Raw genomic sequence first — 57,671 nt, forward strand, 5'->3', positions numbered from 1 at the left:
GCTATTGCAAATTTATCATAAAATTTAACTGCTTGTAGTAGCTTCCGTTTTTATTCCTCTATTCAAAATAGGCTGAAAAGCGTTCTAACTCCAACCAAATTTCATCACTAAAGTCTTGTTTTACTTGCTTTTCCAATTCCGCCAAGCATTGAATAAGTTGATATAGCTTTTTATAAGTTAAGCGCCGCACGACCGTTTGATAAAAAGGACGGCGATTTTGCCAGACCTTCAAACGGTCAAATTCTGCACGTAAATTACCCATATATAATGGTTGATTGCTATTTTGTACCGGTTGCGGAGAGCGGGTTATTTCCAGTAGCACCAGTAGCTCTTTTTGAATAATACGTAACAAGACAACCGGTTGAACTTCCTCATTTTGTAGGTGCTTTAAAATGCGTTCCGAACGGGCAATTTTTCCTTCTAATAACGCATCAATCCATTGAAACGGTGAAAATTGTGCAGATTGTTCTACTACTTCTTTAGCACGAGCCAGTGAAATTTTTCCGTCGTTAAAACGGAGTTGCAGCATCTGTAATGCTTGTTTTAGCGCCAATAAATTTCCTTCATAGCTATAACAGAGCAATTGAATGGCTTTCGGCTCAATCTGTAGTTCCATCGCTTTGGCTCGTTGTAAAAGCCAGTTTGGTAATTTTGCAATTTCCGGTGTTTGGCAATTGACTTGCACAGTTTGCGCTTCAATTTGGCTAAACCATGCTTGTTTTTCCATTGCCTTACTGAATTTCGGCAAGCAGAGAACCAACAATAGATCCGGATGGCTAAAACGGCATAACTCGGCGACATTCTTCATTTGTGCTGCAGTTGGCATTTCCGGCAGGTTGATAATAATAATTTGGCGGTTAAAGAACAAACCGTTTGATTGTGCCGCCTCAAAAAGATCTTCCCATCTAGTGTCATTTGCAATGCTAACTTCTTGTTTTTCATCGAAATCTGCTAAACGAGCAGATTGTACGATGTGATCTTTACTTTCGTTAGTTAGTAGAAGATCGTTACCTGTCAGTAGATAGAAAGGGGAGAGACTTTTTGATAAAACGTTAGGAAGTGCTTCAGGGAAAACTTTTTGCATATTGAAAACCACGGATTACACGGATAAACACGGATTGCCGGTTTGCAAAAAAGCGCAAGAATTTAACCGCTTGCTTGCGTGAAATCCGTGTTATCTGTGGTTAATGAATTATTTAGCTTGATTTAATTCTTTATGTAAGCCAGCCATTTTGATGATAAGTTGGCGAGAAGCTTGCTCATACATATCTTTCATAATCATTTCTTGCTCAGCCGATTTTGCCAATGCAGCACGAGAGTCATCAAAGAAAGTACGGTGAACGGAAACCTCTAACGGATATGCACCTTTTTTCGGTACATCCACGATTGCTTGTACATTTAACGTTAGTAATTTTTCCGCTTCACGTGCTTGTTTAAACACTGAAACGACTTTACTGCTGCTTGAAGCACCAACAAGACGTAATTTAGCGACGCCTTCTGTAGCAGAAACTAATTTCACATCATTAAGCTGTAACTGATGGCGTAATGTACGTGACATATCGCTATGCTGATCAGCACTTTCAAATGTCAGTATACGCAAATCTTGCGGCAGAACTTCATTGTTTTTGAAGTGCCAACTGCAAGCGGTTAAACCGAGAATTGCTAACAGCGTGAGTTTTTTTAACATTGGGAACTCCCATTTAAATTCGTTTGTAGGAGGTACTGGGTACGCCCTTTTCCATCATAATCTACAAATAAAGGGCGAATACAGTTCGCCCCTATGCTATTAGGCTTTTACTGCAAAACTTAACATTTTATACGGTACATAGATTTCTTTCACGATTTCTACGCCTTCTAAGAATTTCGCTACGTTTGCATCCGCTTTCGCAATCGCTTTGACTTCGTCCTCGCTCGCCGTTGCTGGCACGGTTACTTTACCACGCACCTTGCCGTTGACTTGCACCACCACGAGTTTTTCGTCTTCCACCATTGCGGTTTCGTCCGCCTCAACCCAAGGGGCGAAGTCAATCGAGTTTTCATTGCCTAACGCTTGCCACAACTCAAAGCAGATGTGTGGCGTGATCGGGTAGAGCATACGCACCACCGCACTCAACGCCTCCGCCATCACCGCTTTGTCTTGGTCGCTTTCGAGGCTGGCTTTGGTGAGCTTGTTCATCAATTCCATAATCGCCGCAATCGCCGTGTTGAAGGTTTGACGGCGACCAATGTCATCGCTCACTTTGGCGATGGTTTTATGCACATCACGGCGAAGTTCTTTTTGTGCTTTGCTTAAAGCGGTCGGATCGAGCGAAACTTTTGCAGGATCTTTGCGGTATTCGTACACCAAATTCCACACACGCCCTAAGAAACGTTTTGCCCCTTCCACGCCCGATTCTTGCCATTCGAGGGTCATTTCCGCTGGCGAGGCGAACATCATAAACAGACGCACGGTGTCCGCACCGTATTTTTCGACCATTTCTTGCGGGTCGATCCCGTTATTTTTCGATTTGGACATTTTGGTCATACCCGTATGCACCAACTCACGTCCCTCAGGATCGGTCGCTTTAATGATACGCCCTTTGTCGTCACGCTCTAAGGTAACTTGGGTTGGGCTGACCCAAATACGCTCATTGGTTGGGCTGGTGTAGTAGAACGCGTCCGCCAACACCATTCCTTGACACAATAATTTAGTCGCAGGCTCATCGCTATTGACTAAGCCAGCATCTCTCATCAATTTGTGGAAGAAACGGAAATAGAGCAAGTGCATTGTGGCGTGTTCGATACCGCCGATGTATTGATCGACTGGCAACCAATAATTCGCCTCATCGCTGTCGAGCATTCCCTCGTTGAATTGTGGGCAGGTGTAGCGCGCGTAATACCACGAAGATTCCATAAAGGTGTCGAAGGTATCGGTTTCACGCATGGCAGGCTTGCCGTTGTAAGTCGTTTTCGCCCATTCTGGATCGGCTTTGATCGGGCTTTGTACGCCGTTCATCACCACATCTTCGGGTAAAATCACCGGTAGATCCGCCAACGGCACGGTTACTACTTCGCCGTCCTCGGTCGTCATCATTGGGATTGGCGCGCCCCAATAACGTTGGCGAGAAACGCCCCAGTCACGCAAGCGGAAGTTGACTTGACGTTTCCCCACGCCCATTTGTTCGAGCTTGTTGGCGATACCGTTAAACGCCTCATCAAAGCCTAAACCGTCAAATTCGCCCGAGTGGATCAACTTACCGTGTTCGGTAAACGCCGCTTTTGAGAAATCCCATTCCGCCCCATCAAGCGGTGCGATAACTTGCTTAATTTGCAAGCCGTATTTTTGAGCAAATTCAAAATCACGCTCATCGTGGGCTGGCACGGCCATTACCGCCCCCGTGCCGTAGTGCATTAGCACGAAATTTGCCACCCACACTGGCACTTCTTCGCCCGTTAAAGGGTGAATCGCGAACAAACCAGTCGCCATTCCTTTCTTTTCCATTGTGGCGAGTTCTGCCTCGGCCACTTTGGTATTTTTCGCCTCTTGAATAAATTTAGCCAGTTCAGGATTATTTTCCGCCGCCATTGTCGCCAACGGGTGAGCCGCCGCTACCGCCACATAACTCACGCCAAAGAAGGTATCTGGACGGGTCGTGTAAACGGGCAAAGTCGCATTTGAACCCGCGATTTTAAAGGTGATTTCCACCCCCTCAGAACGTCCGATCCAGTTCCGTTGCATTGTTTTCACTTGGTCTGGCCATTGCGGTAAATCGTCAAGGCTATTGAGCAACTGCTCGGCATAATCGGTAATTTTGATAAACCATTGCGGAATTTCACGTTGTTCCACAGGGGTATCGCAACGCCAGCAGCAGCCCTCGTGGACTTGCTCGTTCGCCAACACCGTTTCATCGTTCGGACACCAGTTCACTGTTGAGGTTTTTTTATAGACCAAGCCCTTTTTGTACAACTCGGTGAAGAACCACTGCTCCCATTTGTAGTATTCTGGACGGCAAGTCGTCACCTCACGATCCCAATCGTAAGAAAAGCCCAACATTTTGAGCTGACCTTTCATATACTCAATGTTTTCATAAGTCCATTTGGCTGGTGCGGTATTATTTTTGACCGCCGCCCCTTCCGCTGGCAGACCGAATGCGTCCCAACCCATTGGTTGCAACACATTTTTGCCGATCATTCGCTGATAACGAGAAACCACATCGCCGATCGTATAGTTACGCACGTGACCCATATGTAATTTGCCTGATGGATACGGCAACATTGAAAGGCAATAGTATTTCTCTTTGGTTACATCTTTAACGGCTTTAAACACCTTATTTTCAGCCCAGTATTGTTGAACTTTCGGCTCAATTGCACTTGGGTTATATTGTTGTTGCATAAATTTTGACCTTTAAAACTTATCGAAAAAAATTGTATCTAGCATACCGTAAAAATGCCTTTTTTTGAATGGAAAGCGGTAGGATTTTAGGGATTTTTTGCAAGTTTGTATAAAAACAATGCTCTTTTGGAAAACCAAAAAGGCATTATCTTATCAATTTTTGAGTCCGTAATATTCTGCGCTTGGCAAAACATTCGAAAGCAGAAATTATTTAATTGCTTATCGCTAAATAAGCGCAATAACCGAGGGCGCCTAAAAACATAAAATCAAGAACTAACACATTGAAATTTCCCATAAGTAATAGGTGAGCAGAATAGCATCTTCATAAAGGTGACATAAGCGTTAGATAGAGGTAAGGACTTGTACCAGCATAGAAAATGTACGATATTTATATTTTTAATAACAACAAATTAATGAGAAAAGTTCCCAATTACTGCTATATAGCGAGAACTCGTTAACCGCATAAGCTTTCACAAGGTACTCTATCGCGGTCTCTATCTAAACTTTTCACCCCGCAATGACGTAAATGGTATTTGGCTTTTGCGCAGTTATCCATCTGTTCACAACGACGTTTACTATTACTACATTGGAAAGATAACTCCTCATTTTGGGATTTTTTCAATGATTTTAAAGAAGGTTGTTCATTTCGAACGACTTTCTTCATACTTTGATTTTGGTTTTCTATGACATGGGTATTCTTAGGAGATTTAGAAAGTTCCTTGGTTTTCCCTGAACTATGCGCCACCAAGCGAGAAACGGACTGTTCTTTATTAATTTGTTCAAGATGTTGTGGAGAATAAGAGGAACGGATTGTGATATGAGCTTCATCTTCCGTTGATTCCGCTTTTGGTAATGGTGTTACTAAGCTATTACTTAAATAAGCTTGAGTAGGATTTTCCTGAATAAGAGATTGTGCTGATGTCGGTGTATAAACCGTAGTTCGAGGCACTGTTGGTAAAATTTTGGGGTTTTCCGACTCGACTTTTTCGGGGCCATAGGTAAACAATGACATGCTTGCCATAACTAAACCGAATAGACCACCGCAAGAATGGCTAATAAGTTTATTTTTTCCTTTTGTTTGCAATAATTTAGAAATATAGTACCAAGCGTACCAAAATGTTCCGACAAACAAAAAAAATGAAAGCATTATTAATTCCTATATAAGCTAAAAAATAAAGTAAGCGCCAAAAAAACGGAAATAATTATATTTATTAAGTCGGGATTTCTCAGTTTTTGGCGCAGGAGGTATAAATTAAAAGTTATCGCACTTCTTAAGGTAAGACCTCCGCCTTGACAGCGTTAAAAGTCTATCCCGTTTTTATATTATAAATATTGATTTAAATCAATTAATTTATATAACTTTACAGAACTTTTTTGGTGGTGTGTTTTTGTGAAAAATATTGTTTACAGAACGAAATCCCAACTTATTTTGTGACGAGTATCAAAAAACAATATCTTATTTTTGATTTTTATTTCTATCACAAGATAATAAGGTTTAGAGTTAACAATAGAAGCATCATTATGAAGAAATATGTTATTGATGAGCGGTTCAAAATATAAAGATACAGCTTATTTAGTGCATACTTTGCCTTGGTTAGCACAATTTTTAGGACTATAAAGGCAAGAAAGTAGCTTTTGTGTCTTGTGCAGGCGTATGCCGTTCTTTTGATGGATATGAAATGACCGTAAAAAACGCATTACAAGCTTTAGAGGTTGAAATCGTATCGGTGCATTGAGCCAAATTATCGAACAAGCAGATGTGATTTCGATTGGCGGCGGTAATACTTTCTGCTTATTGAAGCAAATGTATGAACATAATTTACTGGATGCTATCCGAACCAAAGTAAATAGCGGAGCGTCTTATTTCAGCTAGAGTGCCGGTGCAAATGTTGCTGGTAGTTCGATTATGACCACTAATGATATGCCGATTACTTACTCACCGTCTTTTAATGCGTTAAATCTCTTTCCACATCAAATTAATCCACATTTTATTTCCGGCAAAATGCAAGGACATAATGGCGAAAGTCGAGAAGAGCGTTTGGAAGAATTTTTGATCGTTAACCCACAAGCTCAGGTTTATGCACTGCCGGAGGGTACGGCCTTACACATTCAAGGAGAACAAGCGACCGTACTGGGAGCACAAAATATTCTCTGTTTTAGCAAAAATATGCAATTAACAACGCATAGTGTACATTCAACATTTATTTACTAAGGAATTTTTATGGATGAGTTAAAACCTTTTGTTGCTGTGATAGGTATCTTAGCAACGATTTATCTGCTAATTAAAAAATATGAAACCCGAACGGTATTAATTGGTATCGGTTTATTGATGTCAGTAGTGACGCTTAATCCGATGGGGGCATTAGACGCCTTTGCTAAATCAATGACTTCAAGTGGTCTGATTATGGCGATTTGTTCCAGTATGGGTTTTGCTTATGTGATGAAATATACGCAATGCGACACGCATTTAGTTCATTTGCTTACTAAACCGTTAAGCGGTTTGAAATTCTTTTTGATTCCGATTGCAACGATTCTGACTTTCTTTATCAATATTGCAATTCCTTCTGCAGCAGGTTGTGCGGCTGCGGTAGGGGCAACCTTAATTCCGGTATTAAAAAGTGCAAATATTCGACCAGCAACCGCCGGTGCGGCAATTTTAGCCGGTACATTCGGTTCGATGATGAGCCCTGGTTCTTCCCATTCGGCAATGTTAAGTGAAATGTCAAATTTAACCATTACCGAAGTGAATTTAGCCCACGCTCCTTACACAACGATTGCCGGTGCTATCGGTGCGATTGCTTTAACGGTCATGGCAATTATTTTGAAAGATTACGGTGAGGAACACCGTAAAGCCTATTTAGCTGAACACCAAAATGCAGAAACTAAATTTAGCGGCGTTAATCCGTTATATGCGCTCGCACCGTTATTACCGTTAATTATTCTGGTTATCGGCGGTACCGAATTACAAAAAGCGCCGGGCTTAGAATGGGCACAAATGGGCGTACCGCAAGCGATGTTAATCGGTGCGATTTATGCGATTATTGTAACCCGTATTTCACCGGTTAAAATTACCGAAGAATTTTTCAACGGTATGGGTAATTCGTATGCTAATGTTCTCGGTATTATTATTGCCGCAAGTGTGTTTGTCTCCGGCTTAAAAGCAACCGGTGCGGTGGATTCAGCGATTGAATTCCTTAAACATTCAAATGAATTTGTGCGTTGGGGAGCAACTATCGGTCCGTTCCTAATGGGGATTGTTACTGGCTCGGGAGACGCAGCAGCGATCGCATTTAATACGGCTGTAACACCACACGCAATGGAATTGGGTTATACCCACGTGAATTTAGGGATGGCGGCAGCAATTGCCGGTGCTATCGGTCGTACGATGTCACCGATTGCCGGAGTGACGATTGTTTGTGCAGGATTGGCTATGGTTAGTCCGGTCGAAATGGTAAAACGTACCGCACCCGGTATGATTTTAGCAACGTTATTTTTAGCTAATGTAGCGATAAAAAAATAAGCGGTCTGAATTTGCAAAAAATTAACAAATTCAGACCGCTTGTGTTTATTTCAGTAGAGCGATTAAGCCGTAATCACTTCCACGCCGCCCATATATGGACGTAATACTTCTGGAACAGTGATCGAACCGTCAGCATTTTGATAGTTTTCAAGTACTGCAACTAAAGTACGACCAACCGCTAAACCTGAACCGTTTAAGGTGTGGACTAAGCGAGTTTTTTTATCGCCTTTTGCTTTGTAACGTGCAGACATACGGCGAGCTTGGAAATCCCACATATTTGAACAAGAAGAAATTTCACGGTAAGTGTTTTGTGCCGGTAGCCAAACTTCTAAATCGTAAGTTTTCGCCGAACCGAAGCCCATATCGCCGGTGCAAAGTAGAACTTTACGGTATGGTAAGCCTAAAAGTTGTAATACTTTTTCAGCGTGACCGGTTAATTCTTCTAATGCTTCCATTGATTTTTCCGGTGCAACGATTTGTACCATTTCTACTTTTTCAAATTGGTGCATACGGATTAAACCACGTGTATCACGACCGTAAGAACCTGCTTCAGAACGGAAACACGGCGTGTGTGCCGTATAACGTAACGGTAAGCTGTCTTCATCAATAATTTCGTCACGTACTAAGTTAGTTACCGGTACTTCTGCTGTTGGAATTAAGCTGAACGGATGTTGTGTTTCATTAGGATCTTGACCTGTTAATGGTTGAGTATGGAATAAATCTTCGCCGAATTTTGGTAATTGACCGGTGCCGAACAGCGTGTCGTGGTTGACTAAGAATGGCACGTTCGTTTCTACATAGCCGTGTTGTTCAGTGTGAAGATCTAACATAAATTGCGATAAGGCACGGTGTAAACGAGCAAGCTTGCCTTTCATTACCACAAAACGACTAGCCGTTAATTTTACGCCGGCAGCAAAATCTAAACCGTTTAACGCTTCGCCTAATGCCACGTGATCTTTTACTTCAAAGTCAAATTGACGAGGTTCGCCCCAACGTGACACTTCTAAGTTTTCCGTGTCGTCTTTACCTAACGGCACTTCGTCAGCCGGTAAGTTCGGCACAGATAAGAGTAACTCACGAATTTCCGCTTCTACTTGGTCTAAAGCGACTTTCGCTTCGTTTAATTCGTTACCCATATTATCTACTTCCGCTAATAATGCAGAAATATCTTCGCCACGTGCTTTTGCCGCACCGATATTTTTCGAACGGGCATTACGTTCCGCTTGTAGAGTTTCGGTTTTTACTTGAAGTGTTTTGCGTTGTTCTTCCAATGTTTTCACACGCTCTACATCAAGGGTAAAACCGCGTTTAACTTTAAGTGCATTTGCAACATCGTCTAAATTAGTACGAAGAAGATTTTGGTCGATCATTTTTTATTCCTTAATTTTTAATTGTGACTACGGACGGCACAGATGGCTCGGCGATGTAAAAAACGGGTCAAATTTGACCGCTTGTTCCGTGCTTGCTGTTATCCGTAGTTTTGAAATTAGCCACGATTTGCGTTTTTCATAATACGCTGTTTTGCTACTTGCCATTCACGGTCTTTAATGTCTTCACGTTTATCGTGGAGTTTTTTACCTTTTGCCACGCCGACTTTCACTTTCGCCCACGCATTTTTCCAGTAGAGCGATAATGCCACAACTGTCATGCCATCTCGATTTACTTTACCGAATAGCGAATCCAGTTCACGTTTATTCAATAACAATTTGCGGGTACGAGTCGGGTCACAAACAATGTGAGTGGAAGCCATATTCAATGGGGTAATGGTTGCACCGAACAGAAATGCTTCGCCGTTACGAAATGTCACGTAACTGTCACCGATATTCGCCTTACCGGCACGCAGCGATTTTACTTCCCAGCCTTGTAATTCTAAGCCGGCTTCAATTTCTTCTTCGATAAAATATTCATGACGAGCACGTTTATTTAGTGCAATCGTATTCGAAGCTACTTTTGGTTTTTTTGCCATAATTTAAAAAGATTGAGAAAAATTTATAAGATTCTACCGCAAAGCCGCCTAACAGTGAACAGTAACCGTTTAAAATCAAGCAACAAGCGGTTAAATTTGCGAAAAATTTTGCAAAAATGACCGCTTGCCATTGTTATTCCAACATATCCGCCAATAAGAATTGTAACACCGCATCCATACGTAAATGCGGAATCGGTTCACCGTAGGCGAGCGGTTTCGGTTCAAACTGATCGAACTCAAAGCGGTTAAATTGCCAATAATTTGCATCGGGTAAACGGCTTGGTACCGTGCCGGGGTAAAGCGTCACTTGTTTTTTATCGGTTGAACGAATGCCTCGAATCGCTTTAATTTGCGTACCGTTTTGGGTAACCACCACCGGAGCGGTCGCTCGAATTGCCGAAATGGCGTGATAGCCGGTTTCAATACCGTCAAAAGCGGCGTGTCGTCCGCCTTCTTGCACTAACTGACGCATTAAGCTTTCTAAATTTGGCAGTTGATCGCTGGTGATATGATCCGCTTTGGTTGCGACAAATAATAGCTTATCGATATTGGATGAAAACAGACGACGAAACAGCGAACGGTTGCCGTAATGAAAATGCTTGAATAATTGTTGCAAGCCGATTTTCATTTCTAAAAATGCCTCTAAGCCGTAGTTTAACGGCGTTAAGCAATCGGCAAGAATCACTTGGCGGTCGAATTGTGAAAAATAGTCTTCATAAAACGGTTTAACAATCTTTTGTTGATATTGATTGTAACGTTTTTTAAGCATTTGGAACGTGCTGTTTGCCGACGAGTTCTCGAGTTTTTCCCAATCCGCTTCACTTAAATCTAATAACGGGAAGAATTGAAAAACCGGTGCACCCTTTGAATTTTCAGTCGGTAAGACAAATCGTCCCGGCTGAATATATTGCATACCGGCTTGTTTACATTCCAACAAATAAGCAGTGTAAATTTCGCTTAATTCGGCAAGTTGGTTTTCGTCTGCTTTAGCAAAAAGATCTAATTTTTTGACCGCTTGTAACCAAGGCTGTGCCAGTTCCGCACGTTTTCCTTTATGCACTAATTGCTGAGCTTGTGACCATTGTTTGAAAGATTGCGAGAGTAGCGGTAAGTCCAACAGCCACTCGCCCGGATAATCGAAAATATCCAAGTAGAGCGTACCGGTTTCTTTTAAATGTTTGATTAAACCGTCTTGGCGTTGGTAACGGATCGCTAAACGAATTTCACTGATACCGGTGGTGGAAGGCGCCCATACCGGCGGATCGTTTTCTAAACATTGACGGTTTTTATCGTATTCAAAACGGGGAATAGTCAAGTCGCCCTGTTCAACTCGCTTTACCGAAAGGATTTGCCCGTTGCGAGCCGCTCCAAATAAGTTGACGTGCGCATGGCTGTCTTTATTGATATGCAATAGCTGATCGACAAAACTGGTAATAAAGGCAGTTTTGCCGCTACGGCTTAAACCGGTCACGGCAAGGCGAAGATGATTATCTAAACCACGTTGCACAAATTTATGCAGTTTGCTTTGGATTTTGTTAAACATTTCTCGAATACGCTGTAAATTGTTAAAATAAAACGAATTATACAACTAAATAAACGGGATACTTTAATGGAAAATGAAATCGAGCTAAAAATCATGTTAAAAGCGGAGAATGTGGAAGCATTAGCGGATTGGTTTACACAACAGAATGTTTTGTCGCAAGCGACCGATATATTAGGGAACACTTATTTTGATACGCCGGAACAGTTTTTTGCCCAGCAAAAAATGGGGTTGCGAGTGCGTAACCATAATCAAAAGTACGAGATGACTTTAAAAACGAAGGGTGAAGTTGTCGATGGGTTGCATATGCGCCCTGAATATAACTTACCGTTGGAAAGCTATCAGCCGGATTTCAAGCGGTTAAATTCGCACTTTAATTTGCAAATCTCACAAGCGGAACAGATTGCGCAGCAACTTTCGCCAACTTTTAGTACCGATTTTACTCGCCGTAAATGGCTAATTAAGTGCAATCAATCGCAAATTGAAGTGGCATTGGATCAAGGCATGATAAAAAATGGTTTTGGTGAGGAAACGATTTGTGAATTGGAGTTGGAACTTAAAAGCGGTAACCTAAATGATATCTTGTTGTTATTAAAGCAAATGCCACGTAAAGACGGTATGTGGTTTAGTAATTTAAGTAAAGCGCAACGAGGCTATTTAGTTGGACAAGTGGTTAAATTTAAGCAACAAATTAGCAAAGCGATCGAGAATAGTTCCGGTGAGGCATTACTGCAACAATTAGCGGATTATATTCGTACCGTTGAACAAGATTTAGAAGTATTAGATTACTTTAAGCAATTAGCGGGTTTGCCACTGAACAGTTGGGCAGAAGCGCAGCAATATTTAACAAGCAAAGCCTATTTTGAAGAGAATCTAGCAAAAATCGAACAACGTTTATCAAAAAACTAAAAAATGCCACTACATTGAGTGGCGTTTGGTTTATTTTACAACTTCAAACGGTTGTGGAGGGAATACTACATCATTCACTTGAATTGTTAAGCTATATTTCCCTGTCGGGTCAGTCTTTTCAAAGCTCCAACATTTATCTAAGCGTTCGTTATTCGAACCTTTTAATAATGTGGTAATACGGTGGGTTTGTTGATCGGATGTCGAGACCACATTACCGTCTTCAGACGTTACTTTTAAGGTTGAAGGGGCTTGTAAAACTTCAATCACTTGGTTAGACGCTTTAAACGGCATATTAAATGCAACCCAACAGAGTTGGTGTTTTTTGCTGAGTGAAAGCTGATTGTTCGCTACCGGGCTTGGTACGTTGCTGCTCATATCCAACACTTGCATTCTCAGCATTGGTTGAGTGTTAACCGCCGGTTTGGTTTCTGCATAGCTTGAAACGCTCATTGCTGTGAGTGCAAGTGCAAATAATTTTTTCATGAATTGTTCTCCGATGTATTTTTCTGATGAGCTTCTCTTAAACGATTGGCAATAATTTGAATCGCTTTGCCACTGCTTACGCCTTGCGCCATCAGTTCTTGAATTTGTTCCACAGCAGCTTGTTGCTGTTCATGGGTTAAAGAAAGTAGAGCATTATCCATATAGAATCCTTAATGTCTAATAAAAATGGCTAAATTGCCAATTGAATTGCATAAACAAACGTTGCCATTGTTCATCAAGCGGTGCAAAAATTTCGATTTTTTGCGCTGTTTTCGGATGTGTAAATTTCAAAAAATGCGAATGTAGCATTAATCGGTCACAACCGGTTTTCTCGGTTAAAGTACGATTTTGGTGCAAGTCACCGTATTTGGTATCGCCCATAATCGGATGAAATAAATGCTTCATATGGCGGCGTAGTTGGTGCTTACGTCCCGTTTTCGGTAATAATTCAACCAAACTGTAACGTGCCGTTTGGTGTTTACCTGCCGGATAAGGCATTTCGACACTTGCAAGATTTTGGTAAAAAGTGACCGCTTGTTGGGCTTCTTTCGGCTGAGAAAACTTATCGGCAATTTTGTCTAGAATTACTTTTAATGGATAATCGATCTCGCCTTTGTCGAGCAGATAGCCCCGCACCACTGCTAAATAGCCTTTTTCCATTTGGTGCTGTTCAAATTGTTCACTCATTAGGCGAGTCATTTCACTATTTAATGCAAACAATAACACACCGGAAGTCGGGCGATCTAAGCGATGAATCGGGAAGACGTGCTGACCGATTTGATCACGTAACGTTTGCATTGCAAACTGCGTTTCGTGTTTATCCAGCCATGATCGGTGAACTAACATTCCAGCCGGTTTGTTGATAGCAATCAGTTCATCATCACGGTATAAAATTTCCAGTTCCATTTAGTCCTTTAATAATAATTCAATCAATAACACTGGCTGATGAATCGCTTGTAAATAGCTTTCGTCTTTTAGGGCTTCTTCCAAGTAAGGCGTAATTGAAAAGTTGCGTGGTAAATCTGCACCAGCATCTAAAAGCGCGTGCATACGAGGAATAAAAATCCATTGTAACCATTGAGTCGGGCTAAGCGTTCCGATACAAAACGGCTGATCGTTCGCTAAGTCTTCCAAGCTCGGCGCAACCGCATCCCATTGCTTGTGCGTACGCAACGCAATTTCTAAATCGGTTAAATGTTGTCTAACTTTGGTTTTCATATTTAATTGAGTTCGTTAATCCAGTTCGGGTAAATAAGGTTTAAGGTGCGTTCCATTGTTTCATAAACGGCTTTCGCAATAAACTCCGTGATCGGTTGATAATTGCCTAAATCACCTAACGCCAATGCACGATAATAGTCAGCTCGATTCTCAGCTTTTAAAATCGTCACTTGGAAACCTGCTTTCATTAATTCTAAATTCATCAATAAACGTCCAGTACGTCCATTACCATCAATAAAAGGGTGAATTGCCACAAATTTGTTATGTAGCATCGCAATGCGTTCAATAGGTTCTAATATATTGAGGTTTTCTTGGTTCCAACGCATTAATTCTTCCATTTGCGGATGAACTAAAAAAGGTTGTGGAGGTTGATGTTCCGCGCCATTAATGACGACTGGTACATTACGGTATTGTCCGGCTTCTCGTGCATTATCGGTTTTTTGTAGTAACAAATAGTGGAAATTTTTTATTGTCACTTCTGTCAGCGGTGCATTTTCTTTTACGAGATCGATTAAGTAACCAATCGCCTCTTGGTGATTAATAATATCTAAATGATCCTTAAAAGGCTTTCCGTTAGCGGTAATGCCACTTTCAAGTAACACGCGAGTTTCAAATATATCTAATGTATTTCCTTCTATCGCATTGGATTGCTGATTATATTTCAGCATTAAATCCGCTTGAATGTTTTTCATTACAGCAATATTGAGAGGACGATGCTTATCAAGCAAAGTACGCATTTTATGAAGTTTGGTAATAAGCATAGTGAATTTATTGATAAATAAAAATAAGTGCCGTATTCTAGCATTATCTGTGTTATCCACCAATTCATAATAAAAAGAGAAAATATGCAAAATCAGCCAACTATTCTGCAAAAAATCGTACAAGATAAAGCTGTTTGGGTCGAAAACAAACAAAAAACTTTTCCACTTTCACAATTCCAACAGCAAATTGTTACTGCTGATCGCAATTTTTATGCGGCATTAGCGACAGCTTCGCACCAAGTGCCTGCATATATTTTAGAGTGTAAAAAGGCTTCACCTTCCAAAGGACTGATTCGTGCCGAGTTTGATTTGGATGCGATTGCGCAGGTCTATAAACATTACGCTTCCGTCATTTCTGTGCTAACTGATGAGCAATATTTTCAGGGCGATTTTCGTTATATCGATCAGGTCAAACGCCAAACAATGCAACCAATCTTATGCAAAGATTTTATGATTTCGCCGTATCAGGTGTATTTGGCTCGTTATTCGAATGCGGATGCAATTTTGCTGATGTTATCGGTAGTTGATGACGAAACTTATCGCAGATTGGCGGATTTAGCTCACTCTTTAGGGATGGGGGTTTTAACCGAAACTAGTACGGATGAAGAATTTGAGCGAGCGTTAGCATTGGGTGCAAAAGTGATTGGCGTGAATAACCGTGATTTGCATACGCTGACGGTGGATATGAATCGCATTGTGCGTTTGGTAGAAAAATATCAGGATCAAATTCCGGCAGATGTCCGTTTGATTTCAGAATCAGGTATTTATGATCATTCACAGGTAAAAGCAATTAAGCCGTTTGCACACGCATTTTTGATCGGTAGCAGTTTGATGGGTAGTACGGATTTAAATAATGCGGTACGTTCTGTTATTTTCGGTGAAAATAAAGTGTGTGGTTTAACCCGTACACAAGATGTAAAAGCGGTGTATGAAAACGGCTTTTTATATGGTGGATTAATTTTTGCTGAAAATTCGCCTCGTCAGTTATCGTTACGTCAAGCGCAAGAATTAGTGGTGAATGCGCCATTACATTATGTCGGCGTATTCCAAAATCAAGCGGTCGAATTTGTCGAAAAAATCGCAAAACAGCTTGAGTTATATGCGGTTCAGCTACACGGCTCAGAAGATGAAGCCTATATTGCTGAGCTCTCAGCAAAATTAGCCGGAAAAACGCAAATCTGGCAGGCAATTTCGATAGATGTTCAAGCGGAAACAGTTGAATATCACGATAATCCGCTCGTGGCACGTTATATCCTTGATAGCAAAAATGGTACGCAACAGGGAGGTACCGGTAAAACATTTAACTGGCAGCTCATTCCGAACGAATTAAAACAAAAAGCAATGCTTGCCGGTGGCATTTCAGCTGAAAATATCGAGCAGGCACTCGCGCAAGGTTGTTTAGGTGTCGATCTCAATTCTGGTGTAGAGCAGCATAAAGGCGTAAAAGATTTAGCAAAAATGACCGCTTGTGCAGAGAAAATTCTCAAAGCCTAAGAAGTGTGATAAACTTTGATCAATAATGTTTAACAAAGAGAGGACGAAATGGGTACTTTAGGTTATTCAATGATGACTGTTGTAGCAGCATTAGGTATGATCGTAGTTTTCGCTTACAACATCTTCTAATCTGTTACTGCAGAAAAGCACGGAAAGCACAGAATATTATCAGTAACTTCCGTGCTTTCTGTTTATTTTGTGGTAAATGTTATGAACAAACTCACTTTTGCATCTCTTTCTTTCAATTCAAATAATACCCCCGTTTCCGAACAATTTGACGATATTTACTTCTCCACCCAAGACGGTCTTGAAGAAAGTTATTATGTTTTCCAAGAAGGTAACCAGCTTTGGCAAAAATGGCAAACTCATACGAGTGAATCTTTTGTGATTGCCGAAACCGGTTTTGGTACCGGGCTTAATTTTTTAGCAGTTGCCGATAAATTTCAGCAGTTTTTAAGTGAGTTCCCCAATAGCAAACTCAAACGTTTATATTTTATTTCGTTTGAAAAATTTCCTCTTACTTCCGAGCAATTAGCGACCATTCATAAAAATTACCCGCAATTTGCAAAACTTTCGCAGAAAATGACTGCTTGTTGGCAACCTCGCCAAGCCGGTTGTCAGCGTTATCATTTCGAGCAAATCTATCTTGATGTATGGTTCGGCGATATGTTGGAGAACTTACCGCAATTAGGCGATTTATATAGCAATCGAATTGATGCGTGGTTTTTAGACGGTTTTTCACCGGATAAAAATCCGGAAATGTGGAATAAAACGCTTTATCGCCAAATGTTCCGTTTAACGAAAAATGGCGGTAGTTTTGCGACCTTTACTGCTGCAAGTGCAGTAAGAAAGGGCTTACAAGCGGTCGGATTTGAGGTCAAAAAACGTAAAGGTTTTGGCAAAAAACGAGAAATGCTGTGGGGTGAAAAACCGCAACAAAGCGAAACGGCACTGGTAAATTACCCGTATTTTTATAGCAAGCCGCAAACAGAAGCAGACGATATTGCGATTGTCGGTGGTGGTGTAGCCAGCTTGTTTGTTGCATTATCACTGCTTGAAAGAGGAAAAAAAGTCACGCTTTATTGCAAAGACAGTGCGCTAGCACAAAATGCTTCCGGAAATTTGCAAGGCGCGATTTACCCGCAACTCAGTGACGATGACGAACGTAATATCCGTTTTTATGTGCATTGTTTCGATTATGCGTTGCAACGTTTGGCACAAATTGAACCGCTTGTTGAGTTTGAACACGCCTTAACCGGTGTGGTGTTATATGCCTATAACGATAAGACGGTGAAAAAATTGGAAAAAATGGCTCGGCAAACTGATGATGAAAGTTTGTTTAGGCTATGTAATGCGGCTGAGTTAAGCGAAAAAATCGGGCTTAAAGTGCCGAATGGCGGTGCATTTATGCCACAAAGCGGTTGGTTATCGCCGATACAGTTTGTACAAGGTACGTTTGCTTATTTACAAACGAAAGGATTACAGATTGTGCTAAATCACGACGTGAAAGATCCGCAATTTAGTGAAGGGAAGTGGCAGTGGCAACACAATGGCGAAACGTTTGGTCATCAGATTTTAGTGTTGGCAAACGGGCATACACTTACGCAATTTCAGCAAGCTCAGGGGATTCCGCTGTATCCGGTACGTGGGCAAGTCAGCCAGATTCCGACCACACCGGCTTTGCAGCAACTAAAATGTGTGGTGTGTTATGACGGTTATTTAACACCTGCTTCTAAAGCGAATACCCATTGTATCGGTGCCAGCCATGTGCGTGATAATGCCGAAACACATTTTTCACCGGAAGAACATCACGAGAATGTCGCAAAACTTCAGCAAAATTTGACCGCTTGTGATTGGACGAACAATATCGATCTTTCACAAAATTTAGCTAAACAAGGGGTGAGAGCAGCACTGCGAGATCGTGTGCCGATGGTTGGACAAATGCCGAATTTTAGCGCTCAAAAAGTACAATATCAGAATTTGTATAATCAACTACGCCGTAAACAAGCGGTCGAAAATGCGGAAAATTTTGCAAATTTATATCTGGTGAACGGCCTAGCTTCTCGAGGTTTAACTACTGCACCGTTATTAGGCGAGCTGTTAGCGAGCCTGATTTGTCATGAGCCGTTACCAATTAGCGAAGATATTTGGCATGCACTTAGCCCAAATCGTACTTGGATACGAAAATTGTTGAAAGGCTCAAAAGTAGAATAGTTAAAAAAACAAAACCTCGAATATCATTATTCGAGGTTTTTTTGTTGGTTGTAAAAACATACAGTCTTTACTATAATTTACGTGTTTTAGCAATAAAGCTAAAACGAGCTGGTGGCGACCTTTAATCCCACCAACTTTGAAGAGGATAACCAAATGTTTAAATACATTATCCTAGTTATTTTCTTGTTAGTCTTGAGCTCCCCAGCCTACTAATAAGAAATAACTCAACTGAGCGGTTGAACCGCTCAGTTCTTCAAATCATAAGTGGTTAATCACTTGTTGTCAAATACAATGCTTAATCGCAAGGTAAAATTTTAATCGCTAAACCGCCGGTTGAAGTTTCACGGTATTTAGCGTTCATATCTTTACCGGTTTCATACATCGTTTCGATCACTTTATCTAAAGTTACGCGAGGCTGCGATGTTAAGCGTAAAGCCATACGACTAGCGTTGATCGCCTTAACCGAAGCAATCGCATTACGTTCGATACAAGGAACTTGTACTTGTCCGCCAACAGGGTCACAGGTTAAGCCGAGGTTGTGTTCCATTGCGATTTCGGCAGCGATACAAACCTGATCCGGACTTCCGCCCATAATTTCGGTTAAACCGGCAGCTGCCATCGAACAAGCTACGCCAACTTCGCCCTGGCAACCCACTTCCGCACCGGAAATAGACGCATTCATTTTGTACAGTGTACCGACAACGCTACAAGCTAATAAATAGCGCTCAATCGTTTCTTGATTAAGCGGTGCGATAAATTGCTGATAGTAAGCTAATACTGCCGGCACAATACCGCAAGCACCGTTAGTCGGTGCAGTGACAACACGTCCGCCTGCCGCATTTTCTTCATTCACCGCAAGCGCAAACATATTTACCCAGTCAATAATTTGCATTGGGTCAGTATTAAATTTGCCGGTTGCTTCTAATGTTCTGCGTAAAGATGGCGCGCGGCGTACTACTTTTAATGGACCGGGTAATAAACCTTCCGTGTGTAAACCGTGTTGGATACAGTCTTCCATCGTTTTCCAAATTTTTGCAAGATAATCTGAGATTTCTTGCTTCGGACGTAGGGCCGCTTCGTTTTTCCACACTAAACTCGAAAGCGGTAAACCTTGTTCTTTACAGTGCTTGAGTAAGTCTTCTGCATTTTTATAAGGGAACGGCACAGCTACAGTATCGTTGGCTTGGCTATCAAAGTTCTCATCATCAACGATAAAACCGCCACCGATAGAATAGAAAGTTTTCTCGAATAATAATGTTTCACCTTCGAAGGCTTTTAAAATCATTCCATTTTCATGACGAGGTAAGAAATCGTAATGAAAAGGCATATCTTTATAGAAATCGAATGTGATGGTTTTTGCCATTTCAGATACAGCTTCAGCAACAACTAATTTGCTTTCTTGCTTCACTTGTTCGATAACCGTTTCAATTCGTTCAATATCCACATTATCGGGTAAATAACCCATTAAGCCTATTACCACCGCAATATCGGTACTATGACCTCGACCTGTAAGGGCTAGAGAACCATAAATATCGGCTTGCAAGCGGTCGGTTTTGGCCAAAAGTTTGCGAGCCAACAATTCATCAATAAATTGTTTAGCCGCTTTCATTGGGCCTACAGTATGGGAGCTTGAAGGGCCGATACCCACTTTAAAAATATCAAATACACTAATCATAAAATCACAACACAATGTTAAAAAGAGGGAGGCAACAAACGCATAGAGAAAATCAGGTTTGTTGCCTTAAAATTCGAAAGGGCGAATTATACAGAGATTATAGTAATCCGTACACTATTGCTGAAATAGCGATTGTACCCATTACCGCAATAAAAATATTGCTGATGCTACCTTTATATTTAGCTAATGTCGGTACGGTATAAATTGCATACACTGGCATAATAAACAGAATCATTGCAATAATCGGACCGCCTAAGCTTTCAATGAAACCAAGAATACTTGGGTTGATTGTTGCGACAATCCATAACGTGATAAAGAAAACAACCGCAGTGATTTTTTTGAATCTTGCTGATTCAATTGGTTTATCACGTAACTGATTCACTAAACCTTCTAAACCTTCACGTGCGCCTAAATAGTGACCAAAGAAAGAGCTACCGATAGCTAAGAATGCTACGAAAGGTCCAAAGTAAGAAATAATCGGGTTATCGAATTTATTTGCTAGGTAAGATAAAATTGAAATATTTTGTGCTTTTGCTTGTGCTAATTCTTCAGGTGTTAGTGTTAATACACAACTGAAAACGAAGAACATAACGAATAACACTAAGATCATTGCGGTTGAACGTAATACTTTGCTTGATTCAACTTCAGTTTTTTGCGGATCTTGATAGTGTTTTTGCTGTGAAAGCGCAAATGATGAAATTGCCGGTGAATGGTTAAAGGCAAACACTAATACCGGAATCGTTAACCATAATGTCGTTAAGAAATCACCTGTGCTTGGCATTTGTTGTAATGCCGCACCGTTCCATTCCGGAATCAAGTAAATAGATAAACCGAATAGGATTAATACTAATGGGTAAACTAAGTAAGTGGTGATTTTTAACATCGCTTGTTCGCTAAGCAGCATCACGCTAATCATTACCGCAATTAATACACCGGATAGTAATGCACGAGGCGGTACAGTCATATGTAATTGGTTTTCAATAAATGAGCCGACTGTATTGGTGATACCCACGCCATAAATTAATAGAATCGGGAAGATTGCAAAGAAGTAAAGCAAGGTAATAAATTTGCCGGCATTTTCTCCAAAATGCTCACGAACTACATTGGTAATATCACTTCCCGGTTTACTTGAAGAAAGTACAAAACGAGCAAGTCCTCGGTGTGCGAGGTAAGTCATTGGCCCAACCAATAAGGTCATGATAATTAATGGGTAAAAACCGCTCATACCAGCGTTGATCGGTAAAAATAAAACTCCTGCACCAACAGCTGTGCCAAAAAGATTTAGTACCCAAGTGAGGGAAAAACGATTAGATGGCGTAGCCATAAAACTCTCCTATTTACAGAATTATAAAAATTTTGTTGGATCATAATCTTCTGGATATAAGAAACAAGTAAAAAATGTCAATTTTGTGATCTGGCTAAAACTTTATTTTTAGGTAGAGAGTTATGTGATTATTTTTTAATTATTTAGTGAATGATTCTAAATTATATCGGTTATATAGGGTTTGATGCGTTTTTTATTTTTTATCCCAAAATGGTGAAAAATAGTAAATTTACAAACTTGTGAGGAATATAGTGATTTGGTTATAAGAATGAGGGTTTTGTTATTTCAAATTCATCTAAAAATATTCTATGTTCGCGAAATGAGTTTGAATGAGGACTTTTTTACACAAAGCGGTACAAACGCAAAATACCGCTGAACGTACGTAGTTGTATCAACAAGCGGTCGAAATTTTCCAACAAAATACACTGATAATTCCGATTGCTCATGCAATTAACTATGTGCCGGTCAGCAAGCGTGTGCAAGGCTTTGTGCAAAGCCCGTTTGGCTACACTACGTTTTATTCCGTCACATTAGTGGAATAATCAAAGGACGATTTGCAAATTTTTATGCAAATTTGACCGCTTGTTAGGTCACGACACATTAAGCTTAATGTGAATATTATTCATGATGATTTCAAAATTTTTTCAGATGATTAAAAAATAAAATTTGTTAGAATTCAGTGAAATTTATATTTTAATGATTACAAGGAAACACAATGTCTCAATTATTCCCTACGGCAACGCAACGTACTTCTGCACCTTACCGTTTTGATATTGTCGGTAGTTTCTTACGTACGGATTCGATTAAACAAGCTCGTCAGCAATGTTCTTGCGGTGATATTTCCTGTGCGGATTTAACTCAAGTAGAAGATACGGAAATTGCAAAATTAGTTGAACATCAAAAAGCAGTAGGATTACACGCGGTAACTGACGGCGAATTTCGCCGTACGTTCTGGCATATGGATTTTTTAGCCGCATTAGACGGTATTCAGGAAGTGGACGCAGAGAAGTTCTCGGTACAATTTAAACACCACAGCGTACGCCCGAAAACGATTAAAATTGTTGATAAAGTGGATTTTTCGGAATCGCACCCGTTTGTAGAACATTTCCGTTCGTTACAAAAAATTGCCGGTGAGACGGAAGTGAAATTTACTATCCCATCACCTTCAATGTTACATTTGATTACCAATGTACGTGCGGAAGATTATCAGCCGATTGCACGTTATGAAAATAACAACCAGCTATTGTTAGACGATATTGCCGATGCGTATATTAAAGCGATGAACGTGTTCTATAAATTAGGTTGCCGCAATTTACAATTAGATGATACTAGCTGGGGTGAATTTTGTGCCGAGGACAAACGTGCAGCCTATAAAGCACGTGGTTTAGATTTAGACCAAATTGCCAAATATTATGTATATATGGTTAATAAAATCATTGATGCAAAACCGGCGGATGATATTGCAATTACGATGCATATTTGCCGTGGTAACTTCCGTTCAACCTGGTTCTCGGCAGGCGGTTATGAGCCGGTGGCGGAAACCTTATTTGGCACATGCCGCATTGACGGTTTCTTCTTAGAGTACGATTCTGATCGTTCGGGCGATTTCAAACAGTTACGCTTTATCAAAGATCAGCAAGTGGTTTTAGGTTTAATTACTTCAAAAAACGGCGAATTAGAAAATCGTGATGAAGTGATTGCGCGTATCCAAGAAGCGGCACAATATGTGGACATTAATCAGCTTTGTCTAAGTCCACAATGTGGCTTTGCATCAACTGAAGAAGGTAATATTCTGACGGAAGAACAGCAATGGGCAAAACTGAACTTTATTCGTGAAATCAGTGAAGAAGTTTGGGGCAAATAATCGCTAAATGGATTGTCAGAAGGGCAAGATTGTTATCTTGCCCTTTATTTTACTGCTCATCGGCTAAGTAATGTGCGCCTAAACTATTCGGTTCTTTTAGCATTTGCAAAACCACAAGCTGTGCGGTTTTTAGCGCATAAAAGATTTCGATGCCTTGTTGCTGATGATGAGTAATCGGATTAAAGCGCTGTTCAAGCTGTTGCAACTCATTCTGCAATAAGGTCAAGTTTGCTTTGGTGCGATACACATTAGCAAAACGGGCCATTTGTTCACGAATTTGTTTGAGTAGCTCGCTGGCAAGCAGTGCATTATCTCCTGTGGGGTTGTTTAACCGATTAAGTGCTTTCTCTGCGAGTAAACGATAGGTTTCCGTAGGTACAAGCGGTTGAATTTTGGAGATTTTTTGCAAATTTTTGACCGCTTGCGCCACCGCCCGTGTGGCGAATACCAACCCACCGCCGACCGAATTACCACCTAAGCGGTTTGCTCCCTCAATACAATGGGCGATTTCTCCAATCGCAAACAGCCCGGCGACACAAGATTCACCGTACTCATCAATTTCAACTCCGCCGTTACAGCTATGTGCAAATGGCGTAATCGCAATTTTATCTTTAACCAAATCTATCCCCACTTCTTGACGTAACCAGTTAAGATAAACCGTATAAAACTCTTGCTTATCTTGATAAAGCTCAGGGCTATAGTGCAGGTAAATGCCTTTTTGCTGCGGGTTAGCCAATAAATGCTTCATCATCACCAAATCAAATTCGACACAAGTGAAATCCACACTAAACGGCGCATAATGGCTACGGGCTAACATCATTTGTTGAAATTGTATTTGAGTCAGATGAGAAAACAGATCTTGCCCATTTTCATCGGTGATTTTTGTGACGTATTTCAGCGTATGTTCGCCAAATAACACTTTGTATTTCGGTTCGACAAACGAGGGGATAAATTGAATAAAGGCGAGATTGGTCAATTTTGCACCGGCTTGGTGAGCGATGGAATGCGTTGAGCCGATAATATACGCCGGATAAAGATTGTCTTTATACAAGCTGGCAATGCCGCCACTTGCTAAAATGATTTGGCTGGTTTTGCAAAAAATATAGCAAATTTGACCGCTTGTATTTAGGCTAAACGCCACACCTTGCACTTGATTTTGTTCGGTAACAATATGCAGTAATGTTGCTTGTTCATAAACTTTAGTGGATTGGCTATCAAGAATTTGTTTCGCCCGTTGAGCAGCTTCCCGCCAATGATTGATTAGATAAATAGGGCGGGGATACTCGGCGAAACAGGCTGGGCGATTGTCTTTGCGTAGCCAAGGTTTAAAGCCGATTTGTTCAAGTAATTCAATCGCTTGGGGTGAATTTTCAATATAGGCTTTGACTACTTTCGGATTAGTTCTGTTTTTGCCGACACGTTCAATATCCAGTCGGAATTTTTCCGAGTCATTTTCACCGGTCACTTGAATGCCCAGTGTGGCTTTTAACGGAAAGAAACTTGCGCCTGAACCAATAGGCGTTTTGCTGATTAACGTCGTTTTCAGCCCAAGTCGTTCCGCTTCGACTGCCGCCGCAAGCCCAGCGATACCTGAACCGACAATAAGTAAATCAGTATAAATCGTTTGAGTAATTTGAATTGATTGCATAATGGATATAGATAAAAGGGCAGAATAAACCTGCCCTGAATGTAGCATAAATTACAATAATGACGGTGCAGCATTAATCAGCGTACGAGTGTATTCCTCTTTCGGTGAATTGAATACTTCGCTTGAACTGCCAGTTTCCACCACTTTGCCGCCGTTCATTACCACAATGCGATCCGAAACTTGATGTACGGTTTGTAAATCGTGTGAGATAAACACCATTGCAAGGTTCAGCTCTTTTTTTAGATCAGCAAGTAAATTTAATACTTGTGCCCGCACCGATACGTCAAGTGCAGAGGTCGGTTCATCGGCAACAATCAGTTTCGGGCTGAGTGCTAAAGCTCTGGCGATGGCAACTCGTTGTTTTTGACCGCCGGATAAACGTGTCGGCTCGACTAAAGCAGCGGAACGAGGTAAACCGACTCGGGAAAGTAATTCGTAAACCCGTTTTTCCCGTTCCTGCGGTTGCAATACGTTATGAATATCCATCGGATCTTTTAAAATATCCAATACACGCATACGAGGATTGAGAGCAGTTGCCGGATCTTGGAAAATTACCGAAACTTGGCGACCAAACTGTTTACGGGCCTCGGTGCTGCCGTATTTCATTTGTAAGCCGTTAAATTTGACCGTGCCGGAAGTCGGTTTTTGCAAACCGATCATAATACTGGCTAAGGTTGATTTACCGCAGCCAGATTGACCGACTAATCCGACCGTTTCCCCGGCATAGATCGATAAACTGACATTATCTACCGCCGTGAATTTTTTCGGATTAAACAAAGTCCCGTCTCGAGAAGCAAATTGCATCACAATATCGGATAATTCAAGAATCGGTTGTTCTTTTAACACTTTCATACTCATGTTTTATCTCTCCACGCGTTTTTCTTGTGTTGCTAAATGTGATGCCCAAAAATGTTGCGGGTGATCATCGGTGGCAACCAGTTGTAAATGTTGCTCCGGATCCGCTTCCGGACGTAATGAACGGCTGGCGAAACGGTCACTTTTCGCAAAGTCGAATGGTGACGGTACGCTACCCGGAATTTGATATAAGCGTTCGGCACGTAATTCGGTTGAAAGAACCGAGCCAAGTAATCCACGGGTATATTCGTGAGTCGGATTGGCTAAAAGCGGTGTAGTCGGTGCGGCTTCAACCACTTGACCGGCATACATGACCGTGATGTGGTGTGCCATTTGTGCAACGAGTGCGAGATCGTGGCTGACGAACACCATCGCAAAACCGAGTTTTTCACGTAATTCATTTAAGAGTTTGATCACTTCGGCTTGTACTACAACATCGAGCGCAGTGGTCGGTTCATCGGCGATTAATAATTTAGGCTCACGAGCGAGCGCCATTGCAATCAATACACGTTGGCGCTGTCCGCCTGAAAGCTCGTGCGGATAACGGTTAAGTGTTTTTTCCGGATCGAGTTTTACCCATTGTAATAAGGTTTCTGCGCTTTGTTTTCCACCCCGGCTAATCAGCTGTGCCATTTGGTCTTTGATTCGCATAGACGGGTTAAGCGCACTTAACGCATCTTGGTAAATCATTGAAATTTCGTGACCTCTTAACGCATTGAGCTGTTCCGATTTTAGTAAATCGTGCTGTTTACCGCTACGATCGGTAAATAATATTTCACCGGTAATTTGAGCAGTTTTTGGCAATAGCCCCATGATAGAGAAGGCGGTAATTGATTTACCGCAACCAGATTCACCGACTAAGCCCATGGTTTCGTCTTCATGTACGGTAAAGCTGATGTTATCAACCAGCGGAATTTCACCGTAACGATTTGGGAAGCGAATTGATAAATTTTTCACTTGTAAAATCGGTTTCGCATTCGGATTTAATTGCATGCGATCGGTGCGAGTTGTTTCTTTTTCATGTAGCTTCAGCAAATAACGTTTTAGTGCGAGCGTTTCCGCCATTGCTTCTTGTACATCGGTTGAAAGCGGTTTTGCGACATCTTCTTTGGTTTTTGGTGAGCTTTTTAGTTTTGGGTTAACTAACGCATCGGTTAAACCTTCCGCTAAGATATTGAGAGCTAATACTGTGAGTAGAATCATAATACCGGCAAAAGTTGTCGCCCACCAGAAGCCACTTAAAACAAGGTTACGTCCTTCCGATAAAATATTGCCCCAAGACGGGAACGGCGGTTGTACGCCGGCACCTAAGAATGAAAGTGAAGCTTCAAATACGATCGCATCCGCCACCATTACTGTGGCAAACACTAACACCGGGGCGGCAGTATTACGTACAACGTGTTTAACTAAAATATAAGTACGGCTGCCGCCTAACACGCGTTCGGCACGCACGTAATCTTCTTCCCATTGGGATATGACATTCGCACGTACCACCCTTGCAAGTTGCGGCGTATAAACGACCGCTATCGTAATGATAATCACCGGAACAGAGTTACCAAAGGTCGCAAGTAATACTGCGGCAAGCGCAATACCCGGGAATGCCATTAAAATATCCATTAAACGCATGATCACTTCGTTACCGAATTTGTCTGCGGTTGCGGCGGTTGCACCTAAAATCCCACCAAACAAGATGGCGACACCTACCGCGCCTAAACCGATAAAGAGTGAAGTTCTCGCCCCCCAAACCATACGGGAGAAAATATCACGCCCTAAACGATCGGTACCGAATAGATAGTCACCGCTTGGTGCTTGTACTGGTCGAAGGGTTTGTAATGGATCATACGGGGCAACAATCGGGGCTAAAATCGCAATGCAAGCCACAAATAAAATGAAAATCAATGCAATTTTTGAACTGGTTGATAATGCTCTAAATCTAGCGCCACCGTTAGCTAGTCGAGCGGCAAATCCTTGACGAAACATTATAGACTCCGAATTTTTGGATTGATGAGTAAATAGAGAATATCAACAATGATATTAACTAATACGAAGGTAAAGGCGATAGTAAGCACCACTCCTTGCACTAAGTGTAAGTCGTGGTTCACGATACCGTTAAAGATAAGTTTACCCATACCTGGAAGATCGAAGATTTGTTCAATCACTACCGCACCGCCGAGTAAATAGCCAACTCGTAAACCAAGTACGGTCACCGGAGTGATTAATGCGTTTCGTAAGACATTGTGACGAATCACGGTCGAGTAAGGCACACCGTTACCAATTGCGGTACGCACGTAATCTTTATCCATTTCTTCCACCATCGTGGTACGCACGACTCGAATTAATGAAGCACAAACCGGCACGGCAAGCGCAAGTGACGGTAAAATCATCGAACGGAAATATTCGTTCGGATCCTCACTGAACGATACAAAACCGCCGGACGGTAACCAATCCAGTTTTAAAGAAAAGTATTGAATCAATAAGATACCAAGCCAGAAAGACGGTGTGGCAACCGCAGCAACCGAAACTAGGCGAATTACTTGGTCTATCCAACGATCACGATAAAGTGCGGCAAGAATACCTAAAGAAAAAGAGACGATTGCCGCTAAAAATACCCCGATAAAAGTGAGCTGTAGCGTGAGCGGAAATGCTTTGGCAATCATATCAATAATCGGCTGTTCCGGTGGCGTAGTCATACCGAAATCCAGTACTAACAAATTCCCGAGAAAACGGAAATATTGAACAATCACCGGATCATTTAAACCGTGTTGTTCTCGATAGATCTCTTTGGCAGCTTCGGTTGCACTTTCACCTAAGGCAACTGTGGCAGGATCACCGGGTGTGAATTGTAAGACTAAAAAAACTAAGGCGGTAACACCTAAAATCATGATAGGCAATGCCATTAAACGGCGCAGTAAAAGGCGAAGTACAATTTCCATTTTATTCTCCGTTTTTATTAGAAAGGGTACAAGCGGTTAAATTTAAGCATTTTTTTACCAATCGCTTAAATCTAAGAGGAAGGCGGCAACATCCGTTGCCGCAATAAGTCAGTGTTATTTACGTTCTACGCCAAGGAATGATAAGCCCGTGGTCGGTAACGGTTGGAAACCGGTGAGAGATTTATCGCTCCATGCGGTCGGTAATTTACGGTGTACAATCGGGTAAAGCGGCACTTGTTGTGCAATAATATTGATTGCTTTTTCCCATGCGGCTTTTGCATCAAGTGGCGTTTTAGCGCGGACAGCTTCATCAAGTAATTTTTGCACTTCGGCATATTCCGGTGTATTCGCCCAACGGAAACGGCGTTTCGGCCAAACATCACCACGGTACCACCAGCTGAGTAATAAATCTAAGTCGTTACCAAACACAGACGGATCGCCCGGTGCAATAACCACTTCAAATGCACCTTTATCCACATGAGCACCATAAAGCGCACCGGATTGTAGGTGTTTCAAACTAACTTTTACGCCTTTTAATGCGTTCCAAGACTCAAGAATAAGTGGCGCGCATTCTTTCACCCAAGCGTGGTCGGTTGCCAGTAATTCGAAGGTTAATGATGTTATACCGGCTTCAGCTAGAAGCGCTTCGGCTTTCGCTTTATCAAAATCATATTGGCTGGCGGCTTTTACATAATCAGGATGGGTGTCTTGGACATAAGAACTTGCCGCTTTCGCATTACCTAAGAACACAATATCGATTAATTTTTGTGTATCTAAGCCATAATGTAACGCTTGGCGTACTTTCGGATTATCAAACGGTGCTTTTTCACAGTTAAACATTAAGAACAGTAATCCGAATGATTGCACCGATTCCACTTTGCCTTTGCGTTTTAAACGTTCAGCATCAAGATATGGGACGGATTCAATTGCTTGTACGCGTCCGGATTCTTGTGCGGTCACACGAGCAGCATCGTCTGATAATAAGAACCATGTCATTTTATCTACTTTAGCCGGATAAATACCGTTATAAGCGGTATTGGCTTCAAAAACAATGCGATCGTCTTTGGTTGCGGAAACAAATTTATAAGGGCCTGAGCCGATAGGTTTGGCATCAAATGCAGATTGACCGGCTTCTACGATATGTTTCGGTACGATTTTGACAATGGTTAAACGTTCTTTAAATAAAGCAAACGGATATTTTAATTTGAATTCAACCACATTATCGTCAAGCGCTTTTACCGAAGTGATAAACGGAATAAATTGGGCGAACAGAGAGGCTTTAGCCGGATCTAACACACGCTCGAAAGAGTAAACTACATCTTCGGTGGTGACTGGTTTACCATCGTGGAAAGTTGCACCTTCACGTAAAGTAATATGATAAGTTACCTCATCTTTTTGTTCAGGTTCTTTTGCCGCTAAAGCTAAATAAGGCTGGCGAGTTGCCGGATGTAAATCCACTAAGCCTTCGAAAATATGTAAGTTAGCCGCTAATGATGATGCACCACTTGATGTGAGAGGATCGAATCCGGTAGAAATCGGATAAGCGATTCCCGCTTCAATACTTTTACCTGTAGCAGCAAAAGCGCTATTTGAAAAAGTGCCTAATGTACCGGAAAACGCAAAACCGGCTCCAACTCTAGCCATGAGTTTCATAAAATGGCGGCGAGATTCACTATAATCAAAATGAGAAGCCATAAAACACCTCGTTAGTAATAGGATAATTAAATTATTCGGTAAAACTTTTCTCCGAACGATCACGGAAATTCTTTTTTACAAATTTTTGTGAAGTGAATTTATCAAATTTACTTGTAAAAATGGATTAAATTAATCATAACAGTTTAGTTCCGACGGTAAAGGTAAGAATATTAGATTTGTGATCTCTCTCACAGAAAACTTTGCTTTTCAGCGTGAAGAGTTTTCGTTATCATCATTTTTATTTAATGATAGTAGTTAGAACGTGAATTTAGCCCTTCCTCCATTAAGTCTTTATATCCATATTCCGTGGTGCGTACAAAAATGTCCGTACTGCGATTTCAATTCACATGCGCAGAAAGGTGTGATTCCGGAAGCGGAATATATTCAACATTTACTTGCAGATTTGTCGCAAGATTTGACCGCTTATCAGGCGGCAATCGGTGATCGCAAAATTCATTCGATTTTTATTGGCGGCGGCACACCAAGTCTGTTTTCGGCAGAGGGGATTGCTTATCTGTTGGCAGAAGTCGAAAAGCGTATTCCGTTTGAAGAGCATATCGAAATTACCCTAGAGGCAAATCCCGGTACGGCAGAAGCGGAACGTTTTCTCGGCTATGCACAGGGCGGTGTAACACGTATTTCAATGGGGATCCAAAGTTTCGAGCCGGAAAAACTGCTCAAACTTGGGCGAATTCATGATTCAAATGAAGCGAAACAAGCGGTCATTTTTGCACAAAATTCTGCAAAATCCGGTTTGCAAAGTTTTAATATTGATTTAATGCACGGTTTACCGAATCAATCGGTGGCACAAGCACTGGACGATTTACGACAGGGGATTGCGCTCGCACCACCACATTTATCGTGGTATCAATTAACCATTGAGCCGAACACGATGTTTTATTATCGCCAACCGACTTTACCGGACGATGACGAATTATGGGATATTTTCGAGCAAGGTCATCAGTTACTCACCGCCGCCGGCTATGAGCAGTATGAAACCTCGGCGTATGCGAAAAAAGGTTATCAATGTCGCCATAACCTCAATTATTGGCGTTTTGGCGACTATTTGGCGATTGGTTGTGGGGCGCACGGTAAGATTAGTTATCCGACCGGCGAAATTTACCGCTTCAGCAAAATCAAGCATCCGAAGGGCTATATGCGAGGCGAATATCGCTATAGCCAAGATTTGATTGAGCTTGATGATCGTCCGTTTGAATTTTTTATGAATCGTTTCCGCTTATTGGAAGCGACTCCGAAACAAGAATTTGAGTTTTATACGGGACTAGATCGTGAAATTGTGCGATCTACTATGGATTGGGCATTAAGTAAAAATTACATCACGGAAACCGAAGAACATTGGCAAATTACCCAGCACGGTAAGCTGTTTTTAAATGAATTATTGGAAGGATTTTTGGAATAGCTTTTGCAAAAAAATTCAAAGATTTGACCGCTTGTAGTAGAATACAAGCGGTCTTTTTTTAGGAATTTTTGCAATGAATACACTTAAAGCAGGCGATAAAGCGCCTCAATTTACTTTGTTAGATCAGCACGAACAACCGGTTTCGCTTAGCCAATTTGTTGGTAAAAAAGTGCTGGTTTATTTTTATCCGAAAGCCTTAACCCCAGGCTGTACCACACAAGCTTGCGGTTTGCGTGACAGTAAGTCGGAATTAGAGGAATTAAATGTAGTGGTGTTAGGTATTAGCCCGGACTTACCGAAAAAATTAGCGCAATTTGTCGAGAAAAAAGCACTGAATTTCACGCTATTGTCTGATGCGGATCACCAAGTTGCCGAAGCATTCGGTGTGTGGGGTGAGAAAAAATTTATGGGCAGAACCTATGACGGCATTCACCGCATCAGTTTTTTAGTGAATGAACAGGGCGTGATCGAACAGATATTCGATAAATTCAAAACCGGTGAGCATCATCAAATGGTGGTCGATTTTGTAAAAGGAACGAAATGATGGCGAATAAAGCGATATTTTTAGATCGTGACGGTACGATCAATATTGATCACGGTTATGTACATCAAATTGACGATTTTCAATTTATTGAGGGTGTCGGCAAGGCGTTAAAGCAGCTACAAGATAAAGGTTATCTATTGGTATTGGTCACCAATCAATCCGGTATTGCGCGCGGCTATTTCAGTGAAGAGCAATTTAATCAATTAACGGAATGGATGGATTGGTCGCTGGATGAAGATTACGGGGTTGTGTTAGACGGTATCTACTATTGTCCGCATCACCCGGAAGGCAAAGGCGAATATAAAGAAGACTGCGATTGTCGCAAACCGAAAGCTGGAATGTTTACTCAAGCGATTGCCGATTTAAATATTGATCCAGCACAATCGTATATGGTTGGCGACAAATTGGAAGATCTGTTAGCCGCTGAAGCTGCCGGCGTGAAAACCAAAGTGTTGGTGCGTACCGGTAAACCCGTTACCGCAGAAGGCGAAGCGAAAGCCGATTTGGTATTAGACAGCTTAGTGGATTTAGTCCGTTATATTAAGTAATCACTTCAATGTATTAATTATTTTATAGAATCAAAAGTTTAAAAAGATGAATTACAACGATAAATCATTATCTGCCCTGAAATTAGGGCAAAAAACCGAATATAAAAGCGAATATGATCCTACGCTTTTGCAACCTGTTCCCCGTAAATTAAACCGTGACGGTTTGGGGATTACCGAGCAACAACCGTTTGATCGTGGTGCGGATGTTTGGACCTGTTATGAATTGTCTTGGTTAAACGAAAACGGTTTACCGCAAGTGGCGATTGCCGATGTGGCGATTGACTTTCGCAGTGAAAATTTAATCGAGTCAAAAAGTTTTAAACTTTATTTAAACAGCTTTAACCAAACTAAATTTGCCTCACTGGAACAAGTGGAACAAACATTGGTGAAAGATTTAAGTCAATGTGCAAGCGGTCAAGTTTCGGTAAAAGTTTACAAATTATCTACCTACACCCAGCAACCGATTGTAGATTTTGCCGGTGAGTGCATTGATGAGCAGGATATTCAACTTGACAGTTACGAATTTTCTAACGAACATTTAGCATGCGTGGCAGAAGGTGAGATAGTTGAAGAAACCTTGGTTAGCCATTTGTTGAAATCAAACTGTTTGATTACCTCACAGCCGGATTGGGGCAGTGTACAAATTCACTATGTCGGTAAAAAATTAAATCGAGAAAAATTATTACGCTATTTAGTGTCATTCCGTGAACATAACGAGTTCCACGAGCAATGCGTAGAACGTATTTTTACCGACCTTATGCAATTTGCACAACCGGAAAAACTGACGGTGTATGCACGTTATACCCGCCGAGGCGGTTTGGATATTAATCCGTTCCGTTCAAATTTTGAGTCTGTTCCGCAAAACTTAAGAATGGCAAGACAATAAGAAAATGCTCCAAAAGATTGATAAAGATATTTTGGAGCTTTTTTTATTTTTCTATTTGCTTCTCAACGGAAGTCAACATTCCTCTTAATAAATTCAACTCGTTAGTTTCAAGTTCTGCTCGTTGGTATAAGCGACGGAGCTTGAGCATTACCGCATCATTGCGAATAAAGCCTAATTGTTTATAAAGTCGCTCAGTATGATTAAAGAAATATTCCAAAGCTTCAGTATTCGGATAATCTTTTTCCTCAACAAGCGGTCGAATTTGCGGATTTTTTTGCAATTCCAACCACGCCATTCGTATTTCGTAACTTGCCAGCTGTACTGCCATTGCTAAATTTAACGAACCATAGTCAGGATTGGTCGGAAAATTTAAATGATAATGGCATTTTAGTAATTCTTCGTTAGTTAATCCGACTCGTTCCCGACCAAATACAATCGCCACTTTACCTCTTTCGGCACGTTCAACCGCTAATTTACCGCAATCTCTCGGCTCAATAAGAGTATTTTGTAGATGACGTAATCGAGCACTGGTGCCGATTACTAATTGGCAATCTGCAACCGCTTGTTCAAACGAGTGGAAAATTTGGGCGTTATCCAACACATCTTTTGCACCGGCAGCGAGAGCTTGAGCTTGTTCGTCAATCGGGTTAAGCGGAGCAACTAAACGTAAATTTGTTAGCCCCATGGTTTTCATCGCACGAGCGGCAGAGCCAATATTGGCGGGGAGGGAAGTTTCGATCAGGATAATTTGAATTTGGTCTAAGCTATTCATTCTGGTTCTATTTATTACATTTTTGTTATGCTAGATTTTAGCAGATTTGTCGCAAACTGAGAATTTGCAATTAATTGATTTATGAGGCGTAATTTTTTTACAAATTCTACTTATTTAATGGTACATTACGCCTAGTCTTATTTTTTCGAAATAGGCTATTTTTAGCACAATATATAAACATCAACCATACAGGAGTCTTTATGCTTATTGGTGTACCAAGAGAGCTGTTAGACGGTGAAACACGTGTGGCGGCAACGCCAAAAACCGTTGAACAGATCAAAAAGCTCGGCTTTGATGTGCTCGTTGAACACGATGCAGGTTTTAAAGCGAGTTTTGAGGACAACGCATTTGTAAACGCAGGTGCGGCTGTTGGCACGCAACAAGAGGTTTGGAATTCAGATATTATTTTTAAAGTGAATGCGCCAACCGATGCTGAAATTGCCCTTATTAAAGAAGGCGCAACGCTAGTGAGTTTCATTTGGCCTGCGCAAAATCCACAATTAATGGAAAAATTGCAAGCTAAGAAAATCAATGTATTAGCAATGGATGCGGTGCCTCGTATTTCGCGTGCGCAAGCGCTTGATGCATTGAGTTCAATGGCAAATATTTCCGGCTATCGTGCGGTTATTGAAGCGGCAAATGCGTTTGGTAGCTTCTTTACCGGTCAAATTACTGCGGCAGGTAAAGTACCGCCTGCGAAAGTGTTGGTTATCGGTGCGGGTGTTGCCGGTTTAGCGGCAATCGGTGCGGCAAACAGCTTAGGTGCGATTGTTCGTGCGTTTGACTCTCGTCCGGAAGTAAAAGAACAAGTTAAATCTATGGGCGCTGACTTCTTAGAAATCAATTTTGAAGAAGAAGGCGGCTCAGGTGACGGTTATGCGAAAGTAATGTCAGAAGAGTTTAACCGTCGTGCAATGGAACTTTATGCTGAACAAGCAAAAGAAGTCGATATTATTATCACTACAGCAGCGATTCCGGGTAAAGCAGCACCTCGTTTAATCACTAAAGAAATGGTTGATTCAATGAAACCGGGCTCAGTGATTGTCGATTTAGCGGCGGCAACCGGCGGTAACTGCGATTACACTAAAGCAGGCGAAGTTGTTGTCACCGAGAATCAAGTAAAAGTGATTGGTTATATGGATTTCCCAGCACGTTTACCAACGCAATCTTCACAACTTTACGGTACAAACTTAGTTAACTTACTCAAGTTACTTGCACCGAATAAAGACGGTCAAATCGATATCAATTTTGAAGATGTGGTATTACGTGGCGTAACCGTAGTTCGTGACGGCGAATTAACTTGGCCAGCACCACCGATTCAAGTTTCGGCTCAACCGCAAAAACAAGCGGCTGCGGCACCGGTTGAGAAAAAAGAAGAAAAACCGACCGATCCACGTATTAAATACGGCATAATGGCAGGTGCCGGGGCGTTATTCTTATGGTTAGCGTCTGTAGCGCCGGCGGCATTCTTATCACACTTCACCGTATTCGTCTTAGCCTGTGTGGTGGGTTATTATGTGGTTTGGAACGTCAGCCACGCATTACATACGCCGTTAATGGCGGTAACCAATGCGGTTTCGGGCATTATCATTGTGGGTGCGGTATTACAAATTGCGCAGCCGACCGGTAATTTCTTCGTGGATATTCTTGCGTTTATTGCGATTTTAGTGGCAAGCATTAATATCTTTGGTGGTTTCAAAGTCACGCAACGTATGCTTGCAATGTTTAGAAAAGGTTAAGGAGAAACTCATGTCTTTTGGATTTGTAACAGCTGCATATATTATTGCTGCAATTCTCTTTATTATGAGTTTAGCTGGACTTTCTAAACACGAAACGGCAAAAGCAGGTTGTTGGTACGGTATTGTCGGTATGGTGATTGCGTTAGTGGCAACTATCTTTGGTCCGCAATCACAGGGTACGCTTTGGATTTTAATCGCGATGGCAATCGGTGGCTTTATCGGTGTCAAAAAAGCGTTAAAAGTTGAAATGACGGAAATGCCGGAATTAGTGGCGATTCTGCACAGCTTTGTAGGTTTAGCTGCGGTATTAGTCGGTTTTAACAGCTACGGTTTGCACGTTGATGCGATTCCGCCAGCAAATTTAGATGAAGTCGCATTAGCAGCATTCCACGCAGAACAAGCAACGCTGGCTAATATTCATAATGTTGAAGTGTTCCTTGGTATCTTTATCGGTGCGGTAACCTTCTCAGGTTCATTAGTGGCATTCGGTAAATTAAGCGGTAAATTATTCGGTCGTAAAGTGTCTTCGACTGCATTAAATATTCCGCATAAACACAAATGGAACTTAGCAGCATTAATCGTTTCAGCATTGTTAATGGTGGTATTCTTAAATAATCCGCACAATATTTTCCCTGTGTTGATTATGACTGCAATCGCATTAGTATTCGGCTGGCACTTAGTATCATCTATCGGTGGTGCGGATATGCCAGTAGTGGTTTCAATGCTGAACTCATATTCAGGTTGGGCGGCAGCGGCAGCCGGTTTCATGTTAAGCAATGACTTATTAATTGTAACCGGTGCGTTAGTGGGGTCATCAGGTGCGATTCTTTCTTACATTATGTGTAAAGCGATGAACCGCTCATTTATCAGTGTGATTGCAGGCGGCTTCGGAACAGAAGTTAAAGCAAGTTCAGGTGATGAAGAACAAGGTGAACACCGTGAAACAACCGCAGAAGAAGTCGCGGAAATGCTGAAAAATGCAAGTTCTGTGATTATCACTCCGGGATATGGTATGGCGGTAGCACAAGCACAATATCCGGTTGCAGAAATTACTGCCAAATTACGTGAGAAAGGCGTTAATGTGCGTTTTGGTATTCACCCTGTTGCGGGCCGTTTACCGGGTCATATGAACGTATTACTTGCGGAGGCGAAAGTGCCTTACGATGTGGTGCTTGAAATGGACGAAATCAATGATGATTTCGAAGAAACCGATGTCGTATTGGTTATCGGTGCAAATGACACGGTAAACCCAGCGGCATTAGATGATCCGTCAAGTCCAATCGCAGGTATGCCGGTATTAGAAGTGTGGAAAGCACAAAACGTTATCGTATTTAAACGCTCAATGGCGGTTGGTTATGCAGGCGTACAAAACCCACTATTCTTCAAAGAAAATACGCAAATGTTATTTGGTGATGCGAAAGAGCGTGTGGATGACATTTTAAGAGCACTAAATAGCTAATCTAGCGACATAAAAAAGAGATCTTCGGATCTCTTTTTTGTTTTGTATTTATTGCTCCGTTCGAAATGTTATAGATTCTACCAACCACCCCCAATCGATTTATATAAGCGAATCAAATTTTGTGCTTGTGAGAGTTGCGATTGAATCAACTTTTCTTGTGCACTATATGCAGCAATTTTAGTACGAAGTACCACATCTAACGTTTTATCTCCATATTTAAATAACTTTTCCGAATCAACCGCTTGCTTATTGGCTTGTTGGTAATACTTTTGTAAGAAGTGATTTTGATTGTTTAACGCATATTGTTGTTGATAGGCGGAATCCACTTCGGCTAAAGCGGCTAAAAGCGTTTTGTCATATTGAATTAAAGCGGCTTTTAAACTTGCTTCTGCGGCTTTAATATTAGCGGCGATTCTACCATTGGTAAAAATAGGCAATTTTACCCCAAGAGTTGCCAATCCGGCTAAAGACGATATATTACCTAAGTCTTGATCTAGTTTTAAATAGCCGCCTTGACCTTGAAAAGTAATATCAAAACGGGGGTAAAGATCCGCTTGTTTGCTGGCTAAATTCGCCACTTGTGCTTGCACTTGTTGCTTTGCTGCACGTAAATCCGGACGATGATCGAGCAAGCTACTAGGTTGTGTACCACTTGGCATATTCGGTATTTTAATTAAAGCATTACGTTTTTTCTGTAAACGGAAACCTTGTGGAGCTTTACCGATTAAAATAGCGATATTTCGCTGAAATTCGTCCGCTTGTGCGGATAATGTCGCTTGTTTGGCTTGTATTGCACTGATTTGTCCGTCAATTTCATTCAGTTCATAAGCAGTGGCTTGACCTGCGCTAAATCGTCCTTGGATATAACGTTTAAGTAATTGCAGGGCAGTAAGTTGTTGCGTGAGATTATTATTCTGCTTTTCGGTGGCAATTACACGAAAATAGTTGTTGGCAATTTCACCGGTAATCAGCATTTGAGCTGCATAAATTTGTTCTTGTTGTGCCAATGCAAGTGAGGTTGCTTTATCCGTTTCACTTTGTTTTTTACCGAAGAAATCAAGTTCCCAAGATAAATTAATACCGCCATAAATATCGGATATTTTTTTACGGTCGGGATTAATTCTATCTAAATTTATATCACTAACGCCGGCACCTGTTGAACCGCCCGCACCAATATTAATGCCTTGGTCGGCTTGTCTATAGCCTACATAAGATTGTGCTTCGGCAAGGCGAGCTTGAGCAAGTTTAATATCTAAATTTTGTTGCAGTCCTTGTTCAATTAATGCGGTGAGTTGCGGATTTTGCCAGTTTTGCCACCATTGGCGGATATCTGGCATCTTATTAGTCGTATTGACGTATTCGAATTGTGTAGGCAATTCAATAGTAGATTGCAATTTTACTGCATCTTGGGTTTGGCAAGCGGTCAAAATTAAGCAAAAAATTGTAAAAGTAGCATATTTTTCAATCTTCATAGTTGTTCCTATATCGTTATCCTTGTTTGGAGAGCATTGATTTAAATTGATAGAGGGCAAAGCTTAAAAAGAGAGTTCCTACCATTGCCATTTTAGCTAAATAGTGCCACACCATATCAAGACCCGCACCGCGAAATAGCACGTCTTGAGCGTAAGCACCAAGCATGGTGACGGGAGAAAGTTGGGTTAGCTTTTGTGCAAGCTGAGGCATATTTTCCAGTGGCGACATTGAGCCTGATAATAAATAGAGAACTAAGTAAATCGGCATACAGAGCAGTCCGAATTGCGGCATTGTCGGCGCAAAAACAGCGAGTAAGATACCTAATGAGGCAATGGAAAATAGAAAAATTGCTGCTCCTAAGATGAAAATAGCAATTTGCTGATTTACTAGTGGAGTACCTAATATGCCTGCTACTACGATTTTTAAAGAAAGGCTGGCAGTTACTAATAATACCAAACCATTGGCAAGGATTTTAGCCGTCATAATTTCACTTGCACGCACGGGCATTACCAATAAATGTTCTAGCGTACCTCGTTCCCGCTCTCGAATCACTGCTGAGCCGGCTAAAAGCAGGGTTAAAAGTGTTAAATTACCGACAATTTGTACCGTTCCCATAAACCATTCGCTTGAATGGTTGGGGTTATATAAAACATTAGCAACCACATTTATGGGGGCTTGTAACCTACTGATGCCAAGAAATTGCTGAATTTCTCGGTTAAAAATCTGAGTAATATAGGAAGAACCGATATTTGCCTGTGTCATTGCGGTGGCATCTACTAAAAGCTGTAAGTGTGGTAATTTACCGCTTGAGATGTCGCGTTGAAAATTAGCTGGCATTTCGACTATAAACGTAAATTTACCATTATCCATTAGATATTCGACTTGGTCGGCTTTTATCTCTTCAACGGTTTTGAAGTAGGGAGGAATCAGAGCATCTTGCAAGCGATAAGAAAGCGTAGAGTGGTCATAATCGACAATCGCAACAGAACCGTTTTTGACATCTGTCATACCTTGCTTGGCGATAGTCAATATAGCGGCGGAAAACATATAGATAATCATAGCCACCAAGACTTTATCACTAAAGAGGCTTTTAAATTCTTTGGCTGAAAGAAATGCCACATTTTTAAACCAACGTAACATATTACTTTTCCTGTTTTTTCAATGCTAAAGTGGCAAGTGTGAGGTAAACGATATAAATTAGGGCTAAAGCTAAATAGCTCTGCTCAAATTGAGCAAAACTTAATCCTTTAGTAAAACCACCTAAGCTGATTTGTTGAAACCATGCTCCCGGAAAAATTTTGGAAACCAGTTGAATACTGTCATCCAGCCGTGAAACAGGATACATTACACCGGAAAAATTGACCGATGGGATCATGGATACAATTGCTGCCACAAAGATCGCAGCGACTTGCGATTTCACAAAACTTGAAACGAGCAAACCAAAACTGGTAGAGGCACAAATACCTAACAATACGCCCAAAAACATTGCCGGAATTGAGCCTTTAATCGGAACCCCAAATACTATTATTGCAGTTAGCACCAGCACTAAATAGCTTACAAAGGCTAAAACGATATAAGGTAGCTGTTTACCTAGTAAAAACTGAAAAGGCGAAGCCGGCGAACCGTATAGATTCATAATAGAACCAATCTCTTTTTCACGCACCACACTTAGTGCGGTCATCATTGTCGGGATCATTACCATTGCTAACATAATAATTCCCGGTGTCATTGCAAAAATACTTTTGAAATCTTGGTTATAGACCATTCTTGGTTCAATCAGATTATTTTGCGTGATATTAAAACCCGTTTGTTTTTGCATATCTCTCACATATTGTGAGATAATGCTGGTGGCCGAACCTTTTAGATTTTCTGCGGTGGAAGGAAAGGCTCCATCAATAAACAAGCCCAGTTCCGGTTGTTGTTGGCGAAGTAGATTCCGTCCAAAATGCGCCGGAATTTCTAAAACAACACGTACTTTACCCGCTTGTAGGACGGAACTAATTTCATCGATCGAATATAAATTCCCTTGCAAAATGAAATAACGTGATCCCCGAAAACTTTCAATCAATTTACGGCTTTCCGAACTATTATCGTGATCTAATACTGCCATTTTTAACGGATTAATATCAAAGGAAATACTGGAACCCATTGCCAACAGCATAATCAGCGGTCCGAGTAATGCAAACGATAAGCGGATTTTATCTCGGAGTAGTTCTTTACTTTCTCGTAAAGCAAAGGTTGTAATAACAGAAAAATAATGGGTAAATTTTTGCCAAAATTTGATCGCTTGTATCGGTTCTTCCGGAGCTTCTTGCACTTCCTTAGATTCGGCTGGCATTGTAATGTCGTCCGCCTGCTCTTCTAAATATTTAATGAAGGCTTGTTCTAATGTGGCGGATTGCTTTTCAAGGCGTAACTCTTCAGGCAAACCAACCGCTAAAACTTTGCCTCGGTGCATAAGAGAAATCCGATCGCAACGCGTCGCTTCATTCATAAAATGGGTGGTGACGAAAATGGTGATGTGATCTTCACGTGAAAGTTTAATCAGATAGGACCAAAACATATCGCGAGCGGCAGGATCTACCCCGGATGTAGGTTCATCTAAAATCAATACTTCGGGTTTGTGTAAGCAGGCGGCAGCGAGTTGTAATCGCTGGCGAATCCCCAGAGGTAAATCGGCCGGCGTATATTCCGCCGTATCTAATAAATCAAATTGCGTTAATGCCGCTTGGATTCTGTTTGACCATTCAGCTTTTGGCAGTTGATAAAGTTTAGCATGTAATGCAAGATTTTCTTTGATACTCAATTCTTCATACAACGAAAAGGCTTGTGACATATAGCCTACTCGTTTACGAGTATTAATATCATCGGCATTGATAGGCTGACCTAATAATGTCGCTTCTCCTTCAGTTGGCTCTAGTAAGCCGGTTAGCATTTTCATTGTAGTGGATTTGCCGCAACCGTTTGAACCGAGGAAGCCAAAGATTTCACCTTTGGCAATTTCAAAGCTGACATTATCTACAGAAGTAAAATTACCGAATTTTTTGGTTAAATTTTTAGCAATAATGGCAGGAGGATCATTCGGCAAATATTGGAATGGCGGAATTTTAATGCCGTTTTCCGCTCCTCGTTTTTCAGGCGGTAATAATTTGATATATGCCTGCTCAAGATTTTTCGCTTGCATTTCTGCAATCAGTTGTTGAGTAGGTTTATGGGCAATAACTTTGCCGTTATCCATTGCTAAAACTTGTGCAAAATTTTCAGCTTCATCAATATAAGCGGTTGCAACAATTGCCGTCATTTCAGGTGATTCGGTACGTAATTCTTCCACTAATTGCCAAAATTGGCGGCGAGAAAGCGGATCAACTCCGGTAGTCGGTTCATCTAAAATCAGTAAATCCGGATTGTGTACTAAAGCACAACATAAGCTAAGCTTTTGCTTCATTCCGCCCGATAATTTTCCCGCGGGACGATCAGCAAAGGGTAATAAGCCAGTCGCTTTAAGTAAACGTTGAATTTTAGCTCGTCTTTGCAAGGCAGAAAGCCCGAAGAGACGGGCGTGAAAATCTACATTATCGTAAATCGACAATGTAAGATAGAGATTTTTCCCTAAACCTTGCGGCATAAAGGCGATTTTGTGAGTAAGAGCTTCACGCTCAGCGTGGTTAGCGATATTTTGACCAAAGACGGTAATAGCTCCCTGTTGCAGGATTTTTACACCTGCAATGAGTGATAAGAGAGTGGATTTGCCTACGCCGTCAGGACCGATTAACCCAACGGTTGTACCTTTTTCCAGTTCAAAAGAAATCTGCTCAAGAGCCGCTTTTTTGCTGTAAACATGGCTGACATTTTCTAGGCGTAGAGCAATAGCTTTCGGTTGCATAATTTATTCATCGCTTGGCAGTTTAATAGCTAAATCGTCCGACCAACTTGCTTGCGCATCATATTTGACATAACCCATTGCAGTCATTCCGCCTTTGAGCAAATTTTTGTATTGTTTAGCAATATCTGTTGGAATTTGCAATTTGATTTTAAACATTAACTTGCTTCGCTCCTCACTGGTTTCTACCGATTTCGGCGTGAATTGCGCTTCTGAAGCGACAAAGACCACTTTGGCGGGAAAGACAAAATCAGATCCGTCAATTTTAATGCGGGCTTCATCATTTAAGCGGACTAAATTGGATTGATGAGCGGGTAGAAATAGATTGAGGTAAATGGTTGAAGTATCGAGTAAGCTAACTACTTTTCCACCAATGCCAACTACAGAACCCAACGTAGCGATTTTATATTCAATACGACCGTCTAACGGCGCTCTGATTAACATATCATCGTTTTGTGAATCGGCTTGTTCAGCGAATGCTTTTGCTTGATTTACCGTAGCTTCAGCTTGTGAGATGGTAGCTTCAGCTTGTGAGATGGTAGCTTGCGCTTGTGTGATTACAGCTTGAGCTTCCGCTTTAGCCGCCTTCGCTATTTCGACAGCGGCAAGAGCCGCTTTATAATTAGCTTGACGACGTTCTAATTCGTTGCTTGAAGTTAAATTATCACGATGCAAATTTTTTGCATTATTTAATTCTAATTTAGCGACATTGGCTTTTTGCTGTTGGGCGGTAATTTCTGCATTTGCACGGCTGACTGCTTCCGTTGCTTGACGTTTTTGTGCTTGAGCATTATTCACAGAGGCTTCGGCAGCCGCAATTTGTGCTTGGGCAGAATTAACTTGGCTTTGCGATAGGCTGGAGGAAATACGAACAAGCGGTTGATTTTGAGTTACATCTTGTCCTTCTTGTATATAAATTTCTTCTATGCGTCCCGCATAAAGCGAAGCAATATCAAGACGTTCTATTTCTAAGCGTCCATTAACACTGGCGATGCCTTGCAACACATTATTGGTATGCCAATTTTTTTGTAAAAAATAAGTTCCGGCTAATGTGGCAGCAATTAAAATGATAATGACTAATTTTTTCATAGAATTTCTCTTGTTTAAAAATATACAAAAAATTCTAAAAAAATGACCGCTTGTCTGCAATCAATAATAATTAATATAATATTGCTTAAATCTACAAAAGTCGCTAATTTATTGCTTAAGTAACTTGGAGAAAAAATGAGAAAAGAAGATCCTCGTATTAAGCGTACTCGAATATTGATTCAAACTGCTTTCCTAAAATTGTTGGAAACAAAAGCATACGAAGAAATTACGGTACAAGATATTTTAGATATTGCCGAAGTGAATCGTTCCACGTTTTATAAGCATTATCTCAACAAAGAAAAACTGATTGAACAAATCATCGGACAGCTTAAAGAAACGATAATTTTACCTTTGTTAGAACAACGATTTAGTGCGCCGATCAAAGAATTTGCTTCTATAGCGGTACCTCTTATCAATGAACATCGTTCTACATTCCGATTGCTTTGGCAAGTGGATACACAACGTGTCAGCTTAAAAAGAGATTTTTTCAATTTAGTCAAAAACAAATATATCAGCGTGTCACAAACTAAGTTTGATCGCACAATAGCGGAGCTGGAATTTCAAGGAACATTATTTGCTTATATTTCGGTTGGAATGTTTGAGCATATTATTCAAGGTGCAGATGCTATTAACCCCGATATTGAACAGCAAAATATTAAGGACGTGTTGTCATTTTTTGATATGCAGTGATACAAAGAATGTAATTTTAAGCATAGTAGGAAATAGGACTACTATGCTTAAAAATGGGAAAAATCGACCGCTTGTTTGATTAATCGTCTTGATTGATACGGCTGGAAACTGCACTTTGCTGATTTTTATATTTTGCGTCTTTACGGGCATTATAAGGTTTTGCCGCATGGTCGCTTAGCACTTCAAAACTTAATGCACCGATTGCCATATTAGGACGTAAAGCAAGCGGTAATTTACCGGCATTGAAAAATTCTAACACGATTTTACCGTGCCAACCCGGATCGATTCGGTGTGCCGTTACGTGTACCATCAAACCTAAGCGAGCTAAAGAAGAGCGACCGTCTAACCAACCGACGATATCATCAGGTAATGTTACAGACTCTAATGTTGTTGCAAGTGCGAGTTCGCCCGGGTGCAGGAAAAATGCATCGCCGTCAGCGATAATAATTTCATTGCTCATCACTTTATTAAGCTGGGCGGTGACTTGTTCACGAGGTCCGCTTAAATCAATATAAGGCGTGGCGTGTTCACGAAATACACGGAATGAATTACCTAAGCGAACATCAACGGTTGCCCCTGAGATTTTCTCATTTGACGGACGAGGCTCAATCGCAATTTTGCCTTCATCTAAATAACGTTCTATATCTGTGTCACATAAACGCATAATTGTTTATCCTATTTTTTTACCGCCAATAATTGTTTAATTTGCGCTTTTAATATATTGATCGCAATACGGTTTTTACCGCCTTTCGGTACGATAATATCAGCATACTGTTTTGATGGCTCAATAAATTGTAAGAACATTGGACGCACGGTTTTACGGTATTGGGTAATTACTGATTCCATTGAACGACCGCGTTCCACCAAATCACGCTGTAAACGGCGAATAAAACAAATATCTAACGGTGCATCCACGAAAATAGAAACGTTGATTTCGTTACGAATTTCTTCGTCAGTTAACAGCAAAATGCCTTCTAAAATAATGATTTTTTTCGGCGCAAAATGTTTAGTTGTTGTTTTACGGTTATGTTCTGCGTAGTCGTATTCCGGAATTTCAATCGCGTTACCTTGCTTCAGTTGGCGTAAATGTTCTACCAGTAAATGATGATCCATTGAATTAGGATGGTCATAGTTGGTTTTGATACGCTCATCCATGGTTAAGTGCGTTTGATCTTTATAATATGCATCTTCAGAAATAATACCGATGTCATCCGAACCTAATTCTTCTTTTAATTCTTTATAGATAGTTGATGCAATAAGGCTTTTACCGGAAGCGGAAGCACCGGCAATTGCAATGACAATGCAAGCTTGGTTTTCAATTGTTTCAGACATAATCGGATCCTAAATACTAGTCGTTAAGAAAGGGACAAAAAATTCGAGAGATTATACCGTATTTTTGCAAATATTTGTGTATAATTGACCGCATATTGACTTAATTTGAGGAGAACATGGAAATTTTTATTCAAGGATTCATTGTTTGTTTTGGGCTGATTGTATCAATTGGTGCACAAAATGCTTTTCTACTTAAACAAGGAATCCTAAAGCAACATGTTTTTGGGGTGGCTTCACTTTGCTTTTTAGGTGATGTATTTTTAATGACATTAGGTGTGTTGGGGTTAGGTTCTATCGTGGCAAATTTGCCTACTTTAAGCTTAGTCATTGCATTACTCGGGGCATTTTTTCTATTTACCTATGGTAGTCGTTCGTTTATTAGTATTTTTAAGAGTAGTGAAGCGTTAAAAGCAAGTAATGAAAATGCGACAAGTTTGAAAAAAGCTTTAATGATTACTTTTGCGATTACTTTTTTAAATCCGCATGTTTATATTGATACGGTGGTGATTTTAGGTGGAATCGGTGGAAACTTGGATTTTTCCGGTAAAATGGAATTTCTTACTGGAGCGCTAAGTTGTTCTTTATTATGGTTTTTCGGCGTGGGGTATGGTGCCGGTTTTCTTTCGCCTTATTTTGAAAAACGTAGAACGTGGCAAATTCTAGATTTTATTACCGGTGTGATTATGTATGCAATTGCAATTAGTCTAGTAATCTATGCTTTCCAGTTGGCTAAGCAGATTTTTGCTTAGTAAGCGGTTAAATCTTAGTAATTTTTTGTAAAAAAACGCTCGAAGTTTTAGCTTCAAGCGTTTTTTTGCTTTAAGTAACAGATCAAATTATAAGTAGAATTTTTCTACGAAATTTAATTTGTCATCTAATTTTAATACTAATGGTTGACCGGTAGGGATTTCGAAATCCATGATTTCTTCATCAGAAATACCGATTATGTGTTTTGCTAATGCACGAAGAGAGTTACCATGTGCAGTTACAAGTACACGTTTACCAGATAACAATGCTGGCGCAATTTGATCTTCCCAGAATGGTAAAACACGTTCTAAAGTGATTTTGAGGTTTTCAGCATTTGGAATCACATCTTTTGGTAAGTGAGCATAACGACGATCGTTATGTGCAGAATTTGGATCTGCCGCGTTTAAATCCGGTGGAGAAATGTCGTAAGAACGACGCCAAATGTGAACTTGTTCGTCACCGTATTGTTCGGCAGTCGCTTTTTTGTCTAAACCTTGTAATGCACCGTAGTGACGTTCGTTTAAACGCCAGTTTTTAACTTGTGGAATCCATAATTGATTAGACTCTTCTAATACGATGTTACAAGTTTTGATTGCACGAGTTAAAACAGAAGTGAAAGCGATATCGAATTCGTAACCAGCTGCTTTTAATTTTTGACCTGCTGCTTTTGCTTCTTCAATACCACGCTCTGTTAAGTTAACATCACGCCAACCTGTAAATAAGTTTTTAGCATTCCACTCACTGAAACCGTGGCGAATAAATACTAATTCCATAAAGACTCCTATGTTTTTAAGTTGATTTGAAAATACCATATTTATAGCAAAAATCTCTCTGCTTTGAAATAGTTAGTCGGTTTCTTTTTATAAAAGCAAGAGAAAAGCTGATTTTACTCAAATATTTTATTAGAATAAGTCATTTTGTAATCTAATCTTGTTTCTTGATAAGGTATATTTTTGTGAAAGTGCTTCGACTTCTTTATTTAACATTCACCCTTTTAGGGATAGCTTCTTTTTCTCTTCCGTCTGCGATGGCAACGGAATTGTCAAGTATTCAGCAAAAAATTAAGCAGCAACAAAGTAAAATCAATGAACAGCGCCAAAAGCGTAACGTACTGCAATCTACCTTAAAAAAACAAGAAGTTGAGATGGGTAAAGTGCTTGATAAGTTAAAAGAAACGGAAATGTCACTGACGGAAACTCGCCAGGCGATTAAGCGTACAGAACAAGAAATTCAAAGATTAGAAAAGCAAGAGAAAGAGCAAAAAGAGAAACTCAAAGAACAGCTTGATTCGGCGTACCGTTCGGGAATCCATCCGTCTGTATTGGAGCGTTTGATGTCTGAACAAGCAAAAAATGCTGACAGAATGGGGGCTTATTATGAGCATATTAATCAAGTGCGTATCGATACGATTAATGAATTACGGCGTACCCAAGAAGAGCTTAAAGCACGCCGTGATGAATTAAAAGGGCAGCAAAAAGGTCAGCAAATGCAGTTGACCGAACAGAAGAAGCAAGAAAAGGATTTAAAAAAGGTTCAAAACGAACGTGAAATAACACTACGTTCAATTGATAAAATATTAGAGCAAGATGAAAGTCGTTTGGAATCATTAAAGAATAATGAATCGGCGTTGCGTAACCAGTTAGCCAAAGCCGCGGCGGAGTTAGCGCAACAAGAAAAACAAGAGATTGCCAAGCTGGAACAGAAAAAAAATAGTGAAGAGAAGCGTAAAGCGACAGAGCAAGAAAAACAACAAGTTAGAGCCGGTAGCGGTTTAGGTGCGCCGAATAAGCAGTTCAATATGCCAGTAGCGGGCAAAGTGGTGAATGGCTTTGGTTCCCGTCAAATGGGCGAAGTTATTTGGCATGGTGTAGTTATTGCGGCAAGTGCAGGTTCGCCGGTGCGAGCCATTGCCGGTGGACGTGTAATTTTAGCCGACTGGCTACAAGGTTATGGTCAAGTTGTAGTAGTTGATCACGGTAACGGCGACATGTCGTTATACGGCTATAACCAATCTGTTTCGGTGCGTAAAGGCAGCCGTGTTTCAGCCGGACAGCAAATTGCCAGCGTGGGTAATTCGGGGGGGCAAAATCGCTCTGCGCTGTATTTTGAAATTCGCCGCAAAGGAAATCCGAAAAATCCAATGGGTTGGGTGAAATAATGTGGAATTTATTTGGAAATAAGTGGTCTATTTTAGCGGTTTTTTTGCAAAGTTTACTGCTAATTACACCGCTTGCCCACGCAGGAAAGTTAGCGATTGTGATTGATGATATCGGTTATCGAATGAAAGAAGATAATGCGATTTATGCATTGCCGAAAGAAGTGAGCGTTGCCATTATTCCTGTCGCACCTTACGCAACAGCGAGAGCAAAGAAAGCTTATGAGCAAAAACGAGATGTACTGATTCATTTACCGATGGAGCCGAAAAATAAGCAGCAACCGATAGAGTCGGGCGCATTGATGATTGGTACCAGTGAAGCAAAAGTCGCTCAATTGATTCAAGCAGCACGCGATCAAGTGCCTTATGCAATTGGACTTAATAACCATATGGGCAGTGGGGCAACGGCAGACAGAACTACGATGAGTCATTTGATGAAAGTGATGGAGCAGCAACGGTTGTTCTTTTTAGATAGTAAAACCGGCCCGAGTGTGGCGGCTAAAGTGGCAAGGGAATACGGTGTAAAAGCATTAGAACGAAATTTATTTTTAGATGACCGTGATGCGCTAAGTGATGTCCAGCGCCAATTTAATGCCGCGATTGAATATGCTCGTAAGCACGGTAGTGCGATTTTAATTGGACACCCAAGAAAAAATAGCGTTGCTGTTCTTGAGCAAGGAATTGCTAATTTACCTCAAGATATTCAACTTGTGAGCATGGGAAGCTTGTGGCGAAATGAAATGGTAGTACCGGAAAGAACATTGATTATGGTATTTGATAATCCTCCGGCACCAACTTCGATCGCACCATTTAATGCTGTTCCGCTGCTAAGAGGCATTCCGAAAGATTAAATGTTTTGAGTATTTATTAGGATAACGATGTGAATTTTAAATTAGGTCTATTAACGACAAGCTACTTGCTTGCCTTTACTCAATTTGCTTTAGCGGAAGAGCTTGAACAGCAATCAGCTGGAGAGGATCTCTCAGTTGAGCAGCCGGAAATTTCTGAACAACAAGAGCAGGCGGAAACTTCGCCAAAAGCGGAAGCGTTAGTTGATCTTGAAGTCACGGGGATAGAGAAAAAAGATAATGATGCTTGGGCTAATGTAAAAGTCTATCTCGGACAAGTTGCAAAAGAATATGCGGATGGATCCGAGCGACATCAATATCTTGTGCAAACCGCAGTAGATAAAGCATTGAGAGCCAAAGGTTATTACAATACTCAATACCAATTTATTCAAACCCCTCGTGTGAGTCAGAAACCTTTACTTACCTTAAATGTTGGGCTTGATAGTCAAAAAGTAAAGATTGATGAAACGGATGTTCGTATTAATGGCGAAGCCGGTAAAGATGAAGAGTTTACGAAATTAATTGAGTCTGCACCGAAAAAAGGGACAGATTTAGATCATGAGCAATATGATGGGTTTAAAAGTAATCTTGAAAGTTTAGCTTTTAAAAAAGGTTATTTTGACGGACATTGGCTGTATCACCGTTTAGAAATTTATCCGAGAGAACATTCGGCGGATTGGCGTTTAGGTTACGACAGCGGTAAGCGCTATCGTTACGGTGCAATTACGTTTACGGATAATCAAATTAAAGAAGAATATTTGCGTAATATTCTAAAAGTAAAATCTGGTGAGCATTATTATGCTAATGATCTGTCTCAAATGACTTCGGATTATTCGTCGAGTGATTGGTTTACCTCGGTTTTAGTTGAACCACATCTGAACGAAAAGGAAAAAGTCGTTGATTTAAATGTGTTATTTCAGCCTAAAAAGAAAAATGATGTTGAAGTCGGTATCGGTTTTGCCACTGATGTAGGTCCTCGTTTTCAGTTAAACTGGAAGAAACCATGGTTGAATAGTCGTGGACACAGCATAGAATCTCGTACCTATATTTCTGCGCCGGAGCAACGTTTTGAGTTCGGTTATAATATTCCGTTAAGGGAAGATCCGCTTCATTATTATTATCAGTTTTCCAGTACATTAGAAAACGAAGATCAAAATGATACTAAATCAACCGCCGCAACGTTAGGCTTTCAGCGCTTTTGGACGCATGAAACTGGCTGGTCTTTTTCTGCCGGTGTAAAAGCGCGTTATGACTCATTTACACAAGCGAATGAGTCTCATCGTACGTTGTTAGTTTATCCGACTGCTTCATTAAACCGTACTCGTTCGGATGGTAACCGTTTTCCACTTTGGGGCGATAGTCAAAAATTGACGGTTAACTGGGGAGCAAAAGCATTAGTCTCAGATGTGAATTTCTATAGTTGGAAGGCATCGAGCGCTTGGATAAGAACTTATTTTGATCATCACCGTTTCTTCTTACGGGGTGAAGTCGGTCATATTCATTCAAAGGATTTCACTCGCATTCCTCCAGCATTACGTTATTTTGCCGGTGGCGATATGAGTGTACGCGGATTTGGCTATAAGGATATTTCGCCGCGAGATCCGCAAAATGGTAAGTTACTTGGAGCTTCTCACCTTGCTACGGCAACGGTTGAATATCAATATCAGCTTTATCCGGATTGGTGGGGTGCAATTTTTTATGATACGGGCTTAGCTTCAAATAAATTTAAAGCAAAAGATCTGCATTCCGGTGCGGGGATTGGTGTGCGTTGGGCCTCACCAATTGGTGCGATTAAATTCGATTTAGCAACGCCAGTGAGAGCGCCGAATAATGAAAAAGGTGTTCAGTTTTATATCGGTTTAGGCTCAGAACTATAAGAAATTTTCAAGCGGATAAACTTATCCGCTTTATTTGTATTAGGTAAGTGGTGATAACCATGAGTGAACAGCATAAGCAACAAGTAGAACGTGTTCAATCGGAACAACAAACACAAATAACAATTAAAAAAAATAAATGGCGCTGGCTACGTTATGTCGGTTGTGGTTTGTTATGGCTGATTTTAATTCCTTTGTTATTTTTAATGACAGGAAAGGGACAACGTACAGTTTTTGAATTAGCCGATAAATGGCTGGAACAATTAACTATCGGTAATGTAAAAGGTAGTTTACAAGATGGGTTAACCTTATCCGATACTAAATTTGTAATGGATGGCGTGGATGTCTCTGTCGGGCAAGCGGATTTGCATATTGGCTTTCGCTGTTTCTTAACACGAGAAGCCTGCCTTGAAAATCTCGCATTAAAAGACATTACCGTTGTAATTGATACGGCAAAATTACCGCCTTCTCAAGCGGATAAGGACAGCGAGCCTTTTACCGAATTGAATTTACCGTTAGGCGTGTCGGCTAAAAAGCTCGCTTTAGATAATATCCAAGTCAAAGTTGATGAAATGGATATTGGCTTAACTCATTTCCATTCAGGCATTTCAGGTAAAGGCAGAGCAGTGAATTTAGTGCCGACCGAATTGGACGGTTTAACCCTTTCACTTGCACCGGCAAGTGCGGAACAAGCGGTCGAAAAAGCACAAGAAATTGCAAAAAAATCAGAAAAACAGACCGCTTCTAGCATTGACTGGGCGGAAATTAAAGCGAAATTAGCGCAGCCGTTATTGACCAAACAAGCACCGATTAGATTGCCTTTAGATGCGGCAATTCCGCAATTGGAAGCCAAAAATATTCACATTGAACAGAAAGTAAAAGATAAAGACGGAAAGTTCGTTACACCTCAGTCTATTGTGAAGGTGGAATCGTTGTTATTGCAAGCGAAGGTGGATCAACAATCGGTCGAATTATCGCAATTATTGCTTAAAAGTGATCGAGGCAATGTAAGCGGTAACGGTTTACTGATACTCGCAGAAAATTATCCGCTGAAGTGGTCATTAAATGCGGATTCACCATTATTGGCGGATCTAAAAATTCCTGCTAGCCAAGTAAAAGCGGAGCTAAAAGGTGAATTGTTTGGTAAAACATCACTGGATATTCAAACAAATGGTGCAGTGAAAGCAAATTTAAAGGGTGAAGTTCAGCTTGCCAAGCCGAAAACACCATTGAATCTGCATTTAACCAGTGATGCGGTTTCTTATCCATTTATACCGGAAAAGGGTCAAGAACCTCTGAAATTAGAGAAAATAGATCTATTGCTTCGCGGCGATGTACTCAATTATCAGTTAGATACGCAAGTGAGTGCGACAGGGATGGGCATTCCGGCGAGCCGTGCGCATTTAAAAGGGCAGGGCGAAATTACCCAATTTAATATTGAGCAACTTGCGCTGAATGCTTTAGAGGGGAAAGCCAATTTAAGCGGAAACGTGAATTGGGAAAACGGTGTTGCATGGGATGCGAAAACGGATCTGGATACGATCAATACCAAATCGCTTGCGCCGGAATGGGCGGCAGTGCTTTCCGGCGGTTTACAGTCGAAAGGCTATGCGGGGCGAGGTGAAAACGGTTTGGATTGGCATGTTGAAGTTTCGAATTTAGATTTAAACGGTATGCTGTTGCAAAAAAATTTACAGCTCAACGGTGAGATTAAATCAAATAATAAAACCTTATTAGATGTACCTTCCGCAACGCTGATTTATGGCGAAAATAATATTGCGCTTAAAGGGATCTTAAGTGATAAGTCGGATTTTTCTGCGCAAATTAATGCGCCGAATTTAACCGGTTTATTGCCTAAATTGGCGGCAAATATTCAAGGAAATGTGAAGTTGACCGGCAAAGTTGCTGAGCCTAACTTAGACCTGGATTTAACTGCTAAAAGTCTAAGTTATGATCAGCTCAATCTGCAAAACTTAATCGCAAAAGGTAAGGTAACCACGGAAAAAACAATTCAAGGTAATGTGGATATCAGCCTAGCACAGCTGGCGTACGGTGATGTAAAAGTTGAAAATGCAAGCTTAGTTGCGAGCGGTAACGAGGCTAACCATAGTTTAAAACTGAATGCGAAAGGGAATCCTATTGGTGCGGATTTGCAACTTTCTGGAAAATTTGACCGCTTGCAACAAGTTTGGCGAGGTCAATTAAGCCAAGTTGCGATTGATAGCAAAGAGTTTGGCTTGTTCAAAACCAACCAAGCAGTGAATGTCAGTTACGATAACAAGCAAATTAATGCGAATGTTTCTGCGCATTGTTGGCATAATCCGAAAATTAATTTGTGTTTCCCGCAAGCGTTTAATGCCGGTCAAGAAGGCAAAGTGCCATTTGAAATTAAGCAATTTAATTTAGCGGCGATTCAGGAATTTTTGGATAAAAATACCCAATTATCAGGCGTGGTAAATGCTAAAGGAGATGCGGCTTGGTTTAAAAACAAACAACCGCAAGTTAATGTAGAACTGGATTCTAATGCATTGAAATTGGTACAAAAACTAGAAGGCGGTAACAGTTTCCCGCTTACATTAAGCCCAGTTAAAGTGAATGCGAATTTAGCCGATAATAATTTAAAGCTGAAAACTGATATTAAGATAGAAAATAATGGTCGACTTACGACAGATCTTCTAATAAATGATGCGGCGAATAGCCGTAAACTATCTGGCAATATTCATATTGATCAACTAACGCTTAGATTGATCAAACCGTTATTAACCGGCGGTGAGTCAGTTGACGGTAATATTAATGCACGTTTGACAGTAGGAGGAGCAGTAACCGCCCCATTATTGAATGGTACGCTAAATCTCACAGAGTTGCGTGCCAAAGCGAATGCAATGCCGTTTGATGTCACCGGTGGGCATTTAGCGCTGAATTTCCACGGCGCAACCTCAACGCTTGCTGGCCGAGTACAAACTACGGAAAGTGAATTGCGTTTGGACGGTGATGCCGATTGGCGCCGTTTAGATGCATGGAAAACCAGAGTACATGCGCAAGCGAACCGCTTCCGAGTGAATGTGCCGAATATGGCAAAAGTAGAATTTAGTCCGAATATTGAAGTTACAGCAACGCCGAGAGAACTCATTTTAGGCGGTAATATTGATATTCCTTGGGCGCGAATTGCGGTTGAATCTTTACCGGAAAGTGCGGTGAGCGTGAGTAGCGACGAAGTGATTATGGACGGTTCGGTTAAGCAAAAAGTGCCATTAGCTCAACGCCAAATTCCGCAAAAAACTGCCAGCGGTATGGCGATTAAAGCAAATATTAATATCAACATCGGTAATGACGTTAGTATTAATGCTTATGGTTTGAAAAGCCATATCAATGGCACAATTGCAGTACGTCAGGGGAAACAAGGATTAGGCTTATACGGGCAAGTAAACTTGAAAAACGGTCGCTATGCGTCATTTGGACAGGATCTACTGATTCGTAAAGGGGTGATCAGTTTTGCAGGATTGCCGTCACAGCCTACGCTAAATATTGAAGCGATTCGTAACCCTGAAGCGATGGAAGACCCAAGTGTTACTGCCGGGGTAAAAGTGATTGGTTTAGCCGATAGCCCTGAAGTCAAAGTGTTTTCCGAGCCGTCTATGTCACAGAATGAAGCGCTTTCGTATGTGTTAACCGGTCGATCGCTCGACAATAGCGGCGATAGCGGTTCAAGTAACTCTATGGCGGCGGCGTTAATCGGTATGAGTTTATCGAAAAGCAGTAAAACGGTTGGCGCAGTAGGCAACACCTTTGGTCTGAATGATTTAAACGTGACAACTGCCGGTATTGGTGATAACACGAAAGTGGAAGTGAGTGCGAGTTTAACGCCTAAATTTAAAGTGAAATATGGTGTTGGTATTTTTGCTGCGCTTACCGAATTAACCCTACGTTATAATTTGGCGCCAAGGCTTTATTTACAATGGGTTTCAAGCGTGAATCAAGCGGTGGATTTGATGTATCGCTTTGAATTTGATGAAATGTTTAAATAATTTTCATCAATACTTGTAAACAAGCGGTCTATTTTGTGAATTTTTTGCAAAAGAGACCGCTTATTTTTTCTATAAATTCTGCCCAATAATGGCGGATAACGTGCTAAAATTCAATTTAATTCAAAGCGTTATCTAAATTAAACAGAAATTGATCAAACATGGAAAAACAACGACAAAAGCAGTTGCAAAAATGGCTTCGAGGGCAGCAAAAGATTATTAAAAAGTGGATGTATCTTAATGTCTTGCTTGGAAGCTTGAGTGCGGTATTGATGATCGGACAAATGGCATTATTAGCAACGATGTTGCATAAAATGATTATTGAACATCAAAGCCCACAAACTTTCTTATTTGAACTTGGCTTATTATTTGCCTGTTTTAGCGGGCGTGCATTGCTGATTTGGTTGCGTGAGCGTACCGGGTTTAAGGCAGGACAAACATTGCGTTTACATTTACGTGAACAGATTATGGCGAAACTCGCTGAAATCGGGCCGATGAGTATGCAACAAAATCCGGCGGGAAGTTGGGCGACATTAATGTTAGAGCAAGTGGAGAATTTACATAATTTCTACGCGCGTTATCTGCCGCAGCAATTTTTATCGTTGTTAGTGCCGATGATTATTCTCTGTTTTGTATTCCCGATTAACTGGGCGGCAGGGGCTATTTTATTTGCAACCTTACCGTTGTTACCAGTTTTTATGGCGTTAGCCGGCATTAAAGCGGTGGAGGCGAACCAACGCAATATTGGTGTGCTTTCTCGTATAAGCGGTCAGTTTTTAGATAAGCTAAGAGGCCTAGAAACGATTCGTTTATTTGGCCAAGCGGAAAAGCAAACCGAACAAATTTATCAAAGTACCGAAGAGTTTCGTTTAAGTACGATGGATGTACTGAAAATGGCATTTCTGTCTTCAGCAGTATTAGAGTTTTTTACTGCAATTTCTATTGCGGTTATGGCGGTTTATTTCGGTTTTATCTATTTAGGTGAATTGGATTTCGGCTATTACGGAACGGGTGTAAGTCTATTTATCGGTTTCTTCTGTTTAATGTTAGCACCGGAATTTTATCAACCGCTGCGTGAGTTAGGTGTGTTTTACCATGATAAGGCAGCGGCAATTGGTGCGGCAGATGGGATAGAAACCTTTTTAAATCAACAAGTAACGCAAGCGCAAACCGATTTGCAAAAAGATTTACCAAATCGACCGCTTGAAATCCTTGCAAAAGATTGTGTCATTCTTTCATCACAAGGTAAAGCGTTAACCAAACCGTTAAACTTTATCCTTACTGCTCGCCAATATATTGCTTTAGTTGGACAAAGTGGTGCAGGCAAGACTTCGTTGATGAATATGCTATTAGGTTTCTTACCTTATCAAGGTTCGGTCACAGTAAACGGTGTGGAATTGCGTGAGCTCAATTTAGCGCAATATCGCCAAAAACTCGCATGGGTTGGACAGAATCCGCAGTTGATTAAAGGATCGCTGAAAGAAAATATTTTATTGGGTAATCCGAATGCAACGGAAACACAACTCGAACAAGCGTTAGCTTTATCAAAATCGGATGAGTTTGTTTACCGTCTAGGCTTAGATAGCCAAGTTCAAGATGCGAATGCTGGGATTTCCGGCGGACAGGCTCAACGTATTGCAATTGCACGTGCATTATTGCGAGATTATGAGTTACTTCTGTTGGATGAACCGACCGCCAGTTTAGATATGCAATCGGAGCAAC

Annotated in this window: 45 protein-coding genes and 2 pseudogenes (1 of these 47 only partly in view); 20 read left to right on the forward strand and 27 right to left on the reverse strand. The window is 41.0% G+C overall.

Annotation, left to right across the window (positions count from 1 at the left end; genetic code table 11):
• Positions 1–58 precede the first annotated feature (58 nt).
• The 4 genes from holA to C228_RS13915 form a co-directional block, all read right to left on the reverse strand.
• Positions 59–1,084, reverse strand: coding sequence for a DNA polymerase III subunit delta (gene holA / locus C228_RS0106425; RefSeq protein WP_018651847.1), 1,026 nt, complete (start codon positions 1,082–1,084; stop codon positions 59–61).
• Between the two features lie 108 nt (positions 1,085–1,192).
• On the reverse strand, positions 1,193–1,687 hold the full coding sequence (locus tag C228_RS0106430) for an LPS-assembly lipoprotein LptE (RefSeq protein WP_018651848.1): 495 nt from the start codon (positions 1,685–1,687) through the stop codon (positions 1,193–1,195).
• A 99-nt stretch (positions 1,688–1,786) separates the two neighbouring features.
• The gene (gene leuS, locus C228_RS0106435) at positions 1,787–4,372 is read right to left on the reverse strand and encodes a leucine--tRNA ligase (RefSeq protein WP_018651849.1); all 2,586 of its coding nucleotides are present in this window, start codon (positions 4,370–4,372) and stop codon (positions 1,787–1,789) included.
• A gap of 454 nt (positions 4,373–4,826) precedes the next feature.
• The gene (locus C228_RS13915; protein ID WP_018651850.1) at positions 4,827–5,519 is read right to left on the reverse strand and encodes an excalibur calcium-binding domain-containing protein; all 693 of its coding nucleotides are present in this window, start codon (positions 5,517–5,519) and stop codon (positions 4,827–4,829) included.
• A 384-nt stretch (positions 5,520–5,903) separates the two neighbouring features.
• On the opposite strand from C228_RS13915, the pseudogene pepE reads away from it, so the two are divergent.
• Both pepE and dcuC read left to right on the forward strand, forming a co-directional pair.
• A pseudogene (pepE, locus tag C228_RS13385) lies at positions 5,904–6,584 on the forward strand (dipeptidase PepE).
• A 9-nt stretch (positions 6,585–6,593) separates the two neighbouring features.
• Positions 6,594–7,892, forward strand: a complete 1,299-nt coding sequence (gene dcuC, locus C228_RS0106450) for a C4-dicarboxylate transporter DcuC (RefSeq protein ID WP_018651851.1) — start codon at positions 6,594–6,596, stop codon at positions 7,890–7,892.
• 62 nt (positions 7,893–7,954) lie between these two features.
• On the opposite strand, the gene serS is transcribed toward dcuC, so the two are convergent.
• From serS to C228_RS0106465, 3 genes are all read right to left on the reverse strand, one after another.
• Positions 7,955–9,262 (reverse strand): serine--tRNA ligase, encoded by a 1,308-nt coding sequence (gene serS, locus C228_RS0106455; RefSeq protein ID WP_018651852.1) that lies wholly within the window; start codon positions 9,260–9,262, stop codon positions 7,955–7,957.
• Positions 9,263–9,378: 116 nt separating this feature from the next.
• On the reverse strand, positions 9,379–9,858 hold the full coding sequence (gene smpB / locus C228_RS0106460) for an SsrA-binding protein SmpB (protein ID WP_005601189.1): 480 nt from the start codon (positions 9,856–9,858) through the stop codon (positions 9,379–9,381).
• A 133-nt stretch (positions 9,859–9,991) separates the two neighbouring features.
• Entirely contained in the window at positions 9,992–11,401 is a 1,410-nt protein-coding gene (locus C228_RS0106465) for a YcjX family GTP-binding protein (protein WP_018651853.1), read from the reverse strand.
• A 66-nt stretch (positions 11,402–11,467) separates the two neighbouring features.
• Between C228_RS0106465 and C228_RS0106470 the strand changes: the two genes are divergently transcribed.
• Positions 11,468–12,307, forward strand: coding sequence for a CYTH domain-containing protein (locus C228_RS0106470; protein ID WP_018651854.1), 840 nt, complete (start codon positions 11,468–11,470; stop codon positions 12,305–12,307).
• Positions 12,308–12,337: 30 nt separating this feature from the next.
• Here the strand turns inward: C228_RS0106470 and C228_RS0106475 are convergent, their stop codons facing one another.
• Genes C228_RS0106475 through C228_RS0106495 form a run of 5 tightly spaced genes read right to left on the reverse strand, consistent with a single transcriptional unit; the run spans position 12,338 to position 14,700 of the window.
• Positions 12,338–12,790 (reverse strand): hypothetical protein, encoded by a 453-nt coding sequence (locus C228_RS0106475; RefSeq protein WP_018651855.1) that lies wholly within the window; start codon positions 12,788–12,790, stop codon positions 12,338–12,340.
• Positions 12,787–12,951: a YoaH family protein gene (locus C228_RS14100; RefSeq protein WP_018651856.1), complete on the reverse strand. Its 165-nt coding sequence runs from the start codon at positions 12,949–12,951 to the stop codon at positions 12,787–12,789. Before C228_RS14100 ends, C228_RS0106475 begins: the two co-directional genes overlap by 4 nt.
• Positions 12,952–12,967: 16 nt before the next feature.
• The gene (gene truC, locus C228_RS0106485; RefSeq protein ID WP_018651857.1) at positions 12,968–13,696 is read right to left on the reverse strand and encodes a tRNA pseudouridine(65) synthase TruC; all 729 of its coding nucleotides are present in this window, start codon (positions 13,694–13,696) and stop codon (positions 12,968–12,970) included.
• Complete coding sequence (locus C228_RS0106490) at positions 13,697–14,008, reverse strand: YqcC family protein (RefSeq protein ID WP_018651858.1); 312 nt, start codon at positions 14,006–14,008, stop codon at positions 13,697–13,699.
• Between the two features lie 2 nt (positions 14,009–14,010).
• Positions 14,011–14,700 carry a Fic family protein gene (locus tag C228_RS0106495; protein ID WP_211214897.1) on the reverse strand — a complete coding sequence of 230 codons (690 nt, stop codon included), beginning with the start codon at positions 14,698–14,700 and terminating at the stop codon, positions 14,011–14,013.
• Between the two features lie 153 nt (positions 14,701–14,853).
• Between C228_RS0106495 and trpCF the strand changes: the two genes are divergently transcribed.
• A complete protein-coding gene (trpCF, locus tag C228_RS0106500; protein WP_018651860.1) occupies positions 14,854–16,263 on the forward strand; it encodes a bifunctional indole-3-glycerol-phosphate synthase TrpC/phosphoribosylanthranilate isomerase TrpF in 1,410 nt (469 codons plus the stop codon).
• A 210-nt stretch (positions 16,264–16,473) separates the two neighbouring features.
• Complete coding sequence (gene mnmC, locus C228_RS0106505) at positions 16,474–18,477, forward strand: bifunctional tRNA (5-methylaminomethyl-2-thiouridine)(34)-methyltransferase MnmC2/FAD-dependent 5-carboxymethylaminomethyl-2-thiouridine(34) oxidoreductase MnmC1 (protein ID WP_018651861.1); 2,004 nt, start codon at positions 16,474–16,476, stop codon at positions 18,475–18,477.
• 295 nt (positions 18,478–18,772) lie between these two features.
• Here mnmC and C228_RS0106510 read toward each other — a convergent pair whose 3' ends face one another.
• Positions 18,773–20,152: an L-serine ammonia-lyase gene (locus tag C228_RS0106510; protein ID WP_018651862.1), complete on the reverse strand. Its 1,380-nt coding sequence runs from the start codon at positions 20,150–20,152 to the stop codon at positions 18,773–18,775.
• A 97-nt stretch (positions 20,153–20,249) separates the two neighbouring features.
• Entirely contained in the window at positions 20,250–21,476 is a 1,227-nt protein-coding gene (locus tag C228_RS0106515; protein ID WP_018651863.1) for a serine/threonine transporter, read from the reverse strand.
• Between the two features lie 341 nt (positions 21,477–21,817).
• Here C228_RS0106515 and C228_RS14105 point away from each other — a divergent pair.
• A pseudogene (locus C228_RS14105) lies at positions 21,818–22,018 on the forward strand (ABC transporter substrate-binding protein); the annotation flags it as partial.
• A 173-nt stretch (positions 22,019–22,191) separates the two neighbouring features.
• Positions 22,192–23,340 (forward strand): 5-methyltetrahydropteroyltriglutamate--homocysteine S-methyltransferase, encoded by a 1,149-nt coding sequence (locus tag C228_RS0106525; RefSeq protein ID WP_018651865.1) that lies wholly within the window; start codon positions 22,192–22,194, stop codon positions 23,338–23,340.
• A gap of 49 nt (positions 23,341–23,389) precedes the next feature.
• Here the strand turns inward: C228_RS0106525 and C228_RS0106530 are convergent, their stop codons facing one another.
• The 5 genes from C228_RS0106530 to C228_RS0106550 all read right to left on the reverse strand — a co-directional run bounded on the left by C228_RS0106530 (position 23,390) and on the right by C228_RS0106550 (position 30,471).
• Positions 23,390–24,988, reverse strand: coding sequence for an FAD-dependent oxidoreductase (locus C228_RS0106530; protein WP_018651866.1), 1,599 nt, complete (start codon positions 24,986–24,988; stop codon positions 23,390–23,392).
• Positions 24,989–25,039: 51 nt separating this feature from the next.
• Positions 25,040–25,846, reverse strand: a complete 807-nt coding sequence (locus C228_RS0106535; RefSeq protein WP_018651867.1) for an ABC transporter ATP-binding protein — start codon at positions 25,844–25,846, stop codon at positions 25,040–25,042.
• A gap of 3 nt (positions 25,847–25,849) precedes the next feature.
• Positions 25,850–27,823, reverse strand: coding sequence for a dipeptide/oligopeptide/nickel ABC transporter permease/ATP-binding protein (locus C228_RS0106540; protein WP_018651868.1), 1,974 nt, complete (start codon positions 27,821–27,823; stop codon positions 25,850–25,852).
• Positions 27,823–28,776, reverse strand: a complete 954-nt coding sequence (locus C228_RS0106545) for an ABC transporter permease (RefSeq protein WP_018651869.1) — start codon at positions 28,774–28,776, stop codon at positions 27,823–27,825. Before C228_RS0106545 ends, C228_RS0106540 begins: the two co-directional genes overlap by 1 nt.
• 114 nt (positions 28,777–28,890) lie before the next feature.
• Positions 28,891–30,471 (reverse strand): ABC transporter substrate-binding protein, encoded by a 1,581-nt coding sequence (locus tag C228_RS0106550; RefSeq protein ID WP_018651870.1) that lies wholly within the window; start codon positions 30,469–30,471, stop codon positions 28,891–28,893.
• A gap of 262 nt (positions 30,472–30,733) precedes the next feature.
• Here C228_RS0106550 and hemW point away from each other — a divergent pair, with 262 nt between their 5' ends.
• The 4 genes from hemW to queF all read left to right on the forward strand — a co-directional run bounded on the left by hemW (position 30,734) and on the right by queF (position 33,869).
• A complete protein-coding gene (gene hemW, locus C228_RS0106555) occupies positions 30,734–31,891 on the forward strand; it encodes a radical SAM family heme chaperone HemW (RefSeq protein WP_026313226.1) in 1,158 nt (385 codons plus the stop codon).
• A 73-nt stretch (positions 31,892–31,964) separates the two neighbouring features.
• Positions 31,965–32,435 (forward strand): thioredoxin-dependent thiol peroxidase, encoded by a 471-nt coding sequence (gene bcp, locus C228_RS0106560; RefSeq protein ID WP_018651872.1) that lies wholly within the window; start codon positions 31,965–31,967, stop codon positions 32,433–32,435.
• Positions 32,435–32,983: a D-glycero-beta-D-manno-heptose 1,7-bisphosphate 7-phosphatase gene (gmhB, locus tag C228_RS0106565; RefSeq protein ID WP_018651873.1), complete on the forward strand. Its 549-nt coding sequence runs from the start codon at positions 32,435–32,437 to the stop codon at positions 32,981–32,983. The genes bcp and gmhB overlap by 1 nt, the downstream gene beginning before the upstream one ends.
• A gap of 46 nt (positions 32,984–33,029) precedes the next feature.
• Positions 33,030–33,869, forward strand: a complete 840-nt coding sequence (gene queF / locus C228_RS0106570; RefSeq protein WP_018651874.1) for an NADPH-dependent 7-cyano-7-deazaguanine reductase QueF — start codon at positions 33,030–33,032, stop codon at positions 33,867–33,869.
• 43 nt (positions 33,870–33,912) lie between these two features.
• On the opposite strand, the gene trmJ is transcribed toward queF, so the two are convergent.
• The gene (trmJ, locus tag C228_RS0106575) at positions 33,913–34,641 is read right to left on the reverse strand and encodes a tRNA (cytosine(32)/uridine(32)-2'-O)-methyltransferase TrmJ (protein ID WP_018651875.1); all 729 of its coding nucleotides are present in this window, start codon (positions 34,639–34,641) and stop codon (positions 33,913–33,915) included.
• 200 nt (positions 34,642–34,841) lie between these two features.
• Here trmJ and pntA point away from each other — a divergent pair, with 200 nt between their 5' ends.
• Together pntA and pntB are read left to right on the forward strand one after the other, a co-directional pair.
• Positions 34,842–36,380, forward strand: coding sequence for a Re/Si-specific NAD(P)(+) transhydrogenase subunit alpha (gene pntA, locus C228_RS0106580; RefSeq protein ID WP_018651876.1), 1,539 nt, complete (start codon positions 34,842–34,844; stop codon positions 36,378–36,380).
• Positions 36,381–36,390: 10 nt separating this feature from the next.
• A complete protein-coding gene (gene pntB / locus C228_RS0106585) occupies positions 36,391–37,839 on the forward strand; it encodes a Re/Si-specific NAD(P)(+) transhydrogenase subunit beta (RefSeq protein ID WP_018651877.1) in 1,449 nt (482 codons plus the stop codon).
• 77 nt (positions 37,840–37,916) lie between these two features.
• On the opposite strand, the gene C228_RS0106590 is transcribed toward pntB, so the two are convergent.
• The 4 genes from C228_RS0106590 to C228_RS0106605 are packed head-to-tail and all read right to left on the reverse strand — an operon-like array spanning position 37,917 to position 44,281.
• On the reverse strand, positions 37,917–39,311 hold the full coding sequence (locus tag C228_RS0106590; protein WP_018651878.1) for an efflux transporter outer membrane subunit: 1,395 nt from the start codon (positions 39,309–39,311) through the stop codon (positions 37,917–37,919).
• A gap of 16 nt (positions 39,312–39,327) precedes the next feature.
• Complete coding sequence (locus C228_RS0106595) at positions 39,328–40,452, reverse strand: ABC transporter permease (RefSeq protein ID WP_018651879.1); 1,125 nt, start codon at positions 40,450–40,452, stop codon at positions 39,328–39,330.
• A gap of 1 nt (position 40,453) precedes the next feature.
• Entirely contained in the window at positions 40,454–43,195 is a 2,742-nt protein-coding gene (gene rbbA / locus C228_RS0106600) for a ribosome-associated ATPase/putative transporter RbbA (RefSeq protein WP_018651880.1), read from the reverse strand.
• 3 nt (positions 43,196–43,198) lie between these two features.
• Positions 43,199–44,281: an HlyD family secretion protein gene (locus C228_RS0106605; protein WP_018651881.1), complete on the reverse strand. Its 1,083-nt coding sequence runs from the start codon at positions 44,279–44,281 to the stop codon at positions 43,199–43,201.
• A 135-nt stretch (positions 44,282–44,416) separates the two neighbouring features.
• Here C228_RS0106605 and C228_RS0106610 point away from each other — a divergent pair, with 135 nt between their 5' ends.
• Positions 44,417–44,971, forward strand: coding sequence for a TetR/AcrR family transcriptional regulator (locus tag C228_RS0106610; RefSeq protein ID WP_018651882.1), 555 nt, complete (start codon positions 44,417–44,419; stop codon positions 44,969–44,971).
• A gap of 79 nt (positions 44,972–45,050) precedes the next feature.
• Here the strand turns inward: C228_RS0106610 and dcd are convergent, their stop codons facing one another.
• Entirely contained in the window at positions 45,051–45,635 is a 585-nt protein-coding gene (dcd, locus tag C228_RS0106615; RefSeq protein ID WP_018651883.1) for a dCTP deaminase, read from the reverse strand.
• A gap of 11 nt (positions 45,636–45,646) precedes the next feature.
• Positions 45,647–46,303 carry a uridine kinase gene (gene udk, locus C228_RS0106620; RefSeq protein ID WP_018651884.1) on the reverse strand — a complete coding sequence of 219 codons (657 nt, stop codon included), beginning with the start codon at positions 46,301–46,303 and terminating at the stop codon, positions 45,647–45,649.
• A 116-nt stretch (positions 46,304–46,419) separates the two neighbouring features.
• Here udk and C228_RS0106625 point away from each other — a divergent pair, with 116 nt between their 5' ends.
• Complete coding sequence (locus tag C228_RS0106625; protein ID WP_018651885.1) at positions 46,420–47,052, forward strand: LysE/ArgO family amino acid transporter; 633 nt, start codon at positions 46,420–46,422, stop codon at positions 47,050–47,052.
• 87 nt (positions 47,053–47,139) lie between these two features.
• Here C228_RS0106625 and C228_RS0106630 read toward each other — a convergent pair whose 3' ends face one another.
• Positions 47,140–47,823, reverse strand: a complete 684-nt coding sequence (locus C228_RS0106630; protein ID WP_018651886.1) for a 2,3-diphosphoglycerate-dependent phosphoglycerate mutase — start codon at positions 47,821–47,823, stop codon at positions 47,140–47,142.
• Positions 47,824–48,005: 182 nt separating this feature from the next.
• Here C228_RS0106630 and envC point away from each other — a divergent pair, with 182 nt between their 5' ends.
• The 5 genes from envC to cydD form a co-directional block, all read left to right on the forward strand.
• On the forward strand, positions 48,006–49,208 hold the full coding sequence (gene envC, locus C228_RS0106635; protein ID WP_026313227.1) for a murein hydrolase activator EnvC: 1,203 nt from the start codon (positions 48,006–48,008) through the stop codon (positions 49,206–49,208).
• Positions 49,208–50,056 carry a divergent polysaccharide deacetylase family protein gene (locus C228_RS0106640; protein ID WP_018651888.1) on the forward strand — a complete coding sequence of 283 codons (849 nt, stop codon included), beginning with the start codon at positions 49,208–49,210 and terminating at the stop codon, positions 50,054–50,056. The genes envC and C228_RS0106640 overlap by 1 nt, the downstream gene beginning before the upstream one ends.
• Positions 50,057–50,085: 29 nt before the next feature.
• Positions 50,086–51,930 (forward strand): autotransporter assembly complex protein TamA, encoded by a 1,845-nt coding sequence (gene tamA / locus C228_RS0106645; protein ID WP_018651889.1) that lies wholly within the window; start codon positions 50,086–50,088, stop codon positions 51,928–51,930.
• A gap of 59 nt (positions 51,931–51,989) precedes the next feature.
• Entirely contained in the window at positions 51,990–55,952 is a 3,963-nt protein-coding gene (gene tamB / locus C228_RS0106650) for an autotransporter assembly complex protein TamB (RefSeq protein ID WP_018651890.1), read from the forward strand.
• Positions 55,953–56,110: 158 nt separating this feature from the next.
• On the forward strand, positions 56,111–57,671 hold the 5' portion of the coding sequence (gene cydD / locus C228_RS0106655) for a heme ABC transporter permease/ATP-binding protein CydD (protein ID WP_018651891.1). The gene runs 182 nt beyond the window's last position; the window shows 1,561 of its 1,743 coding nt (coding positions 1–1,561); its start codon is at positions 56,111–56,113; the stop codon falls past the right edge of the window.

Source organism: Actinobacillus capsulatus DSM 19761 (assembly GCF_000374285.1).
Taxonomy (GTDB): Bacteria; Pseudomonadota; Gammaproteobacteria; order Enterobacterales; family Pasteurellaceae; genus Actinobacillus; species Actinobacillus capsulatus.

Coding starts and splice junctions, on each gene's coding strand:
- C228_RS0106465 (WP_018651853.1), bottom strand. CDS start 11,401: ATGTTTAACAAAATCCAAAGCAAACTGCATAAATTTGTGCAACGTGGT.
- udk (WP_018651884.1), bottom strand. CDS start 46,303: ATGTCTGAAACAATTGAAAACCAAGCTTGCATTGTCATTGCAATTGCC.
- C228_RS0106640 (WP_018651888.1), top strand. CDS start 49,208: ATGTGGAATTTATTTGGAAATAAGTGGTCTATTTTAGCGGTTTTTTTG.
- C228_RS0106515 (WP_018651863.1), bottom strand. CDS start 21,476: ATGGCTACGCCATCTAATCGTTTTTCCCTCACTTGGGTACTAAATCTT.
- C228_RS0106610 (WP_018651882.1), top strand. CDS start 44,417: ATGAGAAAAGAAGATCCTCGTATTAAGCGTACTCGAATATTGATTCAA.
- serS (WP_018651852.1), bottom strand. CDS start 9,262: ATGATCGACCAAAATCTTCTTCGTACTAATTTAGACGATGTTGCAAAT.
- dcuC (WP_018651851.1), top strand. CDS start 6,594: ATGGATGAGTTAAAACCTTTTGTTGCTGTGATAGGTATCTTAGCAACG.
- trmJ (WP_018651875.1), bottom strand. CDS start 34,641: ATGAATAGCTTAGACCAAATTCAAATTATCCTGATCGAAACTTCCCTC.
- C228_RS0106545 (WP_018651869.1), bottom strand. CDS start 28,776: ATGGAAATTGTACTTCGCCTTTTACTGCGCCGTTTAATGGCATTGCCT.
- C228_RS0106470 (WP_018651854.1), top strand. CDS start 11,468: ATGGAAAATGAAATCGAGCTAAAAATCATGTTAAAAGCGGAGAATGTG.
- pntA (WP_018651876.1), top strand. CDS start 34,842: ATGCTTATTGGTGTACCAAGAGAGCTGTTAGACGGTGAAACACGTGTG.
- C228_RS0106590 (WP_018651878.1), bottom strand. CDS start 39,311: ATGAAGATTGAAAAATATGCTACTTTTACAATTTTTTGCTTAATTTTG.
- C228_RS0106475 (WP_018651855.1), bottom strand. CDS start 12,790: ATGAAAAAATTATTTGCACTTGCACTCACAGCAATGAGCGTTTCAAGC.
- holA (WP_018651847.1), bottom strand. CDS start 1,084: ATGCAAAAAGTTTTCCCTGAAGCACTTCCTAACGTTTTATCAAAAAGT.
- C228_RS0106530 (WP_018651866.1), bottom strand. CDS start 24,988: ATGCAATCAATTCAAATTACTCAAACGATTTATACTGATTTACTTATT.
- C228_RS13915 (WP_018651850.1), bottom strand. CDS start 5,519: ATGCTTTCATTTTTTTTGTTTGTCGGAACATTTTGGTACGCTTGGTAC.
- smpB (WP_005601189.1), bottom strand. CDS start 9,858: ATGGCAAAAAAACCAAAAGTAGCTTCGAATACGATTGCACTAAATAAA.
- gmhB (WP_018651873.1), top strand. CDS start 32,435: ATGGCGAATAAAGCGATATTTTTAGATCGTGACGGTACGATCAATATT.
- C228_RS0106525 (WP_018651865.1), top strand. CDS start 22,192: ATGTCTCAATTATTCCCTACGGCAACGCAACGTACTTCTGCACCTTAC.
- C228_RS0106630 (WP_018651886.1), bottom strand. CDS start 47,823: ATGGAATTAGTATTTATTCGCCACGGTTTCAGTGAGTGGAATGCTAAA.
- C228_RS0106550 (WP_018651870.1), bottom strand. CDS start 30,471: ATGGCTTCTCATTTTGATTATAGTGAATCTCGCCGCCATTTTATGAAA.
- tamB (WP_018651890.1), top strand. CDS start 51,990: ATGAGTGAACAGCATAAGCAACAAGTAGAACGTGTTCAATCGGAACAA.
- C228_RS14100 (WP_018651856.1), bottom strand. CDS start 12,951: ATGGATAATGCTCTACTTTCTTTAACCCATGAACAGCAACAAGCTGCT.
- C228_RS0106510 (WP_018651862.1), bottom strand. CDS start 20,152: ATGATTAGTGTATTTGATATTTTTAAAGTGGGTATCGGCCCTTCAAGC.
- truC (WP_018651857.1), bottom strand. CDS start 13,696: ATGGAACTGGAAATTTTATACCGTGATGATGAACTGATTGCTATCAAC.
- C228_RS0106490 (WP_018651858.1), bottom strand. CDS start 14,008: ATGAAAACCAAAGTTAGACAACATTTAACCGATTTAGAAATTGCGTTG.
- C228_RS0106535 (WP_018651867.1), bottom strand. CDS start 25,846: ATGAGTATGAAAGTGTTAAAAGAACAACCGATTCTTGAATTATCCGAT.
- C228_RS0106605 (WP_018651881.1), bottom strand. CDS start 44,281: ATGAAAAAATTAGTCATTATCATTTTAATTGCTGCCACATTAGCCGGA.
- leuS (WP_018651849.1), bottom strand. CDS start 4,372: ATGCAACAACAATATAACCCAAGTGCAATTGAGCCGAAAGTTCAACAA.
- rbbA (WP_018651880.1), bottom strand. CDS start 43,195: ATGCAACCGAAAGCTATTGCTCTACGCCTAGAAAATGTCAGCCATGTT.
- C228_RS0106595 (WP_018651879.1), bottom strand. CDS start 40,452: ATGTTACGTTGGTTTAAAAATGTGGCATTTCTTTCAGCCAAAGAATTT.
- queF (WP_018651874.1), top strand. CDS start 33,030: ATGAATTACAACGATAAATCATTATCTGCCCTGAAATTAGGGCAAAAA.
- bcp (WP_018651872.1), top strand. CDS start 31,965: ATGAATACACTTAAAGCAGGCGATAAAGCGCCTCAATTTACTTTGTTA.
- pntB (WP_018651877.1), top strand. CDS start 36,391: ATGTCTTTTGGATTTGTAACAGCTGCATATATTATTGCTGCAATTCTC.
- C228_RS0106540 (WP_018651868.1), bottom strand. CDS start 27,823: ATGTTTCGTCAAGGATTTGCCGCTCGACTAGCTAACGGTGGCGCTAGA.
- dcd (WP_018651883.1), bottom strand. CDS start 45,635: ATGCGTTTATGTGACACAGATATAGAACGTTATTTAGATGAAGGCAAA.
- C228_RS0106495 (WP_211214897.1), bottom strand. CDS start 14,700: ATGAAAAACATTCAAGCGGATTTAATGCTGAAATATAATCAGCAATCC.
- C228_RS0106430 (WP_018651848.1), bottom strand. CDS start 1,687: ATGTTAAAAAAACTCACGCTGTTAGCAATTCTCGGTTTAACCGCTTGC.
- mnmC (WP_018651861.1), top strand. CDS start 16,474: ATGAACAAACTCACTTTTGCATCTCTTTCTTTCAATTCAAATAATACC.
- C228_RS0106625 (WP_018651885.1), top strand. CDS start 46,420: ATGGAAATTTTTATTCAAGGATTCATTGTTTGTTTTGGGCTGATTGTA.
- trpCF (WP_018651860.1), top strand. CDS start 14,854: ATGCAAAATCAGCCAACTATTCTGCAAAAAATCGTACAAGATAAAGCT.